At 45.6% G+C, this 57,671-nt stretch carries 50 protein-coding genes, 3 tRNA genes and 1 pseudogene (1 of these 54 running past the window's edge); 29 read left to right on the top strand and 25 right to left on the bottom strand.

Annotated features, from left to right (window positions below; genetic code table 11):
* Positions 1-101: 101 nt before the first annotated feature.
* The 3 genes and pseudogenes from Q4Q54_RS14020 to Q4Q54_RS14030 all read right to left on the bottom strand — a co-directional run bounded on the left by Q4Q54_RS14020 (position 102) and on the right by Q4Q54_RS14030 (position 2,866).
* The gene (locus tag Q4Q54_RS14020) at positions 102-551 is read right to left on the bottom strand and encodes a hypothetical protein (protein WP_311988751.1); all 450 of its coding nucleotides are present in this window, start codon (positions 549-551) and stop codon (positions 102-104) included.
* A gap of 354 nt (positions 552-905) precedes the next feature.
* A pseudogene (locus Q4Q54_RS14025) lies at positions 906-2,024 on the bottom strand (IS91 family transposase).
* Positions 2,003-2,866 (bottom strand): site-specific integrase, encoded by an 864-nt coding sequence (locus tag Q4Q54_RS14030; RefSeq protein ID WP_311988752.1) that lies wholly within the window; start codon positions 2,864-2,866, stop codon positions 2,003-2,005. The pseudogene Q4Q54_RS14025 and the gene Q4Q54_RS14030 overlap by 22 nt, the downstream one beginning before the upstream one ends.
* Before the next feature lie 1,532 nt (positions 2,867-4,398).
* On the opposite strand from Q4Q54_RS14030, the gene Q4Q54_RS14035 reads away from it, so the two are divergent.
* Genes Q4Q54_RS14035 through Q4Q54_RS14050 form a run of 4 tightly spaced genes read left to right on the top strand, consistent with a single transcriptional unit; the run spans position 4,399 to position 9,318 of the window.
* Positions 4,399-5,019: a Tn7 transposase TnsA N-terminal domain-containing protein gene (locus Q4Q54_RS14035; RefSeq protein WP_263166204.1), complete on the top strand. Its 621-nt coding sequence runs from the start codon at positions 4,399-4,401 to the stop codon at positions 5,017-5,019.
* Positions 5,019-7,034 carry a DDE-type integrase/transposase/recombinase gene (locus tag Q4Q54_RS14040; protein WP_012089211.1) on the top strand — a complete coding sequence of 672 codons (2,016 nt, stop codon included), beginning with the start codon at positions 5,019-5,021 and terminating at the stop codon, positions 7,032-7,034. The genes Q4Q54_RS14035 and Q4Q54_RS14040 overlap by 1 nt, the downstream gene beginning before the upstream one ends.
* Complete coding sequence (locus Q4Q54_RS14045) at positions 7,028-7,978, top strand: TniB family NTP-binding protein (RefSeq protein ID WP_126491949.1); 951 nt, start codon at positions 7,028-7,030, stop codon at positions 7,976-7,978. Before Q4Q54_RS14040 ends, Q4Q54_RS14045 begins: the two co-directional genes overlap by 7 nt.
* Positions 7,969-9,318, top strand: coding sequence for a hypothetical protein (locus Q4Q54_RS14050; RefSeq protein ID WP_311988753.1), 1,350 nt, complete (start codon positions 7,969-7,971; stop codon positions 9,316-9,318). The genes Q4Q54_RS14045 and Q4Q54_RS14050 overlap by 10 nt, the downstream gene beginning before the upstream one ends.
* An 847-nt stretch (positions 9,319-10,165) precedes the next feature.
* Here the strand turns inward: Q4Q54_RS14050 and Q4Q54_RS14055 are convergent.
* Both Q4Q54_RS14055 and Q4Q54_RS14060 read right to left on the bottom strand, forming a co-directional pair.
* The gene (locus tag Q4Q54_RS14055) at positions 10,166-11,461 is read right to left on the bottom strand and encodes a site-specific integrase (protein ID WP_311988754.1); all 1,296 of its coding nucleotides are present in this window, start codon (positions 11,459-11,461) and stop codon (positions 10,166-10,168) included.
* Positions 11,462-11,522: 61 nt separating this feature from the next.
* Positions 11,523-11,741 carry a hypothetical protein gene (locus Q4Q54_RS14060; protein ID WP_106650466.1) on the bottom strand — a complete coding sequence of 73 codons (219 nt, stop codon included), beginning with the start codon at positions 11,739-11,741 and terminating at the stop codon, positions 11,523-11,525.
* Between the two features lie 179 nt (positions 11,742-11,920).
* Here Q4Q54_RS14060 and Q4Q54_RS14065 point away from each other — a divergent pair, with 179 nt between their 5' ends.
* Complete coding sequence (locus tag Q4Q54_RS14065; protein ID WP_311899118.1) at positions 11,921-13,492, top strand: DUF3369 domain-containing protein; 1,572 nt, start codon at positions 11,921-11,923, stop codon at positions 13,490-13,492.
* Between the two features lie 66 nt (positions 13,493-13,558).
* On the opposite strand, the gene Q4Q54_RS14070 is transcribed toward Q4Q54_RS14065, so the two are convergent.
* Positions 13,559-14,044 (bottom strand): hypothetical protein, encoded by a 486-nt coding sequence (locus tag Q4Q54_RS14070; protein WP_311899117.1) that lies wholly within the window; start codon positions 14,042-14,044, stop codon positions 13,559-13,561.
* A 225-nt stretch (positions 14,045-14,269) separates the two neighbouring features.
* On the opposite strand from Q4Q54_RS14070, the gene ccoN reads away from it, so the two are divergent.
* The 11 genes from ccoN (at position 14,270) to ttcA (ending at position 24,517) form a co-directional block, all read left to right on the top strand.
* The gene (gene ccoN / locus Q4Q54_RS14075) at positions 14,270-15,706 is read left to right on the top strand and encodes a cytochrome-c oxidase, cbb3-type subunit I (RefSeq protein ID WP_006081607.1); all 1,437 of its coding nucleotides are present in this window, start codon (positions 14,270-14,272) and stop codon (positions 15,704-15,706) included.
* 13 nt (positions 15,707-15,719) lie between these two features.
* Entirely contained in the window at positions 15,720-16,346 is a 627-nt protein-coding gene (gene ccoO, locus Q4Q54_RS14080) for a cytochrome-c oxidase, cbb3-type subunit II (protein WP_006087156.1), read from the top strand.
* An 11-nt stretch (positions 16,347-16,357) separates the two neighbouring features.
* Positions 16,358-16,534 carry a CcoQ/FixQ family Cbb3-type cytochrome c oxidase assembly chaperone gene (locus Q4Q54_RS14085; protein WP_006081605.1) on the top strand — a complete coding sequence of 59 codons (177 nt, stop codon included), beginning with the start codon at positions 16,358-16,360 and terminating at the stop codon, positions 16,532-16,534.
* Entirely contained in the window at positions 16,534-17,502 is a 969-nt protein-coding gene (ccoP, locus tag Q4Q54_RS14090) for a cytochrome-c oxidase, cbb3-type subunit III (RefSeq protein ID WP_006087157.1), read from the top strand. The genes Q4Q54_RS14085 and ccoP overlap by 1 nt, the downstream gene beginning before the upstream one ends.
* A 110-nt stretch (positions 17,503-17,612) precedes the next feature.
* Positions 17,613-18,092, top strand: coding sequence for a FixH family protein (locus Q4Q54_RS14095; RefSeq protein WP_311899116.1), 480 nt, complete (start codon positions 17,613-17,615; stop codon positions 18,090-18,092).
* Between the two features lie 36 nt (positions 18,093-18,128).
* Positions 18,129-20,528 carry a heavy metal translocating P-type ATPase metal-binding domain-containing protein gene (locus Q4Q54_RS14100; RefSeq protein WP_311899115.1) on the top strand — a complete coding sequence of 800 codons (2,400 nt, stop codon included), beginning with the start codon at positions 18,129-18,131 and terminating at the stop codon, positions 20,526-20,528.
* Positions 20,529-20,566: 38 nt separating this feature from the next.
* On the top strand, positions 20,567-20,782 hold the full coding sequence (ccoS, locus tag Q4Q54_RS14105; RefSeq protein ID WP_006081601.1) for a cbb3-type cytochrome oxidase assembly protein CcoS: 216 nt from the start codon (positions 20,567-20,569) through the stop codon (positions 20,780-20,782).
* Positions 20,779-21,471 carry a sulfite exporter TauE/SafE family protein gene (locus Q4Q54_RS14110; protein ID WP_311899158.1) on the top strand — a complete coding sequence of 231 codons (693 nt, stop codon included), beginning with the start codon at positions 20,779-20,781 and terminating at the stop codon, positions 21,469-21,471. The genes ccoS and Q4Q54_RS14110 overlap by 4 nt, the downstream gene beginning before the upstream one ends.
* A gap of 55 nt (positions 21,472-21,526) precedes the next feature.
* Positions 21,527-22,279, top strand: a complete 753-nt coding sequence (gene etrA, locus Q4Q54_RS14115; protein ID WP_006081599.1) for an electron transport transcriptional regulator EtrA — start codon at positions 21,527-21,529, stop codon at positions 22,277-22,279.
* A 258-nt stretch (positions 22,280-22,537) separates the two neighbouring features.
* Positions 22,538-23,470, top strand: coding sequence for a universal stress protein UspE (gene uspE / locus Q4Q54_RS14120; protein ID WP_006081598.1), 933 nt, complete (start codon positions 22,538-22,540; stop codon positions 23,468-23,470).
* Between the two features lie 78 nt (positions 23,471-23,548).
* Complete coding sequence (gene ttcA, locus Q4Q54_RS14125) at positions 23,549-24,517, top strand: tRNA 2-thiocytidine(32) synthetase TtcA (RefSeq protein ID WP_311988755.1); 969 nt, start codon at positions 23,549-23,551, stop codon at positions 24,515-24,517.
* A gap of 184 nt (positions 24,518-24,701) precedes the next feature.
* Here the strand turns inward: ttcA and Q4Q54_RS14130 are convergent, their stop codons facing one another.
* Positions 24,702-25,325 (bottom strand): DUF2987 domain-containing protein, encoded by a 624-nt coding sequence (locus Q4Q54_RS14130; protein ID WP_311899113.1) that lies wholly within the window; start codon positions 25,323-25,325, stop codon positions 24,702-24,704.
* Positions 25,318-26,130: a glucosaminidase domain-containing protein gene (locus Q4Q54_RS14135; protein WP_311988756.1), complete on the bottom strand. Its 813-nt coding sequence runs from the start codon at positions 26,128-26,130 to the stop codon at positions 25,318-25,320. The genes Q4Q54_RS14130 and Q4Q54_RS14135 overlap by 8 nt, the downstream gene beginning before the upstream one ends.
* A gap of 340 nt (positions 26,131-26,470) precedes the next feature.
* Between Q4Q54_RS14135 and Q4Q54_RS14140 the strand changes: the two genes are divergently transcribed.
* Positions 26,471-27,409, top strand: a complete 939-nt coding sequence (locus Q4Q54_RS14140; protein ID WP_311988757.1) for a YvcK family protein — start codon at positions 26,471-26,473, stop codon at positions 27,407-27,409.
* 110 nt (positions 27,410-27,519) lie between these two features.
* On the opposite strand, the gene Q4Q54_RS14145 is transcribed toward Q4Q54_RS14140, so the two are convergent.
* From Q4Q54_RS14145 to Q4Q54_RS14165, 5 genes are all read right to left on the bottom strand, one after another.
* A complete protein-coding gene (locus Q4Q54_RS14145) occupies positions 27,520-28,713 on the bottom strand; it encodes an amino acid aminotransferase (protein WP_311988758.1) in 1,194 nt (397 codons plus the stop codon).
* A 407-nt stretch (positions 28,714-29,120) separates the two neighbouring features.
* Positions 29,121-29,207 (bottom strand) — tRNA-Leu (locus Q4Q54_RS14150).
* 49 nt (positions 29,208-29,256) lie between these two features.
* A tRNA-Cys gene (locus tag Q4Q54_RS14155) sits at positions 29,257-29,330 on the bottom strand.
* Between the two features lie 24 nt (positions 29,331-29,354).
* Positions 29,355-29,430, bottom strand: a tRNA-Gly gene (locus tag Q4Q54_RS14160).
* Positions 29,431-29,811: 381 nt separating this feature from the next.
* Positions 29,812-31,245, bottom strand: coding sequence for a glyceraldehyde-3-phosphate dehydrogenase (locus Q4Q54_RS14165; RefSeq protein WP_106650455.1), 1,434 nt, complete (start codon positions 31,243-31,245; stop codon positions 29,812-29,814).
* Positions 31,246-31,448: 203 nt separating this feature from the next.
* On the opposite strand from Q4Q54_RS14165, the gene Q4Q54_RS14170 reads away from it, so the two are divergent.
* Positions 31,449-32,348, top strand: a complete 900-nt coding sequence (locus Q4Q54_RS14170; protein WP_311988759.1) for a DUF2989 domain-containing protein — start codon at positions 31,449-31,451, stop codon at positions 32,346-32,348.
* A 201-nt stretch (positions 32,349-32,549) separates the two neighbouring features.
* Positions 32,550-33,560, top strand: a complete 1,011-nt coding sequence (gap, locus tag Q4Q54_RS14175) for a type I glyceraldehyde-3-phosphate dehydrogenase (protein WP_006081590.1) — start codon at positions 32,550-32,552, stop codon at positions 33,558-33,560.
* Positions 33,561-33,707: 147 nt separating this feature from the next.
* Here the strand turns inward: gap and nadA are convergent, their stop codons facing one another.
* The 5 genes from nadA to astE form a co-directional block, all read right to left on the bottom strand.
* Entirely contained in the window at positions 33,708-34,775 is a 1,068-nt protein-coding gene (nadA, locus tag Q4Q54_RS14180; protein WP_011839901.1) for a quinolinate synthase NadA, read from the bottom strand.
* Between the two features lie 133 nt (positions 34,776-34,908).
* On the bottom strand, positions 34,909-36,528 hold the full coding sequence (locus Q4Q54_RS14185) for a dihydrolipoyllysine-residue acetyltransferase (protein WP_311988760.1): 1,620 nt from the start codon (positions 36,526-36,528) through the stop codon (positions 34,909-34,911).
* 9 nt (positions 36,529-36,537) lie between these two features.
* The gene (locus Q4Q54_RS14190; RefSeq protein WP_012089197.1) at positions 36,538-37,515 is read right to left on the bottom strand and encodes an alpha-ketoacid dehydrogenase subunit beta; all 978 of its coding nucleotides are present in this window, start codon (positions 37,513-37,515) and stop codon (positions 36,538-36,540) included.
* A gap of 3 nt (positions 37,516-37,518) precedes the next feature.
* Complete coding sequence (locus Q4Q54_RS14195) at positions 37,519-38,697, bottom strand: thiamine pyrophosphate-dependent dehydrogenase E1 component subunit alpha (RefSeq protein ID WP_311988761.1); 1,179 nt, start codon at positions 38,695-38,697, stop codon at positions 37,519-37,521.
* A 162-nt stretch (positions 38,698-38,859) separates the two neighbouring features.
* On the bottom strand, positions 38,860-39,894 hold the full coding sequence (gene astE / locus Q4Q54_RS14200; RefSeq protein ID WP_311988763.1) for a succinylglutamate desuccinylase: 1,035 nt from the start codon (positions 39,892-39,894) through the stop codon (positions 38,860-38,862).
* 342 nt (positions 39,895-40,236) lie between these two features.
* Between astE and msrA the strand changes: the two genes are divergently transcribed.
* Positions 40,237-40,716: a peptide-methionine (S)-S-oxide reductase MsrA gene (msrA, locus tag Q4Q54_RS14205; protein ID WP_311988764.1), complete on the top strand. Its 480-nt coding sequence runs from the start codon at positions 40,237-40,239 to the stop codon at positions 40,714-40,716.
* Between the two features lie 113 nt (positions 40,717-40,829).
* Here msrA and pgm read toward each other — a convergent pair whose 3' ends face one another.
* Positions 40,830-42,482 carry a phosphoglucomutase (alpha-D-glucose-1,6-bisphosphate-dependent) gene (pgm, locus tag Q4Q54_RS14210; RefSeq protein WP_311988765.1) on the bottom strand — a complete coding sequence of 551 codons (1,653 nt, stop codon included), beginning with the start codon at positions 42,480-42,482 and terminating at the stop codon, positions 40,830-40,832.
* Between the two features lie 82 nt (positions 42,483-42,564).
* Positions 42,565-43,107 (bottom strand): replication initiation negative regulator SeqA, encoded by a 543-nt coding sequence (seqA, locus tag Q4Q54_RS14215; RefSeq protein ID WP_006087176.1) that lies wholly within the window; start codon positions 43,105-43,107, stop codon positions 42,565-42,567.
* Between the two features lie 297 nt (positions 43,108-43,404).
* Between seqA and Q4Q54_RS14220 the strand changes: the two genes are divergently transcribed.
* From Q4Q54_RS14220 to efp, 6 genes are all read left to right on the top strand, one after another.
* Entirely contained in the window at positions 43,405-44,181 is a 777-nt protein-coding gene (locus Q4Q54_RS14220; protein ID WP_311988766.1) for an alpha/beta fold hydrolase, read from the top strand.
* Between the two features lie 101 nt (positions 44,182-44,282).
* Positions 44,283-44,504, top strand: a complete 222-nt coding sequence (locus Q4Q54_RS14225; RefSeq protein ID WP_006081578.1) for a DUF2788 domain-containing protein — start codon at positions 44,283-44,285, stop codon at positions 44,502-44,504.
* 10 nt (positions 44,505-44,514) lie between these two features.
* Positions 44,515-44,787 carry a LexA regulated protein gene (gene ybfE / locus Q4Q54_RS14230; protein ID WP_006081577.1) on the top strand — a complete coding sequence of 91 codons (273 nt, stop codon included), beginning with the start codon at positions 44,515-44,517 and terminating at the stop codon, positions 44,785-44,787.
* Positions 44,788-44,841: 54 nt separating this feature from the next.
* Entirely contained in the window at positions 44,842-45,369 is a 528-nt protein-coding gene (gene fldA / locus Q4Q54_RS14235; RefSeq protein ID WP_006081576.1) for a flavodoxin FldA, read from the top strand.
* A 112-nt stretch (positions 45,370-45,481) separates the two neighbouring features.
* Positions 45,482-46,660, top strand: a complete 1,179-nt coding sequence (gene earP / locus Q4Q54_RS14240) for an elongation factor P maturation arginine rhamnosyltransferase EarP (protein ID WP_311988767.1) — start codon at positions 45,482-45,484, stop codon at positions 46,658-46,660.
* 45 nt (positions 46,661-46,705) lie between these two features.
* Entirely contained in the window at positions 46,706-47,266 is a 561-nt protein-coding gene (gene efp, locus Q4Q54_RS14245; protein WP_006081573.1) for an elongation factor P, read from the top strand.
* 157 nt (positions 47,267-47,423) lie between these two features.
* Here the strand turns inward: efp and Q4Q54_RS14250 are convergent, their stop codons facing one another.
* The gene (locus Q4Q54_RS14250) at positions 47,424-48,758 is read right to left on the bottom strand and encodes a glutamine synthetase family protein (RefSeq protein WP_310795518.1); all 1,335 of its coding nucleotides are present in this window, start codon (positions 48,756-48,758) and stop codon (positions 47,424-47,426) included.
* Between the two features lie 296 nt (positions 48,759-49,054).
* Positions 49,055-50,437 carry a Na+/H+ antiporter NhaC family protein gene (locus Q4Q54_RS14255; RefSeq protein ID WP_126491987.1) on the bottom strand — a complete coding sequence of 461 codons (1,383 nt, stop codon included), beginning with the start codon at positions 50,435-50,437 and terminating at the stop codon, positions 49,055-49,057.
* A 775-nt stretch (positions 50,438-51,212) separates the two neighbouring features.
* Between Q4Q54_RS14255 and Q4Q54_RS14260 the strand changes: the two genes are divergently transcribed.
* The 3 genes from Q4Q54_RS14260 to Q4Q54_RS14270 all read left to right on the top strand — a co-directional run bounded on the left by Q4Q54_RS14260 (position 51,213) and on the right by Q4Q54_RS14270 (position 54,678).
* Entirely contained in the window at positions 51,213-52,427 is a 1,215-nt protein-coding gene (locus tag Q4Q54_RS14260; protein WP_006081570.1) for a pyridoxal phosphate-dependent aminotransferase, read from the top strand.
* Between the two features lie 288 nt (positions 52,428-52,715).
* On the top strand, positions 52,716-53,303 hold the full coding sequence (yfbR, locus tag Q4Q54_RS14265) for a 5'-deoxynucleotidase (protein ID WP_006087181.1): 588 nt from the start codon (positions 52,716-52,718) through the stop codon (positions 53,301-53,303).
* A 25-nt stretch (positions 53,304-53,328) separates the two neighbouring features.
* Entirely contained in the window at positions 53,329-54,678 is a 1,350-nt protein-coding gene (locus Q4Q54_RS14270; protein ID WP_311988768.1) for an anti-phage deoxyguanosine triphosphatase, read from the top strand.
* 184 nt (positions 54,679-54,862) lie between these two features.
* Here the strand turns inward: Q4Q54_RS14270 and Q4Q54_RS14275 are convergent, their stop codons facing one another.
* The 3 genes in view from Q4Q54_RS14275 to pgl are tightly spaced (at most 20 nt apart) and all read right to left on the bottom strand, a layout consistent with a single transcriptional unit that may run on beyond the window.
* A complete protein-coding gene (locus Q4Q54_RS14275) occupies positions 54,863-55,504 on the bottom strand; it encodes a bifunctional 4-hydroxy-2-oxoglutarate aldolase/2-dehydro-3-deoxy-phosphogluconate aldolase (protein WP_006081567.1) in 642 nt (213 codons plus the stop codon).
* A 20-nt stretch (positions 55,505-55,524) separates the two neighbouring features.
* Positions 55,525-57,351, bottom strand: coding sequence for a phosphogluconate dehydratase (edd, locus tag Q4Q54_RS14280; RefSeq protein ID WP_006081566.1), 1,827 nt, complete (start codon positions 57,349-57,351; stop codon positions 55,525-55,527).
* Positions 57,352-57,360: 9 nt separating this feature from the next.
* Positions 57,361-57,671: the final stretch of a 6-phosphogluconolactonase gene (gene pgl, locus Q4Q54_RS14285; RefSeq protein ID WP_006081565.1), read on the bottom strand. 388 nt of this gene lie beyond the right edge of the window; only the last 311 of its 699 coding nucleotides appear in the window; the start codon falls outside the window, past its right edge — the gene reads right to left on this strand; the stop codon is at positions 57,361-57,363.

Consider the following 57,671-nt stretch of genomic DNA (forward strand, 5'->3'; position numbering starts at 1 on the left):
TGAGTTAGGCGTTCTAAATGAACCGCCCTGTGCGGAGCCGCATGCAGGGTGGTGTGGGGGCAGGAAGCTAAATACCTCCGGCTACCCGATTATATGCAGGCTCACGGCACAAACTTGCCGTTGATAATAAACGCACCTTGTTTAAAATTTTCTGGACAGATAACGTACTGCGAGACTGCCGCGACGGTTTTAACCTCTGCCAGAATATCTAGCAAAAAGTTAAGTTTTTGCAGGCTATCAATTTCTTTTGGTGAAACATCACACTCCAATTCAGATGCATCATAGAATCTGAAAAAGACGCAAATATCTTTTACCCGAATAGACACAAAACAATAGAAACCCTTTTGATCAAATTCGCTTTCAGTGAAAATTGGAAGGTAATCCATATTTTTATCGTTAATCGGATCATAACAGTCAACTGACTCAATATTTTCATTTTCTCTTAGCCAGTTAAAAATATTGATCCAACGGTCGCTAGACATACCTTCGAAGTAGATATCCACAAGCGAACCATGATCTTCGAAACAATTCTTTACTGAATCCCAATCCATACTATTTTCTGCATATAACGTCTTAGTATTTATGCGCTGCGCTGTTTGCAGGGCATAAATCGCTTGTTGGACTTGGCCGCTGCCACATCCGTGTAAATGGGTATGAATGATGCTATAGGAATTTGCTTTTTTGCGGTAGCGGTTTTTTATGCAGCTTGGTGGGTAATCACTTGATATCGTTTTAGCTTTCTCATTATTTTATGCTCACTTCCGACTGATTATTGATCTTGGTTGACAGCATTTTGGCCCCACATTCAGGCTGACACTCACACCCTATCCCCTCATCATCGGCTTAATCCCATAAGGCTGGCTACTTTTCGCTGTCGGTCATTACGCTACATCTTGAGGGAGTGGTTATCCTGACAGACGTACTGGCTGACTTTGGTTGCTAATCATCACTAATCCCTGCGGCCTTAACAGCCCAATAAACTGCAAATGACCTAACTGGCATTGCGGACATGACCACCAACATTCCTCCTTAATCAAAGGACTCGCCAATACCACCTGCGGCTTACGTAGTTGCCGCTGGATGAGCGCCAGCTTTTTGCGGCGGCAAGCATTGGCGAGAAAACCAAAATGTCTCACTCGCATCAGCCCTTTGGGCAATACATGCAATAAGTAACGGCGGATAAACTCATCACAACTTAGCCGCATTTGCTTATGCTGCTGACCGTCACGATAATCCTTGTAGTGAAAACTGACATGCTCTGCGGTCACTTCTGCAATTCTTGATTCATGCAGCATGCCTTTACGGGTATAACGCCCGAGGTATTCCACCACGGTTTCGGCGCGGCTCAGACACGCTTTGCTGTAAACACACCACGGTTTTGCCATTAAGGTGTCAGCCGCAGGGATAGCCAGCTCATGTTGTCGAAGCGCCCGTAATAACTTGGCCCGATACACGGAGGACAAGGCTTTCACCGGAAACAGATAATCCGTTTTCACGCCATGCCAATCCCCCTCTGACGTCACTACCCCGCCTGGAATTAAGCAATGCAAGTGGATATGTTGACTCAAGGTTTGCCCCCACGTATGCAGCACCATAGTGCAACCCAATTGACCCTGAAGGTGTTTCCGTTTCATGCCAAACTGCGCAAGCGTCTGCCACACCGACTCAAACAGGGCGCTGTATAACGGCTTGGCAGCATAGTGCGCCAAGATGTTCAACTCGTGGGGTAAGGTAAAGACCAAGTGGAAATAGCGGCAAGGCAAGACTTGCGCCTGCTGCGTAGCAATCCACGCTTGCGTCTACCTTCCCTGACAACGAGGGCAATGCCGGTCACCACAGGAGCAAAACACCTGCTGCTCATAGTGACAAGTATCACAACGCCATTGCTGTATGCCCAAGGCTTGCGTGCGACACTGTTGAATATGCTGGCAGACTAAGGCTTGTTGTTCGGTCAGTTTATGCTGCTGTTGATAGTGAGCTAAGTGCTGATGAAGGATATCGCTTACATGGTAGGAGGTTGCCATGGCATCCCCCCAAGACTTGCTAGCAAGTCACAGCCTTGATGACCTAATTCCGGCGACCAATGCAAGTAGCGTTCAGTAGACTTGATACTGTGATGCCCAAGTTGGGCCTGTAATTGATTAAGGGGCATACCCGCTTGTAATTGATGGGTCGCATAAGCATGCCTTAGGCTGTGTGGACTGCATGGCTTAGTGATACCCGCTAAGCGGGCCGCCTTCGCTAACGCTTTACGAAAGGTCGACTCATGCAGCGGATAAACCACATCATGATAGGTCGAGGCAAACAACCATTCGACGGGATGATACGCTCGCCAATACTGACGCAACAGGGTGAGCAAGGTCGGTGAAATAATCACCAATCGGTCGTAGGCCCCTTTCCCTTGACACACTTTGAGCAACTGCCGCTGCCCATCGATATCAGCGACCTTAATATGGGTTAACTCACTGACACGCAAACCACAACCATAACACAGCGCCAACATGGCGCGTTGTTTCAGGTTTTGACAGTGACACAGCAATGCCGCGATATCTTGGCAGCTAAGCAATTGCGGCAGCTTGTGTGGACGTTTAGGTAAACTCAGCTGAATCGTAAAGTCACGCTTTAGGACATGTTCATAGAAAAAATGAATGCCATTAAGCTGTAACTTTAAGGTGGCCCTGGAATGATGCCGCTCAAGATTTAAGTAACGGAAATAAGCCGTAAGCTGCTCATCCGTAATGTTATCGAACGGTTGGTTTGCATAGTGCTGCAGTTGGGTGATGGCATACAAATAAGCGTTACGCGTACGGGCCGAGTAACCACGTAAACTAATCTCATCATGGAATTGTTGCAGAAGTGATGACATGGTAGACCTCCTAGGTAAGGGATTATCCCTAGGAGTAAGTGTGGAACAGTGGTTCGCTTTGGGCTCCGCGCAGCGGCTTAGTTCAACATTTTATTATTGCGCATGCGCGTTTACCTCATTAGACCAGTAAAAACGCGCATGGTTAACTACCTGTAATAAAAGGAACTTATCAGCTTTTTTTCAAATACACCATCTGGAAAAACGCGCATGCGCGTTTCCCAAACCTATTATCTGCTTAATGAAAAGTATAAGTAATTAATTTTAATGCTATTTATTTAAACGAAAATGAGAAAACGCGCACGAATACAGGATGAAAATCGTTCAAAAATCCTTATAATTTGAATACGACTGTATAATTATCCAGTTTTTGATGGGTAGTAATGAATTACATCACACGGGTGTAATGATGAAAATGTCTAAGACAGAAAGTCCGTTTGTTACTGATCTACTGACAACTTGTTAACTCGTTTTGGGGCATAAGCTATTTAGAACAGACTGCCATATTGATAACTTAAGATTGGCATTGTTGTATCCACTGTTCGTCGTTGCATTCGTATATTTTATTGTGACTCAGGGATGAACGGATCGACCGCAGTTCATTACCCTAGCCAGAAGTAGGTTCGGTATCTAAGGTCTAATACCCGCATGCCTTGACAAGCAAAAACGTTATAGATGGTAATGTTATCAGTCATATCACCAACCTTCCCCTCTCTTGTGAACAACAAATAGAGTACGCTTCAGACATTTGCCCCTTTCTCAACTCTCGCGTTAATCCGCCACATGAAGGCATGCTGCTACATTCCGGCGTGTTTAGCGCGTCTTGCCCATCGAGGTTCAGCATGCGTTTATCTGGCCAAACAAACATGCATTTCCAAATCGCGACATCAGGGGCAACTTTCGAATGGGTTATGCGTAATTAAAAACAATAACTTTGCCCTTTTTCACGGTTTGCTAAAAAAAATCTCCATTTCCTCAAAAATATTTTTTTGCTGACAAATTTAAGGTTAATTCGTCGTTTATATCATTGTTATGTAGTAACAAATTTTAATGTGGATTAATCGGCTTATCCTTAAGTTAGCGATGTTCACACCGTCATTTTGTAAAGATAGATTTACAGCACAAATGCGCTTATGCAGAGTATATTTTAAAAATTAATTCTTTAAAAACAATGATTTTTAAAAATCATAGTGAATGCATTTTTTGAATATAATGCGTTTTTAAAATACGTTTTCAAGCTAAAAGAATTGAAATAAAACAGCGAGGTATCAATAGCGATCGGGGGCATCGAAGCGTAATGAACGCCTGCATGTTTTTTTAAAATGAATTGTGCCTTGCGCGAAAATTCACAAGTTTTTGTGGATTTTCGAAAATTGAATATGCTGCTCGCGTGTTAACAAACACACGTGAGCGCTTTCCCCGTGTCGGGAAAGACGTTTGCCTTATCCATAGGGGTAACCTTTAATTTTAGCAGAGATTAATTTTTCCGCTGCAAATTAACGGTTAGCACTCTGAAATGTAGCAAGAGGTATAACGTGAGTAACAAGTATAAAGCGAATAAATCACGCGGCAGGCATGTATATCAATATTTTTCGCAGAAGAATCAAGCCCCGCTGAAGGTCGAATCATTCCTTGAATTGTGTGTTGCGGCGCAGATGGAGTGTGAACCGAATATCGTTGCCTATGCTGCGCAGCCTGAAAGCCTGCATCTCCATGACAGTATTACCCATAAGACCATTCGATATACACCTGATTTTCTTATTAAATATGCTAATGGTACTGCGGCATTTATTGAAGTCCATCATTCAAGTCATATCACGAAAGACTTCCAGTCGCGATTAGCGCTATTCAATGAATACTCACTTAAGACGGCTAATGTCCCTATCGTCCTCGTTGATGAGCGTCAGTTAACGCCCATGATTTATACCAACCTCCAGTTAATCGCTAATCGGCGTTCTGCACAGTTATCATGTTCGCTCAACCATGCAGACCTACCTGAATTGTTGACATTTGAGGCGTTAGTCGATTGGCTCAAGCCTAGAAGCCAAACATCCGTGGGTGATGCATATCATTTAGTCGGAGCCGGTTTTTACCAATTCGACAAATCACAGTTGCTACTGGCAAGCACAACCCTGAATAAGGTGATGCTATCGTGATGTTTGCTCAGGCGCGTGACCATCAATTCCACAATAGCAACGGCGACATCATGACGGTCTTGTTTGCTGATGACGTGTCGATTTTGCTCGAAGTGGATGATGATGAAAAAACGCGAGAGTTCTTAGCGCTAGATGTATTTAGCACAAAACTGCATGAAAAAACCCTTTTTCCCAAACCGGTCGAAAAAACGCGTCTCATTTTGTCCCCAGTACAGCAAGCGACTCGGGATTCGCGGATTGTTTATATTCATACGCTGCGCGACCTGCTGCAGAACGACGAAACCCTAAAGCCGACGACGTCCACTACCTATCAGAAAATGATTGAAGTTGTTGAGGAGAATTACCCTGCACTCAGAGGGGCTGAACATCCCAAGAAAACAACGATTAACCGTTACTGGAAGACTTGGATAAGCTCACGTTTCAATGATGACAGTTTAATCTGTAAATCACGCTCACATACCCCTCGTATCGGTGAGGAGTCTAACGCGTTAATCGACACGTATTTGAGCACGACTTACCAAGATAGTCGCCATAAAGTGGCTACGGGTCATTATGCTTGTTACAAACAAGATGCGCTGAAAGCACGTGAAACAAATCCCAATATTATCGTTGCAAGCAAACGAACGTTTTCGCGCAGAATTGAAGCGAGACAGTCGATTTGTGACAAATTAGACGATCCAAAAACTCCCCACGCTGAACGTCAGCAGCTCTCACTTAACCTGATTAAACGGATAAAACTGCATTACCCATTGCAACGTGTTGAACTCGATTGTTTGCACACAAATATCCGTGTTATTGATGATGTCACGGGGGAGTTAACTGAGCCTGTGGTCATCTATTATGCACTTGATTGTTATACGCGTGCACCGCTAAGTATGGTTTTTGATTATGGCAAAGGAGAAGCGACGGAGGTTGTTTTACAGTTGATCCAAAATACCTATTTGCGTGACGACAATCTCCCCTTTTGCGGTAAGACAGATACGTTCATCATGGATAATGGCCCTGCATTTAACAACAAGTTAATTAAGAGTCTATGTGAACAGCTGGGGAGCAATATCGTTTATACCCCTTCGAATACACCGTCAGCGAAACCCTTTGTAGAATCGCACTTTAGAGTGTTTAGGCAAAAATTTGAATCGATGGTGGTGACGGATTCAGCCGGCAACCGCACTGTTGGTTTAAATACCTATCCGAAGAAAGGCACTAGAACAAAAATAAATCCACTTAAGAATACGCATATCACTGCCAGTACGTTCACAAAGATAATCAATACCATGCTGACAGAATACGCTCACAAGACCCATTCAGGGTTAAATTGTTCACCGATATTCTGTTGGCAGCAATCTAGGGTGGTGCAATCTTATTATGATTACGATTCTATTAAGCACCACTTCCATGTCGCGACACAGGCGCATGAGCAGCAACTCGATTCAAGAGGTTTTGTCCGTGTATTGAAACACCGCTTCACCAGTGTTGAACTGAAAAAAGTGCATACGTTACTCATGACCTATGGTCACAAAAACGTCAACCCCACCGTTCAGGTGTTTTACAACCCCTATGATGCAAGCAGTGTCACTGTCAGCGTTGCGCTCCCGAACGAGACAGAAGCCAGGTCAATCGTTGCTTATAATTATGATGAAGAAATCAACTCGCGTTGGCCCGTTTCCTTTGCACAGTTAAATGGCAAAGTGCAGAAAGGACAACACATTTTCCAAACTGAAAAACATCAGGTTACCGGTCAATATGCCGTCACGATTGACCGTTTCATTCCCGCCAAAACAGTACGTATTAAACGAAGTGGCAAACCGACAAGTTCGTTTGAAGACAATAATGCAAAAGAGCTGTCAATCGAGCAGCGCATTCAGAATGCCAATGCGACTGATTCGTTAAAAGATATTAAGTGGCAAAACTCATTAGACAAGACTGAATTGGCTGACAAACAACGTGCAAGCCAACTGAATGAACCAGAACAAATCATTGATAACACGCAAAGGGACACTAAAGCCTTATGGTAGTCAGCATACCTACACCTGTAGACACCTTTATTGTTAAACATACATTGGTTAAACACGCGCATGAACAAATTGGGCGAGTTCATCAAATGTGTCACCTTCCCAATAATAAAAAAGGCGTGCTCATTTATGGTAAATCGGGCGAAGGCAAAACCTACATCGCTGAATGCTATGCCGCTCAGTATCCTCCGGTGAAAGAAGTCGACCACATTCGTCTGCCGATATTCACTTACCGTTTTCAAGAAGCGAAAAGCAAAGTTGATGATATTTTGCGACTGTTGATAACGGAATTAGGCGTGCAGCCCCCCATAGGTAAAGTTGCCGCGGGTGAGTTAGATAAGCAATTTCGATTTCTGATTAAAGCACGTGGTGTCGAGCTCATTATTCTTGATGAAATTCAACAGGTTTTTCCTGCTAAACAAGGGAAAATTGCATTAGACATGTTGAAATACTTCTGCGCCCTACTCGACACGCTCACTTGTTCAATTGTCTTTATCGGTAGTGAGCGGGCCATGCGACTCCTGACCTTCGGCGAAGTGGATAAAACCGTCGACGACAACGAGCAACTCAGTCGCCGAATGCTGAGGTCAGTAAAGCTGCATCGTATCTTACCGAGAACGCAAGAATGGGTTGATTGTATCAACAGCTTTCTACAGCAAATCAGCGCTCCTCAAATTGGTATCGAGGATAAAGAGCTATTAGATAGACTTTACGTTGCCTATATGGAGCGCAGCTTCAGTACCCTTGATGGCTTATTCATGCGTGAAGATATGAGTCATATCAAAGACCGCCACACACTGATGATGCGTTTAAAAGCGAACTTTTATATTTACAGCCAAAACGTCAATAATCCCTTTGATGAGTCTGAATATAGCTATAGGGCAATAGACGCTGCGGTCACACATGAATACCAGAAATTAAAGCGGGAGTTGAAAACGTGTCTTTAGCCTTTTCGCCACAGAGAAAACCTGATGAAGTTAGCATCAGTTACCTTCTTCGTTTAGCGCGCGTTAATGGTTACGCAAGGATTGGGAGTATGGTGTCGTCAGCTGAGCAAAATAACATTATTAAGCTTCAAATTACACCGGCTCTGAATGCTAAATTTGGCATACCAATAAGCCAAGGTGATGTGTTTTCTACGATTATCAATCCGATGTTTAACCGCAACATTCAACTCAACCCTAAAGTGTGTATTCAATGCTTGAATGAAGATGGCTACCTGTTAACGGAAGTGCAAAATCCGTTTTGTCATGCCTGCTCCAAACACCAATCTGCACTGACGAGTCAATGCCCCACGTGTTACGAAAGCCTTGCTTGGGATATTCCACTTATAAAAGGCCACTGTACTTCCCCTCGATGCGGGGTACAACTGAAACCCTCGTCAAAAAATGTACGTTCATTGAGTGAGGCTCAAGTGTCAGATTGCCTCTATGCCGCACTGGTATTGGAAAAAGAGCACATCATGGCGCTCAAACCGAACGCCTATGCTTCACTGCCATTTTATGAAAACATGCTCGAACAGGGGTATCGGTTATTAACGGATAATGCATTTTTTAGAGAGTGGGTACAAAAGACACTTCAGGCAACCTCATCTTTACTACCTCACAATATCCGCAGTGTGGCTATTGTGCAGTTCCTTGAAACACTTTCCTGCACGTGGCCTGCCGCTACGTTAGATATTGTTATCCCAGCTACCCCCGCAGATGGCATTGCTCTTTCGGTGACAGAACAATGGCTTCCATTTGGAAAAGCATCTCGGCTACTTGAGCTGAGGCCAGAAGAATTGCAGCTGCTTCAACACGTTAATTTAGTGAAACATGCACGTAAAAGCAGACTTCACCATAATAGCCAAATTGATGTCGCACCTATTTTCCAGTTGTTAGTCGGTAACGACATCCAACCTGGCATGGTGTGCTTATCAACACTCACGGAGGTCATGGTGCATAATGATGTTGAAATGTATGACATTCTCATAGGATTCAAAGAAGGCCGCCTGCAGTTAGGATATGGCGAAGGTCACAATTTACGACGTGCTATCTGGTGCGAACCGGCGTCTTTTATACGGTTTGCAAAGGACGTCTTTAGCAAGCGGCAATATGACGCTATCTCCCTAGAGAAAGCGGTATCATTAACAGGCTTACCCATGGAGCTACTTCACGCACTTAGAAAAATGGGTAAACTTCGCCCTCCTCGCGTCGCGCGTGCCGGCAGTCTAGCACTTTGCCAATTTGAAGATGTACTACAAATACGCCAGCAACAAAAACCGATGCAGTTATCACTCATATAATGAAGCAATATTACCTGTTAAAACCTATATATAAAATGCTTACGATTTAAATTAAAGCATAGACACTAAGGTTAAAACCCACATTCGTCATCGGTAATGATGTGGGCTTTAAGCTGAAAGCCATTCATATAAATCCCACTTATTATCCCCATCGCTTAACTCATTAAAGCAATATCGTCCTGCACCCAATATCCGTTCCAAATATATGTAGCAGACCTCCGCACTCAGATACGATTTAAATCATGGCGTTTTATTCGCGCAAATTTCAATTCGTTTAGATTTTTAAATATACGCCTGCATTGTCGGCGGCTCACTTACCACACCTACAACATATGTAAGTAGAAACCTTGAAGCAATCCGATATGCGTTGACTTGATATTTGATTTGTGGAGAATGAATAGATCGGCGGTGAATAATGCACAAGATTGCCACCAAGTCATTGATTTTAATGTGAAAAATAAATCTCAATTTAGGTGGCAAAAATGTTCAAAAATCTCAACTTGAATGGCAATGTTGTTATTTTGTTAAACCATCAAGTCATTGAATAAGTTCAATTACGGCTGCCTGAGATTCTCATTCTGTGTGACCACGAACATGTGTTCGTGGCCACTCAGAATGAGATTTCGCGGCAGACTGAGATTTCCTCTTATACTCATATCTAGGATGTAATCTAACCTATTGATACTTATGCACCATTCAATCAGAAGTCTTCTATCGTAGATGCGACTCTCATGTGATATGGATACCGTTTTACTAAATCTCCATACCCTTGAATAACATGGTTATTATGTAGTGCCTGAGATTCTCAATCTGTGTGGCCATAAACAATAAGCCATGGCTTACTTAGTTACTCTATGCCTTTTAAATGATCGATTGGTTTATTAAATGCACTTTCATGACGTTCGATTTGGCTTGTGTGCAAATACTGCGATGTGGTGTCGATACTCTCGTGGCCAGCGTCGGCTTGTACATGGGATAACGGTCTGCGGTTGATATTGATGTCGTGTGTAATGCCTGTGTGGCGAATATTATGGGCCGTGAGTTTACGCATTTGCGCACAGTCTTGTGCAAAGCCATCGGCTTCAATACTTTCTGCTGCTAGGTTGATAATACTTTGAATTTCATCACGAACATGACGAATGCCAAGATTGGCATTGAGGATTCCGACATCTCGACCGCGGCCAGCGGCTTTGTGCCGTACAAACAAAGGATGGTTCTCGTTTGGCGCTGGATAATCCGCTAATCCTAAAAACTGACGATATTTAACTAAAGCATCGAGCAAAGCTTTGGAAATTGCCACGCTGCGCCTTTTACCGCCTTTACTCAATGGAATATGAAAACTCCAAATACCCGTTTGTTGATTGTGCTTAAACTGATCCATCACCGGTGAATAACCTGCACGTGCAGACACATCTGAGATGCGTAAATAGCAGCAATAAATCAATGAAATCAGAAATAAACTTCTTTGATGTAATTCTGGCGATGCTTCTGCCAGCGCGGTTACAGTTGCCATAATGTATGACCACTGCAATTCAGTGAATGCGAGGCTGTTTTCCTCTTCATGACTCTGGCGCTGATATTGCCGATTGGCCGCGAACCGACTGTGATTCAGCCAGATCTGCGCAGGATTACGCTCACAATATTCTTCACTTGTCAGGTACGAGTAAAACGAAGACAAAATGGCCATTTTTGTTTTTAACGCATTGTCGCTTAACGCATAAGGCTGGATTTGTCCGAGTCGCTTTTTACCGACAAATGGCCGCCACTGTGGGTTTGGAACCCGTTCATCACGCATTTTATCGAGCTTGAATTGTGGCACATTAAAATAGCCAATTAGTGCTATGGGCGGCGCTTGGCAGTAATCCACGTAATGGCTCATATCTTTGCGTGTGACTTCTATGGGCGACATTGAAACCACATCAAAACACCAATGAAGAAATGTCGTGAGCTCGCTGCGATAGGCTTTATAGTTGTTTTCGTTATGCTTTTGCTCAAACAGCCAATCACTGGCGTGCTCAATCACTAAACCCGCATCGGCCACCTTTTTCATGCTAATTTGGGTGATATATTGGTTAACGACACTATTGCCAACTTGTATGAATTCAAATGAGTCAAATAATGGGATTACGGGAGGAAGTTGCATATTGCATCTGAATTATAAGGGTTTCTGATATGATAATACTTAAACGCAAATGCCGATAACGTTATTTATCGGCATCAACTAGGGTCAGATTTTGAGTACAACTGGACAATGTACATTTCTGGCATGTAATACGCTTTTGACAACAAATTAAGCATAACTGCCACACTTGCTGTTTAGACTGACTATCCAAGCACCTAAAATCTGCCGCACAGAGGTGCCCATCATGTATAAGCTGTGCCAGTTTATGCGTTGAAATCGACAAATTAATTTGGTGGCTCATGCCCTTACCCGCTAATCAGTGTGTGATATGAACAGAATACACAAATGATAACTGTTATCAATAACTCAATTTAAGGTTTGCCACTCACCTCGCTATTTAATGTAAGAATTTGCACTGCATTGAAATGTGTCTACTACACTGATTATGTGATCATTATTTTTATTTGAATGAGGTATCGAATGCTGATTGATCTTGCAAAGAAAAATCCGCTGTTTTCCGGTAAAAAGCTTACCGAGACAACTGCATCAGGTATCCCTTGGAAGGTATTAGTGGTCGATGATGAACCTGATGTTCATACCGTCACTAAGCTTGCCCTCTCCCGCTTTAAACTCGAAGGCCGCCCGCTTACTTTTATCAATGCCTACAGTGCCGAACAAGCAAAAGAGTTGATGAATCAGGAACATGATATCGCCATCGCCTTTATTGATGTTGTGATGGAGAGTGATCATGCGGGCTTAGAATTAGTAAAATGGATCCGCGAAGAACTGCAAAATAAAACCACTCGACTAATCCTGCGTACAGGCCAGCCAGGTCAAGCACCTGAAGAAGACGTTATCGTTAATTATGATATTAATGATTACAAAGCCAAAGCTGAACTCGATTCCCGTAAACTGATGACCAGCGTCTACTCTGCCCTACGTTCTTACCGCGATATTATGGAAATTGAACAAGCAAGGCGCACCCAAATAAATCACCGTAAAGGGCTAGAAAGGGTGCTAGAAGCTACATCTGGATTATTTGAGCTGCGCACCCTGCATAAATTTGCAGATGGTCTGCTAACTCAAGTCGCCACCCTACTCAATCTGGATTCTGAAACCTTATTGCTAACGTGTAATGCCATCGATGCCATAAGCGGTCATCTGGATCCTGTGAACATAGAAATCCTCGCAGGCACAGGCCAATTCTCAAATAAATCCCATATTACTCAATTACCAGAGCATATCGACCGCTTACTGCGCAGTGCGATCACGCAAAAACGCTGCCTGTATGAAGACAATTGCTTTATCGGTTACTTCCCCACAAAAAGCGGGTTAATCAATCTACTGTATATGGATGGTATCGATAAAATTGATGATCTTGACAAGAAACTTATTGATATTTTTGCTATCAACGTCGGCGTTGCATTTGAAAATTTACTGCTCAATCAAGAAGTCGAAGATACCCAGTCTGAACTCATTCTACGTTTAGGGGATGTGGTTGAAAGCCGCTCAAAAGAAGCCGCAAACCATGTGAAACGTATGGCAGAATATTGCTCTCAGTTGGCCTTACTCGCTGGTTTACCTGAATACGAAGCTGATTTACTACGCCGTGCTTCACCTATGCATGACATAGGTAAGATAGCGATCCCCGATGCGGTTCTGCTCAAACCTGGCAAGTTAGATGATGAAGAATGGAAAGTCATGCGTCAGCATCCTACGATTGGCCATCAGATTTTGGCAAATTCTGAGCGACCCATATTAAAGGCGGCATCAATTATTGCACTACAACACCATGAAAAATATGATGGTTCTGGCTATCCAGCCAATTTAAAACAAGACGAAATTCACATTTTCGCGCGCATTGTTGCCATCGCAGATGTATTTGATGCACTTTCCCATGCCCGCTGTTATAAAACGGCCTGGCCTTTAGAAGAAGTGTTAGCTGAAATGCGTAAAGGCGCTGCGAAACACTTTGATCCGCACTTATTACAGCTCTTTATTGATAATGTGGATATTTTTGTCAAAGTAAAAGACAACTGGAAAGACAATTAAGCTGCGCTAACCAGAGGTAATTGTCCGAATGCTTTGAAGGCAATGTGAGGAATTATCAAACCAGTCTTAGCCATTGTCATCAGCGAGAAAATCAAACACTGTCGCTTTGGTTTCGCCATTTGCTTCAAAACTTACAAAACCGCGCCAAACCATATAACCACTGCTGCAGGAGCCATATACCATCTGACCAATATAGGTCATTTCATCGGTTTGCTTCACATTTATAGGAATAACCCCCATAAACATATCTCTTCCTTCTAAACGAATTTGCACATTTTTGATAGGCGTTGAAGCTAACAGCCTTAATGTTAATGGCTTTTCGCTCGGGGCATTCGCTGGCGATAGGCTAATAGCAAGTTTGATATCGTCCACTTGTTTAACGCAATCCCCTGCCGAAAATTGACAGAGAGAAGGATCAGAGCTGCTTTTATGTGTGACTTGCTTAGCATCTTCAGTACAAGCTGTGAGATTGATGAGAATTAACGCGATGAATAAATAGAGATTAGGACGATTTAGCACAAAGATTAACCTTATGACGCAATATGTTAACATTCTATGGCGTAGGTTGATCTAGATCAACTTTCTACACCCCTTCTTTGGTATCTTTTTTGATATTGCTCAAGTATCATTACGAAACCTCATATTTGAGCAAAAATATGCAGGGTAACGCATTGACATAGCTCAGCAACCTTAATAGGGAAGCTGAGTTTTATGTCATTTTATAACAGGTAAAGCTTGTCTTTACTAAAAGTAAAAGTAATAAGCAGTGGAAGCATTATGATGAACCATTCCCAGCCAACAGGCGCTGATTACAATTACGCCATTGTCCGCCAATTTGCCTTAACCACAGTTTTGTGGGGTATTGTTGGTATGTCAGTCGGCGTATTAATTGCGGCTCAGTTAATCTGGCCTCAGCTGAACTTTGACACACCTTGGTTAACGTATAGTCGCTTGCGACCATTACACACCAATGCGGTGATCTTCGCGTTCGGTACATCAGCCCTTTTTGCAACATCCTATTATGTCGTACAACGCACCTGTCAAACCCGACTATTTGCACCTAAGTTAGCCGCATTTACGTTTTGGGGATGGCAAGCCATCATTCTGTCAGCAGCTATCACTTTGCCAATGGGTTTCACCCAAGGTAAAGAATACGCTGAATTAGAATGGCCTATCGATATCGCAATTACTATCGTTTGGGTGTCCTACGCTATTGTGTTCTTCGGTACTATTATCAAACGAACGACTTCGCATATTTACGTGGCGAACTGGTTCTTTGGTGCCTTTATTATTACCGTTGCCGTGCTACACATAGTTAACTCTATGGCAGTACCAGTCAGTCTGTTCAAGTCATACTCTCTGTATAGCGGCGCTGTCGATGCTATGGTGCAGTGGTGGTATGGTCACAACGCTGTAGGTTTCTTATTAACCGCAGGCTTCTTGGGGATGATGTATTACTTCGTACCTAAGCAAGCGGGTCGTCCTGTGTACTCTTACCGTCTATCTATTGTCCATTTTTGGGCTTTGATCGCACTGTATATTTGGGCTGGTCCTCACCACTTACATTACACAGCTTTACCTGACTGGACTCAGTCTTTAGGTATGGTGATGTCACTGATCCTATTCGCACCTTCTTGGGGCGGTATGATTAACGGTATCATGACCTTGTCTGGTGCTTGGCATAAACTGCGTACTGACCCTGTATTGCGTTTCTTAGTCGTTTCTCTGTCTTTCTACGGTATGTCTACCTTCGAAGGCCCGATGATGGCAATTAAGACAGTTAACGCACTATCACATTATACAGACTGGACTATTGGTCACGTTCACTCCGGCGCGCTAGGCTGGGTTGCAATGGTGTCTATCGGTTCTCTGTATCACTTGATCCCTGTATTGTTCGGCCACGGCCGCATGTACAGCATCAAGTTAGTCAACGTCCATTTCTGGTTAGCGACTATTGGTACTGTGCTTTACATCGTCTCTATGTGGATTTCAGGTGTAATGCAAGGTCTAATGTGGCGCGCAGTGAATGCTGACGGTACTTTGACTTATAGCTTTGTTGAAAGTCTTGAAGCTTCATATCCTTTCTACTTTGTACGTTTCCTTGGCGGTTGTTTCTTCCTGACCGGTATGCTGATCATGGCATACAACGTGATCCGTACTGTGAAAGCCTCTAAAGATTCATTGCCAGCATTGGCTGAACCAACAGCGGCTTAAAGGAGCAAACTCGATGAAATTTAATCATGAGATAGTTGAAAAAAACATCGGTTTGTTAGCGATCTTTACCGTTATCGCTATCAGTTTCGGTAGTCTCGTTGAAATCACACCGTTGATTTTTCAAAAAGATACGACTGAGCCAGTGGAAGGTTTAAAGCCATACACTGCTCTGCAAATTGAAGGCCGTGACATCTATGTTCGTGAAGGTTGTTATAACTGTCACAGCCAGATGATCCGTCCTTTGCGTGCAGAAACTGAACGTTATGGTCACTACTCTGTCGCGGGTGAATCGGTTTGGGATCATCCATTCCAATGGGGTTCTAAGCGTACAGGTCCTGATCTTGCCCGTGTTGGCGGTCGTTACAGCGATAAATGGCATGAAGTTCACTTAATCGATCCTCGTGCTGTAGTACCTCAATCGAATATGCCAGGGTTCCCATGGTTAGCCGAAAACAAGTTAGACGGCGAACTGACGGGCGATAAGATGACTATCCTACGTAACATGCATAAAGGCGGTTACAAAGGTAATGATCTTTATACCGATGAAGAAATCGCAGGCGCACAGCAAGCTGTTGCAGGTAAGACAGAGCTGGAAGCCTTGATTGCATATCTTCAGTCTTTGGGTCACGCACTCAAATAAGGAGGCAATATATGGATTACGGCACATTACAAGGCATTTTAACCATCATTGTGATGCTGACCTTCGTCGGTATATTTGCTTGGGCATATAGCTCGCGTCGTCAAAAATCTTTTGATGAAGCAGCTAACCTTGTGTTTTCCGATGAGGAAGTCAGCAAGGTATCGAAGGACTCAGGAGAGAATAAGTGATGAGTAGCTTCTGGAGTGTTTGGATTAGCGTACTCTCGTTAATTGTGATCGCGGGATGTTTTCTATTACTGCGTGTGTGTTCTAAGAACACCACAGACGTAAAAGAAGGCGAATCCATGGGTCACAGTTTCGACGGTATTGAAGAACTCAATAACCCACTGCCAAAATGGTGGAGTTATATGTTCTATATCACTATCGTGTTTGGCTTGATCTATCTAGCCTTATTTCCTGGTTTAGGTAACTACAAAGGCCTTTTAGGCTGGACCAGTTCTAACCAAAGCATTGGTACTGAGCAAGGTATTAAAGCCGACTCTGCCGCAGCCATTGAGCTTGCCGCAAAAGAAGGCCGTTATGTTCAGTATGACCAAGAAGTAAAACACGCTGATGAAAAATATGGCCCAATCTTCGCGGCTTACTTGGCAACACCACTAGAAGAATTAGTGAAAAACCAAGAAGCATTGAAAGTGGGCGGCCGTTTGTTCCTACAAAACTGCGCACAGTGCCATGGCTCTGACGCACGTGGTAGCAAAGGCTTCCCTAATCTCACCGATGGTGACTGGTTATATGGTGGCGACTTGGCCACGATTAAAACCACTATCATGGGTGGTCGTCATGGCATGATGCCGCCAAAAGGTGGTTTGCCAATTGATGACAGCGAAATTGCGGGTTTAGCTGAATACGTTGTTAAATTGTCTGGTCGTGAGCACGATGAAACACTCGCCGCTCAAGGTCAAGGCTCATTCATGAAAGGTTGTTTCGCGTGTCATGGTATGGACGCTAAAGGCAACAAGTTCATGGGTGCTCCGAATTTAACTGACGATGTTTGGTTATATGGCGGTAGCCGCGGCGTGATCGAAGAAACGATCAAACACGGCCGTGCTGGTGTCATGCCAGCCTGGAAAGACGTTCTCGGTGAAGAGAAAGTTCACGTGATCGCAGCTTATGTTTATAGCTTGTCAAACAAGTAATTAGATGTGAGTAATGCTAAGGCCTCGAAGACTTCGAGGCCTTTTTTTTAAAGTGCTAAAACCGTCTTTTAACGGTAAAATGGCGCAAATTTTTTGAATGGGTATCTGACATGAGCGAACAACAAGCCTGGTATAAGCAGTTCTGGCCTTGGTTTTTAATTATTCTTCCTTTATGTGCCGTCGTCGCAAGTTTTACCACACTAAAAATTGCCCTTACGAACTCGGACTCTTTAGTCGCCGAGGATTACTACAAAGATGGCAAAGCCATTAATATGGACTTAAGTAAAGTAAAGTATGCCAAACAAATAGGCATGAATTTTTTACTCGAACAAACTAATAATGAAATTCTGCTGACGCAACAAGGTGGTCCCGCTTCTCAAGCTGCGCTGAGAGTCGAGTTCTACCATCCAACCATTGCCGACAGAGACATCAAGCTCACCGCTACAGCCGATGCCAGTAATGTGTATCGCATTACCGTGCCTGCCACACTGTTCGGCCCTTGGGAAGTGCGTCTTGAAAGTTACGATGGCAAATGGCGCATTCACCAACGCGTTGAATTAAAAGATCATGTCCAACTTTGGCTGAACTGATTGTGGTTGAATTGATTTAGTTAAATAAGAATTGCTATGACACATCCAAGTTGTTTTCACTGCCAAGAGCCCGTGCTGACGGGCCAGCAGTTTGTGACTCGCATTAATGATCGTGATGAACTCATGTGTTGCCCTGGTTGCCAGGCGGTTTCTCAGGCGATTGTGGATGCGGGATTACTCAGTTACTACAAGTTCCGCACTGAACCCGGCAGTAAGCAGAACGCCCTCGTCCCCGAAGCCTTAACGCAGTTTAGTGCCTATGATTTACCCGAAGTGCAGCAAGACTTTGTCCATTCTGAGGACAATATCGAGTCAGTGTCACTTTCTATCGATGGCATCACCTGCGCGGCCTGTGCTTGGTTAATTGAGCACAAAGTAAAACAACTAACGGGCGTGAGCCAAGTGCTCGTCAACTCGACCACCCAAAGGGCGATGATCAGTTGGGATAAACGCACGGTAAAACTCAGCGATATCCTTGGGCAAATTAGCCGCATCGGTTATCAAGCCGCGCCCTATCAAGTCGATGAACAAGAGCTCAATAACAAACTCAATAGCCGTAAGTTTTTATTGCGCTTAGGCTTAGCGGGTTTTGCGACCATGCAAGTGATGATGTTCGCCCTCGCCCTCTATACAGGCTATTTCACCGATTTAGATGTGCAATATCGGGATTATTTCCGTTGGGTTAGCATGATTTTTGCCACACCCGTGGTGCTTTACTCGGCGCAGCCCTTTTATTTCAGTGCGATTCGTACCTTACTCAGCGGCAAACTCAATATGGATGTGTCTGTGTCCATTGCGATTGGCGGCGCATACGTTGCCAGCTGTTTTGCCACAGTAAATGGCACCGGCGAAGTGTATTTTGAATCTGTGTCCATGTTTACCTTCTTCCTGTTACTCGGGCGCTACTTCGAGCAAAAGGCCAGGCAAAAGGCCTCGGTCAGCTCCAGTAATTTGCATAAGTTAGTGCCGCTCACGGCGCACCTAGTGAACGACAATGGTCAGGAAGAAATTCCCGCCAAAAAATTACGCCTCAATGATGTGATCCTCGTCAAACCGGGGGAAATGATTGCAGCCGATGGTGTGGTGATTGAAGGTCACACTAGCATCAATGAAGCTATGCTCACTGGCGAGCAAATGCCAATAGAAAAAACTGTTGCTAGCCAAGTTTACGCAGGCACAATCAACGTCGACCAACCCATCAAAGTTAGCGTCACAGCGCTAGGGCAAGACCAACTTGTGGCTGAGATTATTCGACTGCAAGAGCTTGCATCCAATACTAAACCTGCAATTGCGCTATTAGCCGATAAGTTATCGCGCTATTTCTCGGGCACTATCCTGACCATAGCGACAATCACCTATTTGGTTTGGCATCAAATTTCCCCAGAGGATGCCTTTTGGGTAACGCTATCGGTTTTGGTTGCTACCTGTCCTTGCGCCTTAGCACTGGCTACACCGACCGCTGTCACCTGCGCGACCGCTATTTTCACTCGCCTTGGGATTATTACTCGCAAAGCCGGTGTATTTGAAAAACTGCCACAGATCAAACATGTTGTCTTTGATAAAACCGGCACCCTCACCTGTGGTACCCTCTCTATCGGGCAAACGCAGTGCATGGCCGATTTAACCAAGACGCAAGCCTTAGCCATTGCCGCAGCGCTGGAAACCGGCTCTCGCCACCCGATTGCAGCGGCATTTACCGTGTTTGCAGATAATGCATTGGTTGCCGAAGAGGTTCACCATAAAGTCGGCTTTGGCGTTCGAGGTCGTATTGATGGCACTGATTACTTAATTGGCAATGCCGTATTTACCGGCGCGAGTATTGATACTCGTGACCCAGCCCAAAAGATTTGGTTAGCACGTTCATGCAATGAACAGCTTGAAGTACTGGCAAGCTTTGAAATTCAAGACAATATTCGCCAAGACAGCAAAGCCACGGTTGAAATGTTAAAGCAGCAAGGTTGCCGCATCAGTATTGCCAGCGGCGATAGCTCAGGACACGTGCATCAACTGGCAAAAGAGCTTGGGATTGACGATGTGCACAGCGGCTTAATGCCTGCAGATAAACTTGCCCTCGTGACCCGATTACAACAGCATACACGGGTTGCCATGTTTGGCGATGGCATCAACGATGCGCCTGTGCTTGCGGGCGCCGATTTGTCGGTGGCCATGGGCAGCGGCAGTGCTATCGCGAAAAACAGTGCCGATCTGATTTTACTTGGGGATCATCTGTCCCGCTTCACCCAAGCCGTCAGCGTTGCGAAACTGACAACACAGATTATCAGACAAAATTTAGCGTGGGCGCTGGGTTACAACGCCCTAATTTTGCCCTTAGCCGTCACTGGCCATGTGGCACCTTATATCGCCGCCATTGGCATGTCGGCGAGTTCTTTGATTGTGGTCGGTAATAGCCTGAGATTATTGCGGGTTAAAGTGTGATCACAATAAAAGTAAAACCAGAATAGTAAGAGGTCATTATGGAAATTATTTATGTGCTTATCCCCATTGCCATGATCTTTGTCGCCATCGCTGTAATGGTATTTTTTTGGGCGGTGAAATCGGAACAATTTGACGATTTAGACCGCCAAAGTGTGTCGATATTATTCGACGAAGACACTGTTAAACCAAACAGCCATCCCGTGCCTGAAAAAGAGAAAGCCGAAGCAGCGCAAGAAAGAGGCATGCCGCTGTGATTGAGTACAATGTCACTGGGGCTTTTCTGGTAGGTATCATGGGCGCCGCACATTGCTTTGGCATGTGTGGCGGTTTAGTGGGCGCTTTCTCAGCCCAAATCCCCAATGGCAAAACAGGTAATCTGCTGGCGCATCAGCTCAAGTATCTACTGAGTTACAACCTTGGGCGTATTTTGAGTTACACCTTAGCGGGCGCTTTAGTGGGCGCTTCGGCGGCTGGTCTTGGTCACTTATTTGAACTGGATACGTATCTGATTGTGCTGCGTATCTTTGCCGGACTGATGATGATCGCAACTGGGCTGTATATCGCCAAAATTTGGGTTGGAATCGTGCAGATTGAGCGCGTTGGTCAATGGTTATGGCAATATTTAAAACCCATAGCGCAACGCCTTGTTCCTATTGAAAATCCGAGCCAAGCGGTTATGGCGGGATTCATTTGGGGCTGGCTGCCCTGCGGCCTCGTCTATAGCACCTTAACTTGGTCGGTTGCATCAGGCTCTGCCAGCCAAGGCGCCTTGATTATGTTGGCCTTTGGACTTGGCACCTTACCCGCCCTATTGAGTGCTGGCGTGGCAGCAAAACGACTCGCTGCTTGGGTTCAACAGAAAACCGTTAGACTATTGAGCGGCTTACTGTTAATTGCGTTTGGTGGTCAAACTTTATATATCGCACTCGCGCAGCTAAACTAGCCCAAGTGAGTGAATTGGTTTAACATGGCTGCAGTGGATAAACTTGAGAATCAACATGACAATTGAACAAAATAAGAATCGTCGTCCTGCCGCTAGCGGATGCACAATCCATTGTCACGATTGCAGTATGGGTACCCTTTGTATTCCTTTTACCCTCAATGCAAGTGAGCTAGATCAGCTCGATGATATTATCGAGCGTAAAAAGCCGATCCAAAAAGGCGAGCAAATTTTTAAATCGGGTGATGCGTTAAAATCCCTGTTTGCGATCCGCTCTGGCACCATCAAAAGTTACACTATTACCGAGCAAGGCGATGAGCAGATCACCGGCTTCCACTTAGCGGGTGATGTGATTGGTTTTGACGGTATCCACGCCCAGTTGCACCAGAGTTTTGCACAGGCACTCGAGACCTCCATGGTCTGTGAAATCCCCTTTAACATCCTCGATGAACTTTCAGGCACTATGCCTAAATTGCGTCAGCAGATCATGCGCCTGATGAGCAATGAGATCATGAGCGATCAAGAAATGATCCTGCTACTCAGCAAGAAAAATGCCGAAGAACGTCTGGCAGCCTTTATCAGTAATCTGGCTAATCGTTTTGGTAGCCGTGGCTTCTCGCCCAAAGAATTCCGCTTAACCATGACCCGCGGTGACATTGGTAATTATCTCGGTTTGACCGTAGAGACCATCAGTCGCTTACTTGGGCGTTTCCAAAAATCAGGCTTGATTGAAGTTAAGGGAAAGTACATCACTATCCTCGACTCGCAAGAGCTGAATCTGTTAGCGGGTAATTCGCGCATAGCGAGATAGTTCACCGCAAGAGTGTTTGCTGCAATAAAGTTAAGCGCAGCATGATAGTTAAGTGCAAGAGAGTTACGCGCTAGGTCCTTGTCATGAATGGCAAGAACAATTCAATTGAAAAACCGGGACTGGCTAGACATGTCAAACAGATTAAGGCATGATTTTTAAGCGAGTTTTAATCAATTTCGAATGAGTTTGATCTAGAACAATACAGCTAACTGCCAAAGGCTCATGATGATATTGAGCCTATGACTAAAGGAACCTCACATGAAGGATTATCAAAAAATACTGGTTGTGGTTGACCCTACCACAGAGAATCAAGTTGCCCTCGCACGAGCGGTGACCTTGGCCAGTAAATGCAACGCTCAAGTCACTGTGTTTCTTTCTATCTTCGACTTTTCCTATGAGATGACTTCGATTCTGTCGAATCAAGAGCGCGAAGCCATGCGTCAAGGCGTCATAGATCAACGTCTCGCTTGGATCCAAGACTTACTCGCCGCTTATACTCATCTGCAACTCAATATTGATACCCAAGTCATTTGGCATAACCGCCCCTTCGAAAGCATTATTAATCATGCAATTTCAGGGCAATACGATTTGATTGTTAAAGGCACCCATGCCCACGACAAACTCAAAGCGGTGATCTTCACCCCAACCGATTGGCATTTAATGCGTAAAGCCCCTGTGCCTGTGTTGATGGTGAAAGCCCATGACTGGCCAGCAGCGGGAAAAATCCTTTGCGCTGTGAATGTAGCAACCGAAGATACCGATCATCAAATGCTTAACGGTAAAATCATCGAGCATGCAAAAGATTTAGCGGATAAGTTCTCTGCCGAAGTGCATTTAGTCAATGGCTATCCCGGTACGCCGGTAAACCTAGCCATTGAATTACCAGACTTTGATGCCCAGTCCTACAACGAAACCATTCGCATGCAGCATGAGCAGCGCGTGAGTTACCTTGCTGGCGCTTATGATATCGATCCAAATCATTGCCATGTAAAAGAAGGTTTGCCTGAGGATGTGATCCCTGAGCTTGCTGAAAAACTCGATGCCGAATTAGTGATCTTAGGCACTGTCGGTCGCACCGGATTTTCAGCGGCACTGATTGGCAATACTGCAGAGCATGTTATCGATAGCATCAACTGCGATTTACTGGCCATCAAACCCGACGGTTACAAATCACCGTTAGAAGAAGCCTAAGCGATACGCGGCACTTTACCCCGCCAAAGATAGCTGGAATAATACGCGCCCTGAAACTGAGTTACTGGGCGCTTTTTTATGCTTGAAGCTATATCTGAAGTTACGGCAAATCCAATGTCTGAAGAATTATCAAAAAAACAAACTACCCGTCTGAATAAATTACAGAAACGTCTGCGTCGTGAAGTGGGTAGCGCTATCGCCGATTACAATATGATTGAAAATGGCGATAAGATCATGTGCTGCCTTAGTGGCGGTAAAGACAGCTATGCAATGCTCGATATTTTGATGAATCTGCAGCAACGTGCACCCATTCAGTTTGAAATCATTGCGGTTAATTTAGATCAGAAGCAACCAGGCTTCCCGGAGCATGTATTGCCCGCCTATTTAGATAAGCTCAATGTGCCCTATCACATCCTCGAGAAAGACACTTACTCGATAGTGAAAGACAAGATCCCTGAAGGCAAAACCACCTGCTCCCTGTGTTCTCGCCTGCGACGCGGTACGCTCTATGGCTTTGCCCAGCGTATTGGCGCCACTAAAATCGCCCTTGGCCACCACAGGGACGATATTATTGAGACCTTGTTCTTGAATATGTTCTTTGGCGGCAAGATGAAAGCTATGCCTCCTAAGCTACTGTCAGATGACGGCGCTAACGTGGTCATTCGGCCACTTGCCTATTGCCGCGAGAAAGATCTCGAAGAATATGCCAACTTAAAAGAATTCCCAATCATCCCCTGTAACTTGTGTGGCTCGCAGGAAAACTTAAAGCGCGCCGCTGTCAAAGACATGTTGAATCAGTGGGATAAACAGTATCCTGGTCGTATTGAAACAATTTTCACCGCTATGCAAAACACCGCACCATCACAGGGTGTTGACCGTGAACAGTTCGACTTTGTGTCTCTAACGCGTGATCCAGATGCGCCTCTGCGTGGCGATGTTGCCGAAGCCAATCTGCCCGCATTCGATTTCCTAGATATCGCCAACAGCGGCCGTATTGATTTAGATGCAGCAAAACGCATTGATATTGTTAACACTTACGAAGTCTAATTAAGGCTGAAACTAGCGCCCTAATCAGTAAATAAGTTAAATCAGCAAACCAGCAAAACAAAAATGCCCACATGATGTGGGCATTTTTATGGCTACAAAATAAGTTAAGACTGCCTACACTATCTTTGAGCCCGCGCTTCTGAATCGACTATTTCAAGATGCCAATTCAAGATACTAAAGAGGATCACTTCACCCAAGGACTCAAGACTAATGGCTGGGCACTGAAGCTTAGCGTCGTGATGTTTTCAAGCTCATTCGCGGCTAATTTATAACTGCCCTTAACGGCTTGTTCACGGCCATTAAGGTGTACATACACTTCTTGCTCGGGTTGGAATTCAAAGTTAAGACCAGCAATAGGATCCCTAAAATAACGCATCGGGAAGCCTTGCATAGCACCAAGCAGCGTGTCCATTTCGGTCACGATTTGCTGTAAACGCGCTTTATCGTACTCAGCCAATGTCTGTTTTGCTCTGACTTGCATCGCGATAGCGCATCCATCAGCACTGCCAGCAAAATTGAGATTAACCAAGGCACGCTGATCTTTTAAATCATCATCTAAGGGAATAAATAACCGCTGAGCATAGGTATACGTCAATGACGTTGATGTTTTTTCACTGGAAATAGAACCGCTTTGGATCAAACAGTTTTTTTGTATTGGAACACTAAAAGCCACTTCTACAAGTTGGTAACTGCCCTTATTGACTTGTTTTAACCTATCATAAAAACCTTTATATTCAAGGGATACAGTTTCTGCAGCGGCGCTAGTTGCCAGTAAACAGAGGCCACTAAACAACAGTTTTTTATACATCGACATTCACCAAATATTTTTCATTATGACGTAACATATCAAGCAGCTCATCAATATAAGCTTCTTGTCTTTCAGAATAATTCACGAGTCCATAAATCAATTGATCCGCTGTCGGCTCTAGCTCCTGTGAGCGCAAATCGGCACGGATAGAACGAAATAGCGCATAGGCTGTATTGGAATTTAAATTGCGCATGTAGGACGAAACGGACTCGTCGACCGATGAAAATACTTTCACCTCATGGCTCTTACCAGATCCCCGTGAAGATGGCACTATGCCGCAGCCAGCAGTAAAACACCATTCACCAAAAAAGTTAAAGCCTTCACGGGCAAAACGTGAGCTGCCCCAACCGGATTCATTCGCGGCTTGGATCAGCACCATAGATTCAGGCACAATATCGACGCGCTTTAGTAAGCTTGCTAAGGATTTAGCATCGACGTTTCGTGCCGCATATTGGTATTTGTCGAATAGCGTATTGAGTTGCCCGAGTTGGGTCTCAGATAAACTCTTGCCATTATCAACCAAAGCGAGCATTTCACTGACAAACTCGCGTTCCATCGAGATGATGGCATTCTGCTGCTGCACAATCGGTCGCAGAAAATCAAAAAAGGCTTTCTTCTTTTCTGTGATATCGTTGATCGCAGAAAAGTCAGGAACTTGCGTAACAGGATCGACAGCGTCAACGAGTTGGGTCGCAATGCTAGATGAATCATTCGTGTTGGGAATGATCCAAACGCGCAATGCAAAAATCGCCACTATGACCATGGCTAATGCCAATGTAAACGATCCGATTCTACCCGTTTTCAATAGTTCACCTTAAGTATGACGCCCGTATTGGGCAAATAAAGGGCGGATTATAAGCTATTTGTCAGATTTAACGAAATGTGCCCGCCGTCACTGTCATTAATCACGCATCTGGCTCATTAACTCAGGTACAATATTGCGCCTAAGTCGCGATTCTGAATCCGTGTATACGTGCTTGCCGTATGACAGTCGATAATAGATGCAAGCTTTCGACTGAGCTTTTATACTAAGGTTCCTTAACGCAGTTAAATTGCACAGTAGCGCTTACGTCATTGCGCTTTGTACTTAATCAGTGATGACAGTAACATTCATATTTTCGGGTATTCAGGAAGGAAGAACCCAGATGCAGCATTTGATGTTAAATCAATTTGAACGTGTCGTCGCCATTGGCGGAGGCCATGGTTTAGGCCGAGTATTATCGTCACTCGATTTTTTAGGCAGCCGTTTAACGGGAATTGTCGCGACCACAGATAACGGCGGCTCGACCGGTAGACTCAGAGCCGAGCAGGATTGTATTGCCTGGGGCGATTTACGCAACTGCTTATCCCATCTAGCCAATCGCCCTTCCGTCGGCTCACAACTATTCGAATACCGTTTCCAAGGTGAAACTGAACTCAGCGGCCATAATCTGGGTAATCTTATTTTACTGGCGCTTGATCAGCTGTGCGTTCGTCCATTAGAAGCAGTTAATCTCATCCGTAATTTACTCAAGATTGAAACCCGGCTGATCCCTATGTCTGAACAACCCACACACTTAGTGGCTCTGCAAGCCTGTGGTAGTAAAGTGTTTGGCGAGATCAATGTCGACAGTATGGATGAAGCACCTATCGCGCTCAGCCTTGAGCCACAGGTCGATGCAACTTTTGAAGCCTGTGAGGCCGTTCGACACGCAGATTTAATCATTTTAGGCCCTGGCAGCTTCTTAACCAGCATTATGCCGCCGCTGCTATTACCTAAGTTTGCAAAAAGCCTAGCCGCTACTAAAGCTCAAGTGATTTTTATCGATAACCTTGCAGAGGAAGCCTCACCCGCGGGTCGATTTAGTATTGAGCAACGTATCGCTTGGTGCCATCAAGTGATTGGCAAGCCCATCATTCACAAAGTGTTACGTCATGGCGAACAAACGCGTTTAGGACCACTCATTAACTATTTTCCGTTGAAGAATCGCCATAACCCGAATTTACATGATCAAGCGAACCTATTAGATGCATTAAGCGCCCTGCTGCGAATTAAATCTGAGCTCACGCTGCAATCGCAGGAGCCTCTCGCGCTTAGCTGCTAATCACTGAATAGCCCGCACATTCTGAAAAACATAAAGGACAGCAAATGCTGTCCTTTATGTTTAAGGCTAAAGAGAAATTCCTTTAACCTCATTCTATAACCTAATAAGCCTTACAATACTTGCGCTATCGCTTTGCAGATCACAGGCATATTGGTCTTAGTCATGCCTGCAACGCTAATGCGTCCTGAACCAACGATATAAACCCCAAACTCGTCTTTCAAACGCGCCACTTGGGCTTTGTTCAAACCAGAGAAACTGAACATACCATTTTGGCGAGAAATAAAGCTAAAATCCTGAGTCACGCCTTCAGCCTTTAAGCTTTCAACGAACAGGGTACGCATTTCGGCGATACGCTCACGCATCTCTTTGACTTCCTGCACCCACATGGCTTTCAGGGCTGCGTCATTTAAGATAGTGCTGACGATCAGCGCGCCATGTGCTGGCGGATTAGAATAGTTTGCACGTATGGTACGTTTCACTTGGCTAAAGGCACGCACGGCAGCATCAGCATCTTCAGCCACCACAGTTACGGCGCCGATACGTTCGTTGTACAAACCAAAGTTTTTAGAGAAAGAGTTAGCAACCAGCAGCTCCGGCACTTTTGATGCCACTAAACGCAGACCTGCGGCATCTTCTTCGATTCCAGCCCCAAAACCTTGGTATGCAAAGTCAAACAATGGCACAAGTTTCTTATCGGCACACAATTGGGCTACGCGTTCCCATTGCGCCAAGGTTAAATCGATACCGGTTGGGTTATGGCAGCAACCGTGTAGCAACACGACATCGCCTGCACTCGCGTGAGACAAGTCCGTCATCATGGTATCAAAATCGATATCATGGGCTTCTGCTTTGTAATAACCGTATTCTTTAACGGCTAAACCCGCGGTTTCAAAAATATTTTGATGGTTGGCCCACGTTGGATTGCTGACCCAAATAGTGTGCGAATCGGTATTACGCAGTAAAAACTCAGCAGCAATACGCAGTGCACCTGTACCGCCCGGGGCTTGCGCTGTGGCAGCACGGCCAGAAGTGATTAATGCACTGCCCTCACCGAATAACAATGTTTGTACAACATGGTTATACGTTTGCACGCCTTCAATGCCTAAATAGTTTTTGGTCTTCTCTTGCTCAAGTAAAATAGCCTCGGCTTTTTTCACTGAAGCCAGCACTGGAGTTTGTCCAGCCTCATCCTTATAAATACCGACACCCAGATTAACTTTATCCTGACGGGGATCAGCCTTAAAGGTATCAGTTAAACCAAGAATGGGATCTGCGGGTGCGAGTAATACTTGAGAGAAAATCATGACTACGTATCCTAATTATGCGCGTGTAGGGGAAATTTCGGCTTATTTATACCACTGTCTTTAAGGGGGGAATAGCGACTTAAGCACCTTCTCAGGGAAATTCTTACGCCATTGTAGATTTAACAGTAAAAGTTCTATTTTTTTATGTAATTATAAGCATAAATGGGAAATTGCTTGAATAAAGTTATTTATAACATCTAGATCACAAAATCCTGTAATTTTATCTTGTAGAAAAGAATCGCGCTGACAACGCAATACTGAATGAATAAAATGTGAGCGGGATCTATAGCAAATTCTAACTTAGCCGAGTAATCATCTTAAATGGCACTTAGTAAGCCAGTGGCATTCGGCTTTGAGGATCTATAAAGCAAAAAAGCCCTGACATCAGTCAGGGCTTTTCTGTTTTTTGGTACCCGAGGCCAGACTTGAACTGGCACGCTGTTACCAGCGAGGGATTTTAAATCCCTTGTGTCTACCGATTCCACCACTCGGGCAAACTCTTTATATTAACGACGGGAATCGTGTCATTAATACGTTAATCTATGGAGGCGCGACCCGGAGTCGAACCGAGATCGACGGATTTGCAATCCGCAGCATAGCCATTCTGCCATCGCGCCCAAACTGCCAAATTTATTAAAATTTGGAGCGACATATCGGGTTCGAACCGATGACCTATACCTTGGCAAGGTATCGCTCTACCAACTGAGCTAATGTCGCCTATAATTGCGCTTAATCATTAGAAGCCATGCTAGGCATGCTTTCCCCTGACTGCGGATTGGCATTCTACCTATTTAGACCTCAGAGTCAATCAACAATTTTTAAAAAATGATCTAAGCCGCATCGTTTGCCCAATAAACCGCCACAAGTCAGCAAAGTTGATGTTTCCTTCATCAATTTAGGCTTTTTGCTGTTACTGACGCCGATGCGGCAGATGATTAAGTGCGGCAGAAAGCTGTGGTTGATAGGAGCATTGCGTCGAACCCAATTAAATTGCATAAGTATAGAAAAACAAAAGCGCCCTACAGGGCGCTTTATGTGAAGATTATGCGCAGTTTTGAAGACTCAGCATTACTTACGCTAGTGATTTACGCAGCTAACTTATGCTGGTAGAGATAGCGTCGTTAAACCTAACATAGTTTGCATTACACCAACCACTTGGCAGCTGTAACCAAACTCGTTGTCATACCAAACATAGAGAATGGCACGCTTGCCTTCTGCGATAGTTGCCTGTGAGTCAACCACGCCCGCATAACGAGAACCCACTAAATCGCTCGATACAATTTCAGTAGAGTCGGTGTAATCGATTTGATTTTGTAGCGGTGATTGCAGCGCCGTATCTTTCAGGTACTCGTTCAGCTCATCTTTACTGGTTTCAGCATTCAAGTTCATGCTGATGATGGCCATAGAAACGTTTGGCGTTGGCACGCGAATCGCGTTACCGGTTAACTTACCCGCTAACACAGGCAGCGCTTTAGCAACGGCTTTAGCAGCACCCGTTTCAGTGATCACCATGTTTAATGGTGCACTGCGGCCACGGCGGTCAGCGGTGTGATAGTTATCAATCAAGTTTTGATCGTTGGTATAAGAGTGAATCGTCTCAACATGACCATTCTCAATACCATATTTATCATTCACAGCTTTCAGTACAGGCGTAATAGCGTTGGTCGTACAGCTTGCCGCAGAAACGATAATGTCTTCTGGGGTAATGTCGCCTTCATTCACACCGTAAACGATGTTCTTGATTGCGCCTTTTGCAGGAGCAGTCAGCAATACTTTGCTAGCACCAGGGCTCTTAAGGTGTAAACCAAGACCCGCTTCATCTTTCCAAATACCAGTGTTATCAACAACGAGTGCATCGCTGATATCGTATTTAGTGTAATCCACTTCATCAGGCGAGTTTGCATAAATCACTTGGATATAGGTACCGTTGGCGATGATGGCATTGTTCTCTTCGTCAACTTCCACAGAACCATTAAAAGGACCATGGACTGAGTCACGACGTAATAAACTGGCACGTTTCTCTAAATCACCTTTCTTACCGCCACGTAATACGATAGCGCGTAATCTTAACTTATTGCTGCGGCCTGTGCGTTCAATCAGCAGGCGTGCTAATAAGCGACCGATACGGCCAAAACCATAAAGCACAACATCACGCGGTGCGACATCATCAGCATGGTCGATGGCATCGGCCAACTCTTTTGCCATATAGCTTTCAATTTCACTGACATCGGTGTGATCACGCCAGTAATTGACTGCAAGCTTACCAATATCCACTTTACATTGTTTAACTGCGAGTTTGCTCAAAGCTTGAACGAAGGGGAAACTCTCGCGTAAACGTAATTTTTCACCGACATGACGACGAACTAAACGGTGCGCTTTAATGATTTCAATCGTAGAAGCATTGAGTAACGGCTTGCCGTAGACCACGACTTCAACGCCTTGGTTACGGTACAACTTGCCTAACAAAGGCTGCATCGCCTCTGCCATTTCAAAACGTTCTTGCCAACTTTGTAGGTGTTTATCAGCGCTCATTTACAGATCCTTTATCTCACTTTTCAATAAAATGTACTGAAAGGTTTGAGTAACATGACGAAAAGACCAATAATCTAATGCGGGTTTTAGGGAAAACCCTGTTTTGGTCGGCGCCATTGTAATGAAAGTCGCGCTGTGTTGCCAGTAAGATATTTTCTGTAAATCTGTAATTTTATTAGAAAAATTATCGTTTGGAGAGTGTTTTGAGACAAAATCTAGTAATAATTACATCATTTACCTTAGGGATGAGCCTTTTTGGTCTTTTCGGTTGTGATAATGACCGAAATATCTCAGCAATTTGTAAAAATAATCCTGAAATTTGTGCCGATTTGCATAAGGATGGCTGGTGTTTGGCCGAAAAAACCAAACTTATCCAGAACCGCTACGAATTAAAAGACAACGAAAACCCCACAGGCAAACAACTCTACCTGCAATTGACCTATCTTGAGGATTACAGCCGCTGCATTGAACTCGCCTCTGGCGTGCAGCATATCATCCACACCAATCGCACCGCTGATAGAGCCAGAGCCTTTAGATTAAGCACCCAGAATTTAAGCTTGCTACAAGATCAAACCCGCGAGCGACAAGATCCTTTCATGTCCTATTACCAATGGACGCGCTTTGGCGATACCGCGGCGCTAAATCGATTGTTAGAACATGAAAACGCCGGCGAAGTGACTGACTCTTTCTTACTTGCCCAAGTCGCCACCTATTACAGCAATCGAAATGCCATTAAAGCGCAACAACTCTATCTTAAAGTCTTTGAAGACATCCAATACGATGATTTCGACGTTAACTGGTTACTTGGGCTTGCATCAGCCTATCGCCAGCAACAGGTATTCGATAAAGCCTATATGCTGACGAAGGCAAATTTACTACTTACGCAGCAGAAGTATTCAGAGGAAAAAATGCTAGCCTTGCTCGGTGGCAATAAAACGCTGGCGACTGAACTCGATTTAAAAGCCCAAGCCCTTATCGATGCGCTAAAAAACGGGACTTATTCTCAGAGTCCAGTAAGACAATGGCTTGATCCTCAAGCGGTTGACAAAGCGCCTACGGCAACTGAGGCTGTACCGCCTGCGCTTGTCGAAAAAACAGACTAAGCAACTGATGGCAAAATGTTTGCCATCTTGTAATTTTTTACCCAATTAACGCGTAAAAAATGGCGATTTCGCGACCGATGTAAAAAAAATACCTAATTTGTTAATCAAGACAGCGGTAAAATGCCGATTTAACTTGACGATAGCTGTCAGTTTGGTAATTTTACTACCAGTTGAATTTTATAATCACCAGAGGGATATGAGATGACTATCCGTGTAGCAATAAATGGCTATGGCCGTATCGGTAGAAACGTATTACGCGCCTTGTACGAAAGCGAAAAAGCTTATCCAATCAAGATTGTCGCTATTAATGATTTAGGCGACGCTTCAATCAACGCTCACCTGACAAAATACGATTCTGTTCACGGTCGTTTCAATGCCAAAGTTGACCATGATGCCGAAGCTATTTATGTGAATGGCGATAAGATCCTCACTTTCCAAGAACGTGATCCTGCAAAACTGCCATGGGCGGAATTGCAAGTTGACGTGGTTTTCGAATGTACCGGTATCTTCACTTCTAAAGAAACTGTTCAACCACATTTAACCGCTGGCGCGAAGAAAGTGATTATTTCTGCTCCAGGTAAAAACGTCGATGCCACTGTTGTTTACGGCGTGAACAACAACGTGCTGACGTCAGACATGACAGTGATTTCAAATGCTTCTTGTACAACTAACTGTTTAGCGCCTTTTGCTAAGCCGTTAAATGACGAGATTGGTATTGAATCAGGCCTGATGACCACGATTCACGCTTATACCAACGATCAACGTTTATCTGACGTGTACCACACAGATTTACGTCGTGCCCGTGCAGCAGCACTGTCAATGATCCCAACTAAAACTGGCGCTGCTGCTGCTGTAGGTTTGGTTGTACCTGAATTACAAGGTAAGTTCGACGGTCTAGCGGTTCGTGTACCTACAGTTAACGTATCACTGGTGGATTTATCTTTCATCGCTGCCCGTGATACGACAGTTGAAGAAGTGAATGCCATTATCGAACGTGCTGCTAGCGTTGCGCCATTGAGCGAAGTGTTAGCAGTAAACAAAGAGCCATTGGTGTCTATCGACTTTAACCACAATGCGTTCTCTTCAAACTTTGACGCCACTCAAACCCGTGTAAACGGTCGTTTAGTGAAAGTGATGTCTTGGTATGATAACGAGTGGGGATTCAGTAACCGTATGTTAGATAACGCGGTTGCACTGATGAACGCAAAGTAATCTAGTCACTAGATCCTGCGTTACTCAATCAAGCCTCGCATTTGCGGGGCTTTTTATTGCCTTAAATTCCAGCCATAAAAAATCCCCACTCTATGGCGGGGATTTTTATGACACTGGAGAACAGCTAAAGAAGGGACTTAGCCATGTTTAGGCATTACCCTTCACTTTCATATTCAGTGTCTTAGCAAAATCCAACATGCGCGTCAGCGGGATCAGCGCTTTAACTCTTAAGTCTTCATCCACAAAAATCTCATGGGTGGTTTTATCGCTGTCGGCGAGTGATGCTTCAATCGCCTGTAGACCGTTCATCGCCATCCAAGGACAGTGAGCGCAACTCTTACAGGTTGCGCCATTTCCGCCTGTTGGCGCTTCGATTAAGATTTTACCTGGCGCCGCCTGCTGCATTTTATAGAAGATGCCGCGATCGGTTGCCACAATAAAACGCTCATTAGGCATAGTCTGCGCCGCTTTGATCAATTGACTGGTCGAGCCAACGGCATCGGCCATCGCCACCACACTGGCTGGTGACTCAGGATGCACAAGGATAGCTGCATCTGGGTAAACGCTTTTCATATCGCGCAGCGCGTTCGATTTAAACTCGTCGTGAACGATACAATCGCCCTGCCACATCAACATTTCGGCGCCCGTCTGTTTAGCAATATAGCTGCCCAAATGACGGTCTGGACCCCAAATGATCTTTTTACCTTCGCTGTCTAAGTGCTCAACGATTTCGAGGGCAATACTGGAGGTCACCACCCAATCGGCGCGCGCTTTAACCGCAGCCGAAGTATTGGCGTAAACCACCACAGTATGATCTGGGTGCGCGTCGCAAAAAGCACTGAACTTATCGATTGGACAACCTAAGTCCAATGAACAAGTGGCTTCTAAGGTCGGCATTAAAATGGTTTTTTCTGGGCTCAAAATCTTGGCGGTTTCGCCCATAAACTTGACCCCAGCAACGATTAAGGTTTTTGCTGGGTGATCGCGGCCAAAGCGTGCCATTTCTAAAGAGTCTGAAACGCAGCCGCCGGTTTCTTCGGCAAGGGCTTGGATTTCAGGATCGGTATAATAGTGGGCAACCAGAACGGCATCTTTTTCAATGAGCAGTTGTTTGATACGCGCCTTGTAATCGGCTTTTTGCGCATCGGACAAAGGAACTGGCTTAGGCGGAAACGGGTAATCAATGGTTTCTATGCTGGGGGCAAACTGACTCATAACACATCCATCAGGATAACTACGTCCGGGAATTATACGTAATCGGGATCAAAAGATTAACCCATTTGTGCAAAGCAAATAAAAAAGGACGCTCTAAAGCGTCCTTTTACTGTCAAATCTGCGTGCCAGCGGCTTAGCGCATGGCCAATAACATCTCTTGCGGCTGCTCCAGATATTGTTTCCACAGATTACAGAAGCGAGCAATGGTGCCACCATCGATCACTCTGTGGTCACCAGACCAGCTTACTTGCATGATTTGGCGGGCTTCGACTTCCCCTTTCGCATTAAAGCGCGGCAAGGTTTGCAACTTACCTAAGGCCACAATCGCGACTTCAGGTTTGTTGATAATAGGCGTTGCCACTGTGCCACCTAAAGCGCCAATGTTAGAGATGGAAATCGTGCCGTCTTTCAGATCCGCTGGCGCCACGCGGCCACTGCGGGCAGCTTGGGTCAGGCGGGTAATTTCTATCGCCACTTCTAAAATACTCTTGTCCTGCACATCTTTGATGTTGGGGACCAAGAGACCGACTTTAGAATCTACCGCCATGCCGATATTGTGGCGCGCCTTGTAGGTCAGCTCAGTGCAATCAGCATTCACTTGGCTATTCATCACAGGGAACTGACTTAACGCGAGCGACATCGACTTCATGAAGAAAGGCATCATGGTCAGCTTCACTTCATCGGACGAATACTTCACTTTCATGCTTTCACGCAGTGCAACTAAGTCTGTTAAATCAAACTCTTCGCAATAGGTAAAGTGCGGAATGCTCGACACCGACTCAACCATCATGCGTGCCATCACAGCTTTTACGCCGCGAATCGGCTCAACCGTGTCAGCGCGTTGCGTCACTGTCGATGTTGGGACTTGGGTTTGAGATGCTTGCATCGCTTGAACTGGCGCCTCATTTACCTGAGTCGCACTTGGAGCAGAAACATTGCTCGCGCCTTGTTGGAAGCGAGTGATGTCTTCCTTATACACACGGCCGTGCTTTCCTGTGCCAGGTACTCGGCTCAAATCGATATCTAACGACCGCGCCATCCGGCGAACCGCAGGGCTGGCTAAAGCTTTACCTTGGCGAGCAGGTTCTGCATTCACAGTCTGCGCTGTTGGTGCCGCATTGGCCACAGTATCAGTGTTTGTTGCTGCAGGTGCAGAAGCCGCCAGTTCAACTTCAATGGCAAATAAAGGCGCATGCACTTTAGCTAGCTGACCTTTGCGATAATGCAGTTTGGCAATTTTACCCGCTTTAATGGCAGGAATTTGCACCAGCGCTTTATCTGTCATCACGTCGGCAATCGGTTGATCTTCCTCAACCCAATCACCTTCACTCACTAACCATTCAACGAGTTCACATTCAACAATGCCTTCGCCGATATCCGGTAGTAAGAACTCTTCTATGCTGACGGATGAACTGGATGACGTATTGACAGTTGTTGCAGCCACAGGCTCAGTCACTTTTGCAGTCGTCGCAGCAGGTTCAGTCGCAGATTCTTCACCCGCGATTTCAACGGCGCCTTCAATTTGTACGGCATAAAGCGGCGCATGCACTTTCGCAATATCGCCCTTGGCGTAATACAACTTAGTGACCACGCCCGCAAAAGGTGCAGGGATTTGCACTAAAGCTTTGTCTGTCATGACATCGGCAATCGGCTGATCTTCAACGACTGTGTCGCCTTCTTTGACCAACCATTCAACCAACTCACACTCCACAACACCTTCGCCAATATCCGGCAAAATAAAATCTTTAATCATACCGGACTCCTAGAAGGTCACTGATGCTTTGATGGCTTCAAACGTTTTGAATGCATCTGGCATGTATTCTTTTTCATGAATGAGTGGGTACGGGGTATCTAAACCACAAACGCGGCTGATGGGTGACTCTAAATACAAGAAGCATTCTTGCTGAATCGTCGCCGCTATCTCACCAGCAAAACCACCGGTTAATGGCGCTTCATGGTTAACCAGTAAACGTCCGGTCTTTTTGACTGAATCGGCAACGGTATCGATATCCCAGGGTGACAAGGTGCGTAAATCGATAACTTCACAGGAGATCCCTTCTTTAGCGGCCATGTCGGCGGCTTTTTCAAGGATTTCCATTTGCGCGCCCCACGCCACTAAGGTGATGTCTTTGCCTTCGCGAACTACTTCAGCCTTGCCCAGTTCAATTTCATAATCGCCCGCGGGCACTTCGCCAACCGATGCGCGATATAAACGCTTAGGCTCAAAGAAGATCACTGGGTTTTTGTCACGAATTGACGCCAGCAGCAGGCCTTTGGCTTGCTCTGGGTTACGTGGCACCACGACTTTTAATCCCGGTGTCTGGGTAAAATAGGCTTCAGGTGATTGCGAATGATAATGGCCGCCCGCGATACCGCCGCCATAGGGCGTACGGAACACTAATCCACCGACATCGAATTCATTACCGCTACGGTAACGGAACTTAGCCGACTCGTTGACGATTTGATCAAATGCCGGAAAGATATAATCAGCGAATTGAATTTCAGCCACAGCAGTCATGCCATTTGAGGCTAAACCATTGGCAAAACCCGCAATACCTTGCTCTGTCAGCGGGGTATTAAAGCAGCGATCGCGACCGAATTTCTCTTGAAGACCGGAAGTGGCGCGAAATACCCCGCCAAAGTGGCCCACATCTTCACCAAAAACCACCATGCGTTCATCGGCTTGCATGGCAATCGACAAGGCCTCATTGACGGCCTGTAACATATTCATTTCAGCCACGGCTTATAGTCTCCCTGCACTTTTTGGATAGGCTTGCGGATATTTCTTGATATGTTCTTTAAGCTCGGCCAGTTGCTTTTTCAGCACTGGCGTCGGCTTGTCGTATACATCTTCAATAATTTCATCCAGCATAGGCACAGGAATTTTTTCAGCCACTTTTACCGCAGCCAATACTTCTTCACGATATTTCTCATGCAGTTTCACATCATCCGCTTCAGCCAACCAACCTTTGTTGATAAGCCATAATTTGAAGCGTTTAACCGGATCGTGTTGCTGCCACTTGGCTTCTTCATCTTTCGAGCGATAACCTGATGGATCGTCTGATGATGAATGCGCACCGAGACGGTAAGTCATGGCTTCAATCAGCACAGGCGCATTATGCTCAATCGCATAGGCGCGGGCTTGCTGAGTTGCCGCTAACACGGCCAGCATGTCATTGCCGTCAACACGAATAGTGTGCATGCCATAACCCACACCGCGACTCGCAATACCGTTACCGGCAAACTGCTCTTCAGTTGGGGTTGAAATGGCGTAGCCATTGTTACGACAGAAGAAGATCACTGGACACTTCAATACTGCGGCCATGTTTAGACCAGCATGGAAGTCCCCTTCCGATGCTGCGCCTTCGCCAAAATAGCAAACCGCGACTTTGCGCTGACCTTGCATTTTTAAGCTGTAGCCCACACCGGTCGCCTGCGGGATTTGCGTGGCTAACGGTGAAGAAATCGTTTGATAATGCAATGCCGCACTGCCGTAGTGAATGGGCATTTGGCGACCTTTACCGAGATCTTTCTCGTTACTGAACATCTGATTCATAAACTGTTCAGTGGTAAAGCCGCGATAACGCAGCGCCGCATGCTCACGGTATTGCGCGAGGATAACGTCTTCTTGATCGAGTGCGGCCACACTGCCGACAATCGCCGCTTCTTCACCCGTACAGGTCATATAGAAGCTGATGCGCCCTTGACGTTGGGCACCTAACATACGTTCATCGAGTACCCGAGTGAATACACAGGTATCGTAAATTTTAGTGGCTAAGGTTTCATCTATCACAGGCAAAACCGCGGTTTCATAAGTGGTGCCGTCGGCTTGTAGAATTCGAAGGATAGGAATGTGTAGCGATGCCTTATCCAAGAAGCCGACACGGTGCACTGTATCAGTGTTGAGTGTTGCTTTGCTCATATTGTGCTCTTGTTATCTCATTACGCACCAAAGCGTTTTGATGCGTCTGTTTATACGAATATGCCCGACGAACATTACGTTAACGTAAACTACCTATCAACCATTGGCATAGCTCAAACCACAAGTTATCCCTGCCTCGCATGTATATATTGCTTTACAAGCCTAACGCACGTTCGCATTCACCGCAGGGATCAGGCAAATCACAGTGCGATTACCAATAGGTACTTTGGCATTAGGAAACACGACTGACTCAAACTCATGTTCCACTTTAATGTCTTGCCCACCTTCCCGCGCTAATACAAAGCCCTTCGGGAAAGATCTGAAGTTTTCGACATCGGTTGCGAAGGTAAATTCAAAATCATCGAAATGCTTATTGATGACGCGGCACACTTGATACAAATTAACCTTATCGGCATCAAATGCATCCAGCGCCAACGGCTTAGCGGTGATCAAGCGCATAAACATTTCATGGGTCGCGATAAAACGCGTCATGTCGTTCTGCCCCATGAGATAGACTTTGCCAAGCTCAATAGTAAAGGCATCGGCGCCGTAGCGTTCAGAGGAAAAATAGCTAAAGGTTGTGGTCGGTTCGTGGTGAAAAAGAACCGTATCGACGCCGCTTGCGGCTAAAAACATGATTTGCTCGCCGCTAAAAGCACGCCCTGGACGATAGGGATAAATAGCGAACTTTTCATGCTTCGAGGCGCGCATCGCCGTATGCAGATCATAATGAATGCGCTGACGACCATCGGCAGCCGCGGTATAAAAACGGTCCACATAGGTTTCGAGTTTTTTGGCGCGCACTCGCTCGGGGTTAACTAATCCAGGAGGATTTGAATGCTCACCACTAAAGAGACGATTCATGTTCTCGTCGATAATCCGCGTGCCGTTATTGATGGCTAATGGGTTACCAATGAGGAATAAAGTGCGCTGTTTCGCGATGATCTTTTGCTGTAAAAGCTGCTTAATTAAGCCATTGCAGAGTTCTATGGGCGCGGTCTCGTTACCGTGAACACCGCAAGAAAGGACGACATCTTTTCCTTCATTCTGGGCGGGCTCAAAAACGATAACGCCAGTATCCCATACTTCAACTTGGGTATGGTCGCCTAAGCTAAATGAAAACTCGCCATCGAACTGTTCAGGATGGGCTAAGGTGAGCGCTAAAAAATCCTTTGAATCTAACAGAGCTTGTAACACAGAATTCTCCTTATAATGGTGTGTAACAGTAACGGCGCAATAGCATCAGTGCAGATAGCAATAACCACTCAAGCATTCATCTCACCGCGGTTAGGCTGACTCGCACCTTAAAAAGCGGCTTCAATACTAACACATGTTTTTAATGCTGTTCTCAGACATTTATCGCCATAGGACCCAGTTTTGAACGGAATAAGATCAACGCGGCGCTTTGCTATGCCAAGTGTAAATTTCCCATCATCTTATCGAAAAATCGTCCAGCATAAATATTCCTGCTAGAGGCTTGCTTTTGCGCGCGAGTTTCATCACAATTCTTAGCCATCTAGACTTCTATTGGATTTAATTATGGCGTTAGCAACCTTTGGTGCCGGCTGTTTCTGGGGCGTAGAGTATTTTTTTAGACAAGTGAATGGCGTATCGAATGCCACCAGCGGTTACATGGGCGGCAATAACAGCGCGACCACCTATGAAGAAGTCAAAAAAGGCAAAACGGGCCACGCCGAAGTGGTACAAGTGGAATTTGACCCTGCCCTGGTCAGTTATGAAGACTTGCTCGAGGTATTTTGGAAAAACCACAATCCAACCAGTCTGAACATGCAAGGTGGAGATATAGGCACTCAATATCGCAGCACGATTTTCTTTCATGACAGTGAACAAAAAGCCGCAGCAGAAGCCTCAAAATTAGCTTTTGCCCGATCAGGTCGTTGGGGATTACGCCATATCGTGACTGAAATAGTGCCATTGCAACAGTTCCATGTGGCAGAGGAATATCACCAAAATTACATTGATAAGAATAACTTACCGAGTTGTCATATCGAGTACTAAATACAGTCAAATCAGCATGAGTTTAATACTCATAACTGACATTAGACACAAACAAAAACGCACTCAGATCTGAGTGCGTTTGTTTTTTTATACTTTATAAACCTACTGCTGCATTAAGCGTTCAGCGCCTTATCAATTAATGCCTGCGCATCTTTGATAATTTCAGCTAAATGCTGCTCACTGATAAAACTCTCACCGTAGATCTTAAATAACGCTTCCGTGCCCGATGGACGCGCCGCAAACCAACCATTCGCCGTAGTCACTTTGATGCCACCAATGGCCGCATTATTGCCCGGCGCATGGGTTAACACGTTTTCGATTGCCTCACCCGCAAGCACAGTGGCATTTAAGGTTTCTGCATTCAATAACGCAAATTTGGCCTTGTTTTCAAGACTGATTGGGCTATCGATACGCTTATAAAAGCTTTGGCCAAATTGTTTTACTAGCTCTTGATGGCGTTGACCTGGAGTTTTACCTGTCACCGCAAGAATTTCTGCAGCAAGTAACCCTAGAATAAAGCCGTCTTTATCCGTGCACCACGTAGTGCCATCACGGCGTAAAAATGCCGCGCCAGCGCTCTCTTCACCGCCAAAGGCGATGGTGGCTTCGGCTAAACCATCGACAAACCACTTAAATCCCACAGGCACTTCGAGTAATTTTTTGCCGTGGAAAGCACAGATTTTATCGATAAGCGCACTCGATACTAAGGTTTTACCTATGGCTAAGCTATCGCTCCAATCCGGTCTGTGCGTCAGTAAATAATCGATAGCGACCGCAAGGTAGTGATTAGGGTCCATCAAGCCGGTACCAGGGCAAACAATGCCGTGACGGTCATAGTCTGGATCGTTACCAAGGCATAAATCATAAGATTCTTTATGGGCGAGTAACCCTGCCATCGCATAAGGAGACGAGCAATCCATGCGGATTTTGCCGTCTTTATCCAGCGGCATAAAGCTAAAGCTTGGGTCAACTTTATCATTAACTAAGGTGATATCGAGCCCATAACGCGCGGCAATCGGTGCCCAATAGAAAATCCCTGAACCACCGAGCGGGTCCACACCGATACGCAGCTTAGCGTTGGCAATCGCCTTCATGTCGATAACATTCTCTAAATCAGCCACATAGGGCGTGATCAAATCAATGGCGTTGACATAGCCTGATGCCAGCGCTTCGGCATAGGCTAATTTTTGCACGCCAGCTAACGCTTGGCGCAAGTAATCATTGGCCCGCGACTCAATCCAAGCCGTGATATTTCCTTCGGCCGGTCCGCCATGGGGTGGATTGTATTTGATCCCGCCATCTTGAGGCGGATTGTGAGAAGGCGTGATAATCAAACCATCGGACAGTGCCGCACCTGTGATATTGGCTTCGTGATTGGCGCAAATCACCCCATGGGACACCACAGGTGTTGGCGTGAAACCATCATTCTGCTGGATGTGCACTGTGACTTTATTTGCCGCCAGCACTTCAATTGCCGATAAATAAGCGGCGTAGGATAACGCATGGGTGTCAATCCCGAGGATCAACGGCCCATTAATATTCACCGATTGGCGATAATCCACCACAGCTTGGGTAATCGCCCAAATGTGTTGTTGGTTAAAACTGCCATTAAAAGCGCAGCCTCTGTGCCCAGAAGTGCCAAAGGTGACGCGTTGTTGTACGTCATCCATATTTGGCGTGATGCTGTAATAATGGCTCATCAGTTTTGGAATATTGACCAGATCCGTCTGATTAGCGATTTGTCCTGCCCTTTGATGTATTGCCACCTATGGCTCTCCTGCACTCAATTACAATTAAAAACAATGGTTAAACTTAGCTCAATAGCAGATTAAATGGCTCACCCGCAGATTAAACGCGCTCGGCAATGCCAGCTGCAACCGTTGCATCACAGCCAAATTGCACTAAGACTTCGGATAAAATAGTGCGTTTCTTGGCGGTATTGTTGTTGCTCGTCACCCAGAAACCACTGGTACCGATTTCTTTAGGATTCGCCGATGCGCTCGCTTCCAGTAATTGCTCTTTCGAACGGGCAAAATACAAACGATCGCGCCCTTGGATCTGCAGAATTTGCGAGAACTGCTCTGGGGCTAATTGATACAGACTTTCGAGCAAAAAGAGGAAACGCCCTACCGCGCCTTTTTGTTGCGATAACAAATGTTCATCGACTAAGCGACTAAAGTCATTCACAGCAGGTGCAGCTTGCACCGCAACAGCTTGAATCGGCTCAGCCTCTAAACTTGGTTGGCTTATCGCCAAAGGCTGAGGTGGTTCGACCGCATCGACGGACAGGCCGAGTAATCGACGAAGAATGTCAGAGGCGCTCTCACCAATACGTTCTGTTTTGCTGGCAATATGACGATAGAGCTCTTCATCAACTTCGATATATTTCATAACCTTAATTATCCTTTGTTATTCGACAGGCTTAACCGAAAAAAGTGTACCACAGCGATCGGGGCAGATCATTGCGATCGGTTACCAGTGTATCCATGTCTATCAATCTGATAAAGCGCCATTATTCTAAAAATGCGTGAAATAGCACAGCAAACTAGCAGATAATCGACAATTGCCGAAAAAGCGCCCAAGTTAATCGCCGCATACACGCCAAAGTAGCAACTGACTTGTCAAGCCAACGGCATTAAGGGCACAATTCGCGTCACGTTAAGCTAAACATATCCAACAGGAATCACCATGAACTTTGTTTCTACAGGCCAAGGACCCGCAGTACTCTTGATTCACGGTTTGTTCGGCAACCTAGATAACCTCAAAGGCCTAGGGCAAGTATTAGAAAGCCAGTATCAGGTTATTCGTGTCGATGTGCCCAATCATGGTTTAAGTGAGCATTGGGATGAGATGGATTACCCTCGCCTCGCCACGGCCATGGTTTCATTACTCGACGAACTGGCTATTGAACGCGCCCATATTGTGGGTCACTCCATGGGCGGTAAAATCGCCATGGCGACAGCATTAGCCTTTCCAGAGCGCATTATCAGCATGGTGGCAGCAGATATTGCCCCCGTCGCCTATGAGCCAAGACATGACTTAGTGTTTGCCGCATTAGAAAGTCTGCCCTTAGAAGGTCATACCGACAGACGCTTTGCCCTTAACCACTTAATAGACAAAGGTATCGACGAAGCCACGGCGCAGTTTTTACTCAAAAACCTGCAACGTACCGACACAGGCTTTCGTTGGAAGCTGAACTTAAGTGGTCTAAAAGCTTGTTATCCCAATATTATTGGTTGGCACAATCAGGCGCCAAATCCAGTACAAAGCTATAGCGGCCCGAGTCTATTTATTCGCGGCGGTGACTCAAATTATGTCACTGGTGAGCACAGAAGCGCTATCATGGCGCAATTCCCTGCAGCGCAAGCGAAAACCCTCGAAGGCTGTGGTCATTGGTTACATGCACAGAAACCCGCCATCTTTAACCGGATTGTGTCTGAATTTATTGACAAACAAGCAATGTAAATCAGCAGCAAACTCGACCTAAAGCATATGGCAGCCGCCATCTTGATGTGATATATTCGCGCCTCTTTTGGCCTTAGAACACTCTCGAGGACTAAGAAAGTATGTTATCTCAGTACATGGAACAAATTGAAACCATCGGCCTGAACCTGTTTTTTGCCTCGATATTTTTCTTTATCGGCATGGCCATCCACGATGTGCTTAAACAAGGTAACGTGCCGAAATTTGGTCGATTTATTGTTTGGTTAGTGTTATTTCTCGGCTGCGCCGGGTTTATTGTAAAAGGTATTATCCAGATCACTTGGGAAGGCTCAGGGATCGGTTAACAATAAGAACATGGCAAAAGAAGCGACAGACAGAACCACCATTGACCTTTTTGCCAATGAAAAGCGCCGGGGCCGCCCACGAAGTAATCCTTTGTCCCGTAGCCAGCAGCTTAAGGTCAACAAACGCAATCAAATCCAGCGCGATAAAGCCAACGGATTAAAGCGAATAGAGTTAAAGGTGTCACAAGATTTGTATGACGCCTTGAATGAGCAGGCATTGGCCAGTAACATCAGCCGTAGCCAGTTAATCGAATTAATTCTTCAGCAACAAGTTGAGTGCTGAACGAGTACCAGCAAGATTAACGTAATAAGTGAACTAGACATTAAAGGATAGACAATGGCAACTGTAGGTCTTTTTTTCGGTAGCGACACAGGTAACACCGAAGCCGTAGCCAAGATGATCCAGAAAAAACTGGGTAAAAAAATGGTTGAGGTGAAAGATATCGCCAAAAGTACCAAAGAACAGATTGCAGAGTATGACTTGCTGCTGTTCGGCATCCCAACCTGGTATTACGGCGAAGCTCAATGTGACTGGGACGATTTCTTCCCTGAATTAGAGCAAATTGATTTTACTGACAAACTTGTCGCTATTTTTGGTTGTGGTGATCAAGAAGACTACGCTGAGTATTTCCTTGATGCCATGGGCATGGTTGGCGATATCGTTCAGGCGCGTGGTGGTATCATCATTGGTCACTGGCCAACTGCAAGCTACAACTTCGAAGCCTCTAAAGGTCAAGTTGATGACGACCACTTTATTGGTTTAGGTATCGATGAAGATCGTCAGCCAGAGCTGACCGAAGAGCGTGTCGATGCTTGGGTTAAGCAAATTTACGAAGAAATGTGCTTAGCTGAATTAGAAGACTAATTGGGCTAACTATTCGATTAAAGCGGCCTTAACGCCGCTTTTTTTATGCTTATATTTCTACTTGTTTCAATTATCTACTTGTTGTAACTAAGAATAACGACATACCACACTCATGACCAACACACCCCGCTGCACCCATTGGGATATCTTTTGTACCGTCGTCGATAACTATGGCGATATTGGCGTCACTTGGCGTTTAGCCAAACAAATGGCTAATGAGTACCACATTCACGTTAATTTGTGGGTCGACGACCTCGCAAGCTTCTCGCACATATTACCGACACTCGATCCGCTAAAAGCCGCTCAAAGCTTCAATGGTGTGAATATTCTTCATTGGACTAAGCCTTTACCCGTAGCGTTTGTCGCAGGAGCTGTGCTCATCGAAGCCTTTGCCTGTGAATTACCCGAACAGGTAAAAGAACAGTTAGTTTATTTACATCAGAACGACCCCAGATCTGTGCCTATCTGGTTGAATTTAGAGTATTTAAGCGCTGAGGATTGGATCGAAGGCTGCCATGGTTTGCCATCGTTACAAGCCAATGGTTTAAAGAAGTATTTCTACTTTCCCGGTTTTAGCGCCAAAACGGGTGGACTCATTTGCGAGCAAAATTTGTTTGCCGAGCGCGATGCTTGGCAAGCTAACTCAGCTAACAAATTACAGCTTTTTAGTCAGCTAGGTCTTAAAGGGATTGAGGCTAAAGATACTGTGATTAGCATCTTTAGCTATGAGACCGAGGCACTGCCCGCATTATGCGAGTTATGGCAGCAATCGGCCGAGAAAATCCATGCGCTGATCCCCAAGGGGCGTAGCTTAAACAGCCTGACACATTTACTGCCCTGTGACATTGCCGCACTCGTTCCGGGCCAACAGATAAATCATGGCAATTTGACTCTGCACATTTTGCCTATGACAGATCAACAAGGGTTTGATCGCCTGCTCTGGAGCTGTGATTTTAATATTGTGCGCGGCGAAGATTCCTTTTTACGCGCTCAATGGGCCGCAAAACCCTTCATTTGGCACATTTATCCCCAAGAAGATGATTATCATCTCGTAAAATTAGAAGCTTTTCTCAAACTTTACTGCGATAATCTGCCACCTAAAATTGCTTGTTATTGGTCTGAATTGAATCTTGCGTTCAACCAAGCACAGCAATCTGCCGTGAGCCTTCACTGGCAAAACCTTAATCCTGTTAATTTGCCCTTGTTGCACCATGCTAAACAATGGCCAATTAATGCATTAAATGCTGCAGATCTCGCTACTCGACTAGTTCAGTTCGTTAAAAACAGCTAAGATACTGCGCGAAAACAGAAAAATCTAAATATAGGAAATAGTGTAATGAAAACTGCTCATGAAATCCGTCCTGGTAACGTGATCATGTTAGATGGCAGCCCATGGGTTGTGCAGAAAACTGAAACAACTCGTTCTGGCCGTAACGCTGCTATCGTTAAGTTAAAGTTGAAAAACTTACTGCTTAACTCTGGTACTGAAACGACTTTCAAAGGTGAAGATAAGTTAGAAGACATCATCCTAGATCGTCTTGATTGTACTTATTCTTACTTTGCTGATCCTATGTTTGTATTCATGGATGCAGAATATAACCAATACGACGTAGAAGCTGAAAACTTAGGTGATGCAGCGGCTTATATCGTTGACGGTATGGAAGAAACTTGCCAAGTGACTTTCTACGATGGCAAAGCTATCTCTGTTGAAATGCCAACCACTATCGTACGTGAAGTGATCTACACTGAGCCTTCAGCTCGTGGCGATACTTCAGGTAAAGTGATGAAGCCAGCAACTATCACTGGCGGCGGCACTGTTACTGTTGCTGACTTCGTGAAAGTTGGCGACAAGATTGAAATCGATACTCGTACTGGCGAATTCAAGAAGCGCGTTTAATCGCCCTTCTCGTTTCCTGACGAAGAAAAGCCAGTGCTTGCACTGGCTTTTTTGTTGCTGTTTTTTAGTCGCGTGATTTGTGGGATGTATTTGTGGGATGTTGAGTCACTCAAGGAAATAAAGCGTTATCCAGCAACATCCCCTCTGCAAATAAGCGCTAGCATTGCGGCCCTAAGAAACGTCGCTCCCAAGCACCTATCTCACTCAAATAACTTTGAAACTCGATCTCCTTCACTGACACAAAACCCGTGACAAAATCATCCCCGAGTAAGCGCCTTGCCGAATCACTTTGGCGCATTTGCGTTAATGCAGCGAGAAATGTCTGCGCTAAGTCATGGCTGCTCTCATAAGCACTACCGGTTTCAGGCGCGCTTGGGGATAGTTTTTCTTCCATTCCCGCAAGTCCCGCAGCAAGTGACGCCGCAATCATCAAATACGGATTGGCATCGGCGCCCGCAATGCGATTCTCTACCCGTCGCGCCACCGGAGCACTCAATGGCACACGTAAGCCTGTGGTGCGGTTATCTACGCCCCAGCTTAAATTAATCGGCGCTTGGCTGCCGGAAATGTAACGTCGGAATGAATTGATATTGGGTGCGAATAACAACATTAAATCAGGCAGATACTTTTGTAATCCGCCGATGTAATGGTGAAAACGTTCAGTATCGCTACCATCTACATGGCTGAAAATATTCTTGCCTTTATCATCCACGACACTTTGATGTAAATGCATAGAACTGCCGGGTTGGCCTGCTATGGGTTTCGCCATAAAAATCGCGTTCAAACCATGTTTAATGGCGATTTCTTTCGCCGCGTATTTAAACATAAAAGCTTGATCTGCTAAGGCCAGCGGATCGCCATGCACTAAGTTGATTTCATATTGCGATAGCCCCATCTCATGGATCCAGGTATCACCTTTAATCCCAATCGCATCGATGGCGGCATTAAACTCATCCCAAAATGGCGCGAGTTCATTGAGCATATTCATGCTAAACGCAGATTGACCGTTTTCAGCTCGGCCACTTTTTGAAATGGGCGCCTGATACGGCACACTCGGATCGGTATTGGCTTCAGTCAGATAAAACTCAATCTCAGGGGCAACCACGGGCGTTAACCCAAGGGCTTGGTAACGGGCCAACACATTTTTTAAAATAGAACGCGGCGCAAATGGGCATAAATTGCCATCGAGCAACACACAGTCATGGATGGCAAATGCGCGCGGCACTGTGCTCCACGGGATCATTTTTAGGGTGCTGTAATCGGGGACGAGTAACAGATCAGGATCGGCATCGGGGAAAATTGGATCGTAGGAATACTCACCGGTAATCGCCTGCATCGAAATCGCTTGGGCAATACGTAACTCAGCACCCTGAGCAAAGCTTCGGGCTGGCATGAGCTTCCCCCTTGGATAGCCTGAGATATCAGGGAATAAACATTCGACATCACGTATTGTGCCGTGCTGGAAAAACGCAGTAAGAAGGGTTGAGTCCATTTGATTCGTTTGCCACTAATGTTGAAAATAACACCATGAAGGATGCAAAGTATAATCAGGCTTTGATTTGAAAAGCTACATGGCGACGATGAAATATGTAAAATATAAATGACAATTCCGTAAAATATAATTTGACATCAGCTGAGCGTCTTCACTTAAGAGTGTAATCACGGTTATCCTAGTTCAAGCCTAGCCTCTCTCCACTCGGCTTTTCCCCACTTTAACCGCCGAACCCAATGACGGCAGACATAAAAAAACCAGCAGCTGCTGGTTTCTTAATCTAATCATGAAAGTATTTACGCAATCACGATAAAGCCGATAAACGCCAGTATAGCGGCGATCAGCGCATAAGGTAACTGAGTCACTGCATGGCTCACTAAGTTACAACCAGAGCCTTGTGCGGCCAATACGGTTGAATCTGAGTAGAAGCACGCTTGGCTACCAAATGATGATGCCGACAACAAGGCACCAATCACTAATGGGATATCCGCGCCCACCGATTGCGCTAATGGCATCACGATAGGAATGGTCACCGCAAAAATGCCCCAGCTCGAACCCGTCGCAAACGCGAGGATCGCCATGGATAAAAACACCACAGCAGGCAGCAATTTAGGTGTCATAAACGGGCTTAAGGATTCAATCACGTACTGTGGCAGTAATAACTGATCGCATACGTCCTTAAACACAAATGCCGCAATCACAGTGCTAATCGCCGGTAGCATGCTCTTAAAGCCATCAATCATCTGATCCATCATCTCTGATAACGGCATCAAACGCTGCACAGCATAATAAGGAATAGTGATGACTAAAGTCGCCAGCAAGCCTTTCCACACGTCGATATCAAAGTACACGGTAAAAGCCACTAACAAACCAATCGGCACTAAAAAGTTATGCAGCTTGCCATGATTATCGGCGTGCTTAAATTCCTCTTCTATGGCTTTAACCGCATATTCATCCGAGGTTTGTACTTGGTCGAAATCCACTTGAGCTTCTGCTGGCTCGCCTTGGGCGGCGCGCAGCTGCGCAGTTTTCATCGGACCAATGGCAGGCACTATGCCTAGTACTACAAGTAGCACCATAGCCACGGCTAACCAAGCGTAGAGCATGTAAGGAATCGCTTGCATGTAGACAGCAATGCCCTGACCTTCGGCCGCCACACCGTTATCGACCAATAACCCACCAAAGAATACTGCCCAGGTCGATAATGGCACTAACACACACACAGGCGCGGCAGTGGAATCCACGACATAGGCGAGCATCTCACGGGACACTTTAAATTTATCCGTTACACGCTTCATGGTTTCACCCACGGTCAGCGCATTGAGATAATCATCAATAAAAATCACGATCCCAAGAATAAACGTCATCAACAGGGAAGATTTGGGTCCCTTAGCAAATCTCAGTGCATTACGGCCGAACGCTAACGCGCCGCCGGTGCGGACCAAAAGCGCAATCAGCGCACCAAAACCACCACACACCAGAATCAACCAACCTATGGTTTCATCGGCCATGACCTTCAATGACACACTGGCAAAATTGTTTAAGACTTGACTGGGATCGAGTAACAGGAAACCGGTTACCGCACCTATGATCAGAGATAAAATGGGACGGCGTAACCAAATAGCTAACACCAATACCACCAAAGGTGGGATGAGACTTAACGCTGTCGGTTCAGACATGCACTTAGGTCCTCTAAATAAATCGCCTAAAAGGCAAATGGTTTTAGAATGACGTCTGAAATCAACACGATTCAGAACGTCAACACAGCTGCTTCATGATGACTAACCCTGAAGATAAAACCCGCGAATTGCTTGCTATCTGAGGTGCCTTGCCAAAAACATCGCGCAGAAAATAAAGCGCATCGAATATTGAGTCAACTATAAATTTAACTTGATAGAAAATAATTTCTACGGCTACAAACTAAATCAATATAACATCATGACTTTAAAGTCTTTTAACTCACTCGCAACGAAACCGTTTATGATCCTCTCAGCTTAATAAGCATTCAATAAATATGCCTATTTATCACAAGGTCATATACAGCTGGCATAAGTTGATCTTATCGAGGAACTGTGATTAAAAATCAATCATTAAGCTTTTGCTAAAATGAACTTTTCCCCTACTAAGATTTATAGGACAAACGAATAAAACGAAATAGCCGTCAACCACTGAAAATGCATTTCCATCAAGCGTGATTATTTTCTTCCTACATCCAAAAAACACGTAAAGCGGGTTTTATTTACCGCCAACATTAGCTAAACACTCTTAAAACCTCCTTAAAGTCAGAATATAAAACTTGTTCTTATTTCATTAATTGACTGTTAAAGCATATTTAACTAAGCAGTATTTATAAAAAAAGTCCCATTCTGTGCTGCTCCCCCCTTTCATCTACAGTGAAATTTCGTTATGGTGCGCTAACTTAAGCCAAAACTTTATGCATGTTCCGAGGTGTAAATGCGCCCTATCATCAAATCCAACAAGCTGGATAGCGTTTGCTATGACATCCGCGGCCCAGTGCACAAGGAAGCCAGACGTTTAGAAGACGAGGGTCATCGAATCCTCAAACTTAACATTGGTAATCCGGCTCCCTTCGGTTTCGAAGCGCCGGAGGAAATTGTGCGCGATGTGATCCTTAATCTACCCAGTGCCCAAGGCTACTGTGAGTCAAAAGGATTATTCTCTGCCCGCAAGGCCATAGTGCAGCATTATCAAGCCCAAGGGATTTTTGGTGTCGATATCGAAGATATCTATATAGGCAACGGCGTCTCTGAACTCATAATGATGGCGATGCAAGGTTTGCTTAACACGGATGATGAAATTTTAATCCCCTCGCCTGACTATCCACTGTGGACGGCGGCGGCCAATCTCGCCGGCGGCAAAGCCGTGCATTATCGTTGCGATGAAGAAGCGGACTGGTTCCCCGATCTCAACGACATTAAAAGCAAAATTTCATCGCGTACCCGCGGTATTGTGCTGATCAACCCGAACAATCCTACGGGCGCGGTTTACAGCAAAGAATTACTGCTGCAAGTTGTTGAGCTTTGCCGTGAACACAGTTTGATTTTATTTGCCGATGAAATTTACGACAAAATTTTGTATGACGAAGCCAAGCATGTTCCTGCGGCTGGCCTATCGGACGATATTTTAACTGTTACCTTCAATGGTCTATCAAAGGCTTATCGCGCAGCGGGATTTCGCGTCGGTTGGATGATGTTGTCTGGTAATCTTAAAGCCGCGAAGAGCTATATCGAAGGTTTAGAGATGCTCTCTTCGATGCGCCTGTGTGCAAACGTGCCCAATCAACATGCGATTCAAACCGCGCTCGGCGGCTATCAAAGTATTAACGAGCTGATATTACCTAAAGGTCGCCTCACAGTTCAACGGGATGCCTGTTACGAGCTGTTGAATCAAATCCCGGGCGTCAGCGTGAAAAAGCCTAAGGGCGCACTGTATGCTTTCCCTAAACTGGATATGAAGAAATTCAATCTGCGGGATGATGAGCGCTTAGTGCTGGATTTACTCAGAGAAAAGAAAATTTTGTTAGTGCATGGCACCGCCTTTAATTGGCCTGAGCCCGACCATTTGCGAGTGGTTTTCTTACCCTATAAAGAAGATCTGAAAAAAGCATTTACCGAGTTTGGCGCCTTCCTCGAAAACTATCGGCAGTAGGTTTAGCTTCGGCTAACGGTTTGAGTCATAAAGCGATCCTAGTGGTCGCTTTATTTTTAGCGATTTCGACAAATCCTCCACGCTCATACTCACGTGTCACCCAAGGCTGTGATAATCTAAGACTTCATTAGCGTCAATACTGCTTATTCAACTCGTGTCACGTCTTCCAATGCAGCTTGTCGCCTTTCTACTCACTCATTAGCAGGCAAACTAAGAGTCATTTATGTGCCGTTTTTAGAACACGAATGACGCTTATCCAACGCTGGCCCTCGAATTAACAGGAAAACTATGAGTCACTTATTTGCCCATTTAGCTCGAATGAAACTTATCCAACGCTGGCCTTTGATGTACAACGTTCGCACTGAAAATGTTCAGGAACACTCGCTACAAGTCGCCATGGTGGCCCATGCACTGGTGATCATCAGCAATAAAAAGTTCGGCACGACGCTTGATCCCCATCAAGCCACGAGCCTGGCGATTTTTCACGATGCCAGTGAAATTCTCACGGGTGACTTACCAACGCCGGTGAAATACTTCAATAAAGAAATCGAAGCCGAGTATAAAAAAATTGAGGCGATTGCCGAGCAGCGCATGCTGGATATGGTGCCAGAAGAATTTAAAGAAGATTATCGCAGTCTGTTCATCAGTGATTACGCCGATCCCGTTTACAAGACCATAGTGAAATCCGCCGATACTCTGTGCGCTTACCTTAAATGTCTTGAAGAAAACCGCGCCGGCAACAGTGAATTCAATACTGCCCGTAAACGCCTCGAAGACATGCTGGCGACAAATCCTGATCCCGCAGTACAGTATTTTATGAGCTGCTTTGTGCCAAGTTTCACCTTGAATTTAGACGAAATTAACAAGATGCTTTGATTTTCCACTCTCGCTAGGAATGCATATGACTTCAAGTGTTTGGCAAGAACGCCGTCATGGTGAAGATAAACAACGGCGTAACGATCACCGCAGCCCTTACCAAAGAGACAGGGCGCGTATTCTCCACTCGGCCGCCTTTCGCCGCCTGCAGGCCAAGACCCAAGTGCTCGGCGTTGGCATGAATGACTTCTATCGCACTCGATTAACCCACTCACTCGAAGTCTCGCAAATTGGCACTGGCATAGCCGCCCAGCTAAGACGTAAATATCCACAGCATAAGCAGCTGCTTTGCTCTATGAGCTTATTAGAATCACTGTGTTTGGCCCACGATATTGGTCATCCTCCCTTCGGCCACGGCGGTGAAGTCGCATTGAATTACATGATGCGCGACCACGGCGGCTTTGAAGGCAATGGCCAAACTTTTCGAATTCTCTCTAAGCTTGAGCCCTACACGTTAGATTTCGGGATGAACTTGTGTCGGCGTACCATGCTCGGGATTTTGAAATACCCCGCGCCGCACTCGAAGCTATTTGTCGCGGGTGAACATAATGAAATCACCAACCATAGACAGCTCAAACCGTCACAATGGCCGCCGGTTAAGGGCATTTTCGACGATGATAACGACATTTTCGCTTGGGTGCTTGAGCCGTTATCTGAGGCAGACCGCAGTCGTTTTACCTCGACGCAGCAAGGTTCACACCCCGCCCTGCACCACTATCCACATCTGCGCACTCAGTTTAAATCCTTCGATTGCTCGATAATGGAACTGGCAGATGATATCGCCTATGCAGTGCACGATCTCGAAGATGCGATTGTGATGGGCATAGTCACGGCATCGCAGTGGCATCAAGATGTGGCGCCAACACTCACAAACAGCGGCGATGCGTGGATACGACAAGAACTTGCCGATATTGGCAACAAGCTGTTCTCCCATGAGCATCACCTGCGTAAAGATGCCATAGGCACACTCGTTAATGGCTTTGTCACCGCGATTGTTATCTCGGAAGATAATGTATTCCAAGAACCATTATTGCGCTTTAATGCGACCTTAGAGCCCGAATTTGCCATTGCGCTCAATGTGCTCAAGCAACTGGTTTATAAATACGTTATTCGTAAACCTGAGATCCAAATGCTTGAATATAAAGGCCAGCAGATTGTGATGGGCTTATTCGAAGCCTTCGCTTCCGATCCTGAGCGTTTACTGCCACTGAACACCCAAGAGCGCTGGCGTGAAAGTGAGCAACATGGCTTAAACAGTCACAGAGTGTTGGCGGACTATATTTCAGGGATGACAGATGAGTTCGCGGGGCGACTGTATCAACAGCTATTTAGCCCCAAAGCGGGTTCGAATGTGGAACTGAGTAAGGAAATGTAGCCAAGCAGACATTGCGCTGCCCGACATGCTATAAAGCCAGACCGTTTGTAAATGTGCGAATTTCTATAAAAGCTAAACTTTCTTTAGCGCCCGCTGTCACAGACATTCTTTATCAAAGGCGAAAGATGAAAGACAAAAAACCACCTTGCGGTGGTTTTTATTTTGTCACTATTTCAAGCTCGATTTATAAAGCGCCGATGGCGTCTTTACAAAGTTGAGTGATACGATCCCAATCGCCGTGTTCCATTGCATCCGTTGGCGCAATCCAGCTGCCGCCAATACAATCGACGTTCTTCAGCGCTAAATAATCTTTATAACTGCTTGGCGTAATGCCACCTGTTGGGCAGAAGCGAATATCCGCAAGCGGTCCCGAGAAGGCTTTCAGTGCATCCACACCACCCGAGGCTTCGGCTGGGAAAAATTTAAAGTGGGTGTAACCAAGCGCCATCCCCGTCATCACTTCTGAAATGCTCGCAACGCCTGGGATCAATGGTACAGGACCATGCATACCGGCTTTGAGCAGTTCAACCGTCGCGCCTGGGGTAATAATAAACTGCGCACCAGCGGCAATCGCAAGATCAAGCTGAGCTTCGTTTAAGATAGTACCCGCGCCCACTAAGGCCTCTGGCACTTCTTTGGCGATTTTAGTGATAGCTTCGAGTGCGCAAGGTGTACGCAAAGTCACTTCTAACACGCTAATGCCGCCGGCAACCAGTGCTCGCGCTAATGGCACCGCATGTTCAATCTTGTTAATCACCATAACAGGAACAATAGGGCTGCGTTTAAAAATATCTTGTGGCTGTAGTGACCAGTTATTCTCAAGCATTGCGTTATTCTTCCTTTGTATTAATAAAGTTCATCGATGGCATTAGTACAACGCGCACCAGTTTCAGGACTGCTTAGATTGGAACGTAGCGCACTAAATAACTCGCGGCCCATGCCATAACGTGAGCGATGTAAATCGACTATTCCGGCGGTTCTGGTGGCAAGTTCTGCTTCAGAGACGAGCAGGCTCAGTTCGCCTGTTAACGCATCGACACGGATCAAGTCGCCATCTTTGACTTTGGCAATTAAGCCGCCATCTAAGGCTTCCGGCGTCAAATGAATGGCCGCAGGGACTTTACCCGACGCGCCAGACATACGACCGTCGGTCAGCAGCGCGACTTTAAAGCCTTTGTCCTGAAGCGTACCCAATAATGGGGTTAACTTGTGCAGTTCTGGCATACCGTTGGCTTTCGGACCTTGGCCTTTTACCACAACCACACAATCTCTATCCAGAGCACCGGCTTGGAACAAGGCATCGAGTTTGTTTTGATCGTCAATCACCACAGCGGGCGCTTCAACGACACGATGTTGTTCTTGTACCGCTGATACTTTGATCACAGCGCGGCCCAAGTTACCTTTCAATAATTTCAAACCACCATTGCCTTGGAAAGGCGATGCGACTGAAGTTAACACTTCAGTATCTAAACTTGTCGTTGGACCATCGACCCAGCGCAATTCACCGTCGAGCAGTTTTGGCTCTTGGGTATAACGGCGTAAACCAAAGCCCGCAACGGTATTCACATCTTCATGCAATAGACCCGCATCAAGTAATTCTTTGATTAAGTACGCCATTCCGCCTGCTGCGTGGAAATGGTTGATATCGGCGTGACCGTTTGGATACACGCGCGCCACTAATGGCACGGCATCGGATAATTCAGAAAAATCATCCCAGTTCACGATAATACCGGCAGCTCTAGCCGCGGCGACGATGTGCATAGTCAAGTTAGTAGAACCGCCGGTAGCCAAAAGTGCCACAATGCCGTTCACCACAGACTTTTCGCTGACCACTTCACCGATTGGGGTATATTGGGTACCCATTTCGGTTAAACGACACACTTGCTTAGCCGCCATCTTGTTTAAGGCTTCACGCAGTGGATCATCAGGATTTACAAATGACGAGCCAGGTAACTGCAGACCCATCACTTCAAGCATCAGCTGATTCGAGTTTGCAGTGCCGTAGAAGGTACAAGTTCCCGCACTGTGGTAAGACTGGGCTTCTGCTTCAAGCAGCTGCGCGCGATCCACTTTACCTTGGGCAAATTGCTGACGAATACGGGCTTTTTCTTTGTTCGGGATACCTGATTTCATCGGCCCAGCAGGCACGAATAACATCGGTAAGTGACCAAAGCTTAAGGCGCCGATAAGCAAACCAGGAACGATTTTATCGCAAATGCCGAGCAATAAAGCACCGTCAAACATGTTGTGAGACAAGCCCACAGCCGTTGCCATAGCAATCACTTCACGACTCAGTAAGCTCAATTCCATACCGGGTTGACCTTGAGTCACACCGTCACACATGGCCGGAACACCGCCCGCCACTTGTGCAACACTGCCGACTTCCTGACAGGCTTTTTTAAGCAATTCAGGATAGCTTTCATAGGGTTGGTGCGCAGATAACATGTCGTTAAATGCCGTCACTATGCCGATGTTCGCCTTATTCAATTGACGCAATGCATTTTTGTCGTCTGGATTACAGGCGGCAAAACCATGGGCTAAGTTGCCACAGCTCAATGAGCTACGGTGTACACCATGGTTACGGGCATCATTCAATGCGGCGAGATAACCTTCACGTGACGCTTTGCTACGGGCAATAATTCTGTCGGTAACAGCTTGAACTACTGAGTGCATTTTGACTCCTTAAGCGCTCCAGAACACATCAACGGGCGTTTTACGCTGCGCTAATACGGCTCTGATAGGCATAGCATGGACATCATCACTTTCTAACGCTTGACGATATACGGATAATTTCTGTTCCCCGACCAAGTGCAGATAAATTTGTCTGCTGTTCAGAATCGCACTCTTAGAGAGCGTTATTCTGCCGTGGGGCGCTGTGGTGGGGTTAGTCGCCACGCACAGGGCTTGGGTTGTGAGCGCATTTTCAAGCTCAGCGCTACAGGGAAACCAAGAACAAGTATGACCATCGTTACCCATGCCTAATACCACCACAT

The organism is Shewanella sp. SP2S2-4, from assembly GCF_031932025.1.
In the GTDB taxonomy this organism is placed as follows: Bacteria; Pseudomonadota; Gammaproteobacteria; order Enterobacterales; family Shewanellaceae; genus Shewanella; species Shewanella baltica.

Coding starts and splice junctions, on each gene's coding strand:
- Q4Q54_RS14020 (WP_311988751.1), bottom strand. CDS start 551: ATGGATTGGGATTCAGTAAAGAATTGTTTCGAAGATCATGGTTCGCTT.
- Q4Q54_RS14030 (WP_311988752.1), bottom strand. CDS start 2,866: ATGTCATCACTTCTGCAACAATTCCATGATGAGATTAGTTTACGTGGT.
- Q4Q54_RS14040 (WP_012089211.1), top strand. CDS start 5,019: ATGTTTGCTCAGGCGCGTGACCATCAATTCCACAATAGCAACGGCGAC.
- Q4Q54_RS14045 (WP_126491949.1), top strand. CDS start 7,028: ATGGTAGTCAGCATACCTACACCTGTAGACACCTTTATTGTTAAACAT.
- Q4Q54_RS14055 (WP_311988754.1), bottom strand. CDS start 11,461: ATGCAACTTCCTCCCGTAATCCCATTATTTGACTCATTTGAATTCATA.
- Q4Q54_RS14060 (WP_106650466.1), bottom strand. CDS start 11,741: ATGAGCCACCAAATTAATTTGTCGATTTCAACGCATAAACTGGCACAG.
- Q4Q54_RS14065 (WP_311899118.1), top strand. CDS start 11,921: ATGCTGATTGATCTTGCAAAGAAAAATCCGCTGTTTTCCGGTAAAAAG.
- Q4Q54_RS14070 (WP_311899117.1), bottom strand. CDS start 14,044: ATGTTAACATATTGCGTCATAAGGTTAATCTTTGTGCTAAATCGTCCT.
- ccoN (WP_006081607.1), top strand. CDS start 14,270: ATGATGAACCATTCCCAGCCAACAGGCGCTGATTACAATTACGCCATT.
- ccoO (WP_006087156.1), top strand. CDS start 15,720: ATGAAATTTAATCATGAGATAGTTGAAAAAAACATCGGTTTGTTAGCG.
- Q4Q54_RS14085 (WP_006081605.1), top strand. CDS start 16,358: ATGGATTACGGCACATTACAAGGCATTTTAACCATCATTGTGATGCTG.
- ccoP (WP_006087157.1), top strand. CDS start 16,534: ATGAGTAGCTTCTGGAGTGTTTGGATTAGCGTACTCTCGTTAATTGTG.
- Q4Q54_RS14095 (WP_311899116.1), top strand. CDS start 17,613: ATGAGCGAACAACAAGCCTGGTATAAGCAGTTCTGGCCTTGGTTTTTA.
- Q4Q54_RS14100 (WP_311899115.1), top strand. CDS start 18,129: ATGACACATCCAAGTTGTTTTCACTGCCAAGAGCCCGTGCTGACGGGC.
- ccoS (WP_006081601.1), top strand. CDS start 20,567: ATGGAAATTATTTATGTGCTTATCCCCATTGCCATGATCTTTGTCGCC.
- etrA (WP_006081599.1), top strand. CDS start 21,527: ATGACAATTGAACAAAATAAGAATCGTCGTCCTGCCGCTAGCGGATGC.
- uspE (WP_006081598.1), top strand. CDS start 22,538: ATGAAGGATTATCAAAAAATACTGGTTGTGGTTGACCCTACCACAGAG.
- ttcA (WP_311988755.1), top strand. CDS start 23,549: ATGCTTGAAGCTATATCTGAAGTTACGGCAAATCCAATGTCTGAAGAA.
- Q4Q54_RS14130 (WP_311899113.1), bottom strand. CDS start 25,325: ATGTATAAAAAACTGTTGTTTAGTGGCCTCTGTTTACTGGCAACTAGC.
- Q4Q54_RS14140 (WP_311988757.1), top strand. CDS start 26,471: ATGCAGCATTTGATGTTAAATCAATTTGAACGTGTCGTCGCCATTGGC.
- Q4Q54_RS14145 (WP_311988758.1), bottom strand. CDS start 28,713: ATGATTTTCTCTCAAGTATTACTCGCACCCGCAGATCCCATTCTTGGT.
- Q4Q54_RS14165 (WP_106650455.1), bottom strand. CDS start 31,245: ATGAGCGCTGATAAACACCTACAAAGTTGGCAAGAACGTTTTGAAATG.
- gap (WP_006081590.1), top strand. CDS start 32,550: ATGACTATCCGTGTAGCAATAAATGGCTATGGCCGTATCGGTAGAAAC.
- nadA (WP_011839901.1), bottom strand. CDS start 34,775: ATGAGTCAGTTTGCCCCCAGCATAGAAACCATTGATTACCCGTTTCCG.
- Q4Q54_RS14185 (WP_311988760.1), bottom strand. CDS start 36,528: ATGATTAAAGATTTTATTTTGCCGGATATTGGCGAAGGTGTTGTGGAG.
- Q4Q54_RS14195 (WP_311988761.1), bottom strand. CDS start 38,697: ATGAGCAAAGCAACACTCAACACTGATACAGTGCACCGTGTCGGCTTC.
- msrA (WP_311988764.1), top strand. CDS start 40,237: ATGGCGTTAGCAACCTTTGGTGCCGGCTGTTTCTGGGGCGTAGAGTAT.
- seqA (WP_006087176.1), bottom strand. CDS start 43,107: ATGAAATATATCGAAGTTGATGAAGAGCTCTATCGTCATATTGCCAGC.
- Q4Q54_RS14220 (WP_311988766.1), top strand. CDS start 43,405: ATGAACTTTGTTTCTACAGGCCAAGGACCCGCAGTACTCTTGATTCAC.
- Q4Q54_RS14225 (WP_006081578.1), top strand. CDS start 44,283: ATGTTATCTCAGTACATGGAACAAATTGAAACCATCGGCCTGAACCTG.
- ybfE (WP_006081577.1), top strand. CDS start 44,515: ATGGCAAAAGAAGCGACAGACAGAACCACCATTGACCTTTTTGCCAAT.
- fldA (WP_006081576.1), top strand. CDS start 44,842: ATGGCAACTGTAGGTCTTTTTTTCGGTAGCGACACAGGTAACACCGAA.
- earP (WP_311988767.1), top strand. CDS start 45,482: ATGACCAACACACCCCGCTGCACCCATTGGGATATCTTTTGTACCGTC.
- efp (WP_006081573.1), top strand. CDS start 46,706: ATGAAAACTGCTCATGAAATCCGTCCTGGTAACGTGATCATGTTAGAT.
- Q4Q54_RS14250 (WP_310795518.1), bottom strand. CDS start 48,758: ATGGACTCAACCCTTCTTACTGCGTTTTTCCAGCACGGCACAATACGT.
- Q4Q54_RS14255 (WP_126491987.1), bottom strand. CDS start 50,437: ATGTCTGAACCGACAGCGTTAAGTCTCATCCCACCTTTGGTGGTATTG.
- Q4Q54_RS14260 (WP_006081570.1), top strand. CDS start 51,213: ATGCGCCCTATCATCAAATCCAACAAGCTGGATAGCGTTTGCTATGAC.
- yfbR (WP_006087181.1), top strand. CDS start 52,716: ATGAGTCACTTATTTGCCCATTTAGCTCGAATGAAACTTATCCAACGC.
- Q4Q54_RS14270 (WP_311988768.1), top strand. CDS start 53,329: ATGACTTCAAGTGTTTGGCAAGAACGCCGTCATGGTGAAGATAAACAA.
- Q4Q54_RS14275 (WP_006081567.1), bottom strand. CDS start 55,504: ATGCTTGAGAATAACTGGTCACTACAGCCACAAGATATTTTTAAACGC.
- edd (WP_006081566.1), bottom strand. CDS start 57,351: ATGCACTCAGTAGTTCAAGCTGTTACCGACAGAATTATTGCCCGTAGC.